Consider the following 57,671-nt stretch of genomic DNA (forward strand, 5'->3'; position numbering starts at 1 on the left):
CCCCGCGACAAAAATTTCGTAGGGGGTATAAAATACTATATAAATAGAGGCTTAACAGACCGATTCCGACAAAAGAGTTTTATAGCTTAAAAACAGAAAGGAATCATTAGAAAAAGCTCACCCCTGTCACAAATATTTGCAACAGGGGTGAGTTTTTGTTTTCAGAGCTTGTTAGTCAGCCCTATATTAAATATCCGGCAATAATTACATTTTCGTAATCTTACGTGCAACCGTACTGCCATCTCCTTTTGTCATCTTCAACACATAATATCCGGCATCTAAAACAGATACGTTTATTTCTGCCTGCATATTATGTACAGCAGTCTCATATACTTTCTGTCCCATCATGTTATAGACAACAATACTCTGAATTACTTCTTCCGAATTAACTTTCAGAATATCTTTTACCGGATTAGGATAAAGAACGATATTATCACCATTCTTCACGTCTATATTTCCTATAGAAGACGGATCATTAGCAAAGTCTCTAGTATATTTTTCCATTATTTTCATGGTAGACTTTTCCGTATAATAGTCCTTAGCAGGTTGTACGGTCAATACATAGGCATCATACATTGAACCACCACACCAATAAGTAGAAGTCAATTGTTTTTCCTTCAAATAAGAGAATACATTATCGATCAAAGTCATATACCTTTCATCACCCTTTGAGTGTCCATTGTACGGAACTCCATATTCGCCGATCATTCCTTTCTTATTATTCTTCTCCAACCAAGCAACAAACGGGTCAAGACGTTGTTTGTAAACTTCAGAATTCGTACCTACTTCCTGGTCGTATGTTTTTTGATAAGTACCGGAATTATCTTTATCAAAATAAGTATGTGCCTGATAAACAAGTTTATTGCAAGGATCAACCAAATCTTTCAACTTATCACTCGAGCCTTCCCAGCCTGCTGCACCTGCATAATTCTTGCCCTCAACCACAATCTGCGCATTTGTATCTACTTCGCGAATTGCATTGATAGTAGTCTGATAATCATCAAACAAGACATTGATATCGATACCTTTCGGCTCATTCATCAAATCATATCCCCAGATATTCTTATAATCCTTGAATTCAGTTGCAATTTTCTTCCACAAGTCAGCTAAATGCTCTTTTGTCAATATCACTTCACTCATGGCTTCCCAATTGCCCCAACTTTTCTTTGATTCGTCCCATACACGGCGACCGGCAACTCCATATTCATACAATGAGCCATCAATAGCACGTTCACAAAAATCATGCAAATCCAGCATCACCCACATACCCAATCTTTCCGCCTCTTTTACCACGGCAGCCAATGCTTTGATATCTGATTTATCGGCATCATAATCCAATTCTCCACCAACTACATGTTGCACACGCGGAGCACGGAACGGAATACGAAGTAAACGAACCCCTTTCGCTTTGAAATAATACAAATCTTCAAACTTAGGATATATATAGCTTTGACCGAATGTTCCCGGGTTATCACCACCTGAAGCAGAAGCCAGATTCACTCCTAAATATGCTTGATCCATTGGAGGAAGAACTCCGTCTGTCTTATCCTGAATAGCTTCTTTTTTATCATCATCTTTATAAGGAGGAGTTACCTCACCTGCAACTGCACTACCCTTATAAGCAACGATATTATCTACAAAAATATCTTGCGTTGCATAGCCACTCACTTTTAAACGGATAACATAAACTCTGCTTAAATCTATATCATGACAATAATCCAGACCAAAACTTAAAGAAACCCATTGCCCTTTTTTAAGATTCAATGCTACAGGTATTTGTGCTACTTTATTATCCTTATCATTAATCCAGACTTCAACGCCTGCCGCTTTACCACCTTCCAATGCTCCTTTTAAGTATACACTCAAGTGCAGATAGTTCATCTGACTTAAATCCATCACATCACTATTCTTATGTACTTTGAACGGGAAAAGATTCCAAGATGTCAGTTTCAAAGTTTTGTTACCTGACACTATCTCTACAAATTCATCCTTTTGATTTGCATCTTGTCCCCAATTTCCGGCATTTACAATTCCGAATTCATCCTGATATCCGTCTTCTTCGTATTGTTCACAGAAAATAGAGATAACATTTGATTTATCCAACGAAAGCGTAGGAACAGTCGTCGGGTCCGGAGCAGGCTCAGTATCATCATCATCACCACTGCTTTTATAAGCATATACATTATCTACATAAAGCAGTTTACCCGTAGAACCTTTTCCGCCACGACGGAATCTGATCATATTGACAGTAGAAGTCCCCCATATACTAAGAGGTACATCAATAGAAATCCATTGTCCATGCCAATCTTTTTCCGTAATATTCAACCAAATACCGGCATCTTTACCATTCCCACTAAAATCAGTTAAAGAAAAATCAAATTCACCGATACCCTGTTCATTACCCGGAGAGAATATATCCATGTGCAACATATCCTTGCCAGAAAGATTTGCCGTACCAACAGACACATTCGCTCTACTTCCATTCACAAGGTCGTCAATCTTAAATATCTGGTCATTCGTTCCCTCAATCGTAACAATCGACTTTGTCGTTTTTGGATCACCGTAATCAGCTTGTGCATAATCAAACTTTCCGCCTTCATAATGTTCACTAAAGAAATTAAGAACATTAGCTTTATCGACAGTCGGTGTCGGAGCTGAAATCAAAGGAACACCGGTGGTAAGATTAGCATTGCCATTGGCTACAATCTTTATTTCCGGATCCGTACCGGGACCTGGATCATCACCATTATATGCATAAACATTATCCACATAAAGAATAGTACCCGGAGACCCCTGTTTGCCTCTTACAATACGCAAGATATTAATTGTTTTCAAGTTCACACCGGCATCTTTAAATACGCTCAATGGAATATCAACAGCTATCCATTTGTCATAAGTTCCGTTTGCTTCAAAATTATACCACAAGCCGGATGAAGCCGTACCCGATCCCCAATCACTTACCAAATAAAAGCTGAATTCTCCGATACCTACATTATTACCGGGAGAATAAATATCCATATGGATATAACCTTTATCACTCAAATCACAAGTACCTAAAGATATTTGAGCATTATTCTGTACACTTCCGGTAGATAATCCTTCAATTTTAAGTACCTTTTCCGTATTGCCAAAAGGTGTTATTATCGTTTTAGTTGTCTTTCCTGTCCAATCCGCATACTCAATTTCGAATTTTGCGAATTGTTCATAAACATCGCTGAACAGAGATTTAACCTCACTCTGAGGACGCGTAGGCGTAGGTGCCGGCGTCGAAGGTTGTGCATACAAAGACTGCCACCCGCAAAGCATTACTGCCAATATCAGATAACAAATTCGAGAAATTCTCTTCATAATACTTAATTTTATAGTTAATAATAAAGTTACTTTGTTGTTACATATTTAGTTAGAATCCGTATTTGCGGTTTATCCTTTTTTAAATTATCCTCCGGATGTACGGAAAGAATATACTTATTCCATCTTGCTCCGGCAGCCCAATACGTACCGTTTACTCCTTCCGAGCTGAGATAAGCCAAGAAATTATCCAGACACTCCAACCAACGTTCATCATCTGCCGGAACACCGTATTCCCCTACAAGTCCACGGAAATGATTCTCTTTCAACCATTCCACGAAAGGACGCATACGTTCCACACCAATATAAGGATGTGCTTTTTCTTCATCATACGAACGCCGATAAATCCCCGAACCATCTTCATCAAAATAGCAATGCGCTTCGAATATCAAATTATGAGACGGATCATACAAACTCTTCAATTCATCACTAACCACTTGCCAACGTTCGGCAGAACTCCAATGATTTCCTCCCACTACGATTGCCGTCCTCGTATCATATCGGCGGATCGTATCAATAGCCGCCTGTGCTATTTCTGTCCAAGGAGTAGACTCAAGCATATCATGAGGTTCATTAATCAAACCATACCCATACAAGCCTTTACAATCTTTTAATTCTTTGGAAATCAGTCCCCATGCCGATGCAAAATGGTCAATAGAAAGACTATCACCGATAATACGGTCTTTTCCGTCATCCTTACGACGACCGTAATTGTGCATATCAATCAAGATTTGCATTCCACGCTTATCCGCCTCCGCCAATAAGAACTTAATATAGTCTATTTCTTCCCTGTTTAGTTCTCCGTAGAGTTTACGCTGGATACGCTCCCATTTAAATGGCAGACGAATCAACGTTAATCCTTTAGAATGCCAATAATCCAATTCATCTGTCGTAGGATAATAATAATCCTTATTAAAACGTCCTACTCCCTCCATCTTTTTATGGAAAAACTCTGCACCCGCAAGATTCACTCCAAAAGGTTGCACTCCTCCCCTGTCTATACCAAAAGGTTGTATATTCCATTGCTGAGGTTGATTCGTCAAATAATAGATTATCGTTGCGCCTTCTGCAATTTCGGCATGACGTATCCATGTTCTATCCAGAACTTTACCATTCAGTACAACGGATTGTATATATTTGGCATCAGGAGAAGATTTTATCGTCTTTACTTCTATCTTCTTACCATTCTCCATAGTCAGCGTTACTTCCGGAAAAGCCGGAGGCAACAGATAATAATAATCCTGCCCCGCATTCGGGAAAAAGCCGATGGAAGTAAAGATATACCATGACCCCATTGCACCGCTATCTTCATTATCCGGATACCCCTTTGCCAAAGAAAAATGGTTCGTACGAATGAAATCCACATATTTGGCTGCCATATCCGGACGGTCACAATGACTAAAAATAAAAGGAGAAAGGAATCCCGGTTCATTGTCCAGCTCTATCAAATCATTTTCAAAACCGTAAGACAACCTATTTACCATATTTTCTTTGCCTCCGCATAACTCTATCAAACGGTCGAACTGATGAGGAGCAAATAAGGTATACACCCATGAATTACCTTCATAGAAATATTCAACCCAAGAACCATATCTTTGTGCCGGATCTATCTTTATCCAATCGCCATTCTCCTTACGAGGACCGACAAAACCTTTGAAACCATGACTTTCCAATTCGGGATTAAATAAGTTCACCCACTCTCCTGAACGTCTTTCCAGATAATTCGCAGTTTCATTGTCACCCATCATTCTAGCAATGCGGGCATCACAAGCATCATTATAGGCAAATTCCATTGTATAGCTGCAACTCATTCTTGCACCCGTTTCAGGAATCCAACCGTATTTCAAATAAAGACTGTCACGTGCATGAAGTGCGTTCCATTTTACCAATTCATAAGCCTTTCGCTTATCAAAGCCCTTTAAATTCTTTGCGAAAGCATCTGCAATAATATTATCCACATCATCACCGCCCTGTTTCATTTCCCATTCCAAGGAACTGGTAAAAGTAGGGGTACATTCACCATCATGTGCAAAACGGTCAATGAAAGAGTTCATGGTCTTTGCCACAAAACTTTCATTAATAAGCATCATCAACGGATATTTTGTACGCCAGGTATCCCATACACAAAAATGGTCATCAATATGCGGTTGTCCGCTCGTCCAACGAGGATTGTCGCCAGTTCGTTCACGAGGCATCACAAAGCTATGATACATTGCTGTATAGAACAAGCGTTGTTCCTCTTCCGTTCCGCCTCTCACATCTATCTTCGAGAAAACTTCATTCCAAGCCGCTTTCGCCAAATTCTTCACTTCGTCAAAGCTACGTTTGCCTATCTCCTGCTCCAGATACTTACAAGCATTATCCACACTTTTTAAAGAGACACCAACGCCCAAATGCACCGTTTCCGCATCCGTCGGTAAACTCAAACGGGCATATAGAGCTTTTACTCCTTTATCTGTAACTTTCACCTCTTTCAGTTTCACATCCGGGCGGATTGCAAAAAAGACCTTATAAGGTTCGGCGCTTCCGAAACCACCGAGATATTCTCCCCAACCGGTCAATAAGCCGGAAGACTCGTCATAAGAGATGTTTCCTCCCAAAAACTGTCCTTTCACGATAGGAACAATCTGTTGGGGAATATTGTGTTTCATATCCAGAAGGATATTTTTATTGCCTGACTTCGGATAAGTAAAACGATAAAAAACACTATGATGTGTAGGAGTTATCTCCGTTTGTATATTATAGCGGTCTAAATTAACCTTATAATAATAAGGTGTAGCTACTTCACCGGATTTAGGAGAATCATGCTCCGTCTCACCCTCCTTAAATCCAATCTGAGGAGAAATAAATACCTGTCCGTAACGTGCCCAACCGATACCGGAAACGTGTAATTGTCCGAATCCTCGGATTACATCATTTTCATCATACCCATTGTGGCCTCCATTCGGAGTTTGCGGAGCCGGATTAACCGAGCCATGAGGCAACTGCGGCCCAATAACGCAATTACTGTTTCCTCTTACCCCCATGAACATATCTACATAAGATACTTTATCCGTATCTCCTGCAAACAGATAAACAGGGAAAACAATCAATAAAAAACAAAATAGTAATCGGTAGCTTTTCATGGTATTATTATAAAATCAAAACTAAACATGTAACAACAGAAACAAAGTAAGCTAAAAAAGAAATTTCTCTATGCAAAAATATAATCTATGTATACCAGAATATTCCATAAGCAATATTTTAGCATACAATACGGAAGATTATTTGCAAAAACCACGAAAGAAATCGTTTCTGATGCTCCACCAACTTTTTCCTACCGTATGTCCTTTATCATAATAGATATAATACTGTTTAGGAGACCTCACTTGGTTATATCCCGAAAAGTTGATGTGGGGCGGGCAAGTCTCATCCTGCAATCCTACTCCCATAATAATCGGACAAGAAATGCGGGAAGCCAGATTCTTCATATCAAAATAAGAAAGCAACCGGTACACTTTGTCCCAACTGCATTCTTGATGACTGCGCATATAATCCTCAAAAACCTCACGGGGCCACGGCACAATCTTAAAATAATCCCGAAAATCCGACAAGAAAGGTATATAAGGAGCTGCGGCACAAATACGCTTATCCAAAGCACAAACAGCCAACGTAAACGCACCACCCTGACTTCCGCCTTCTGCAAAGATTTTCGAAGTATCTACTTCCGGACGTGAGCATAAGAAATCCACTCCACGCACCAAATCCATAAATGCTCCACGATAATAATAGTTTGCTTTATCTTCCAGTCCATATACAATCCATCTACCATACGTATTCCCGGGAAGTTGGATACCTTGTCCTCTGGTAGAAAGCACAAACTCACAGAAATCAGGCAGATTATCCGGATTGGGTAATCCTCCCCCCGAGCCGTAACCCAAGAATGAGATAATAGCCGGGTGCTTACCTTCTTTTTTCGGAACGGCATAGTATCCCTCTATCCTGACATTACCTAACGAATACATCTCCACATGATAAATATTCTTTGCTCCTTGTGATTTATCCTTTAATAAAGACATCTTAAAAGACGGATTGACTTGGGCTAATTCCTCTAAAGTTTCCTCCCAGAAACTATCAAAATCCGGTGCTGCATCTACCGGCGAGAATATTTGTTCCGGATTGTATCCCATATTGAATTTCAAAGGATCGCTCTTTGCGCCATTCTGTTCTCCATATAAAGTAATCCGGTAGAAACCCGGAGCCGGTGGAACAAAAGAGACCGGTTGTTCAAAATCTCCTTTCACCTTATATACAAAAGAATCAACCGGAAGATAAGTGTCGGTTGTCACCTTACACACCAGATTAAATTCATCATCTGTCTTCAAAGGTTTCTTCAGTCGTACACGAAAATCTATCAATCCGGTATTTTCAAATACCCAATCACTATCCTCACATTGTATATCCATCTCCATCTCATCCATCGGAGTAACGGATTGAAGCGTAACTTCTTTTGTTTTCAAGCCTCCGGCTCCACCGTTGTCATAAACACGGATAGCAATTACGTTTTCTTTTCCGAAATGTAATAACTCCGGTGCAATACGATATTTACGCATACCACCGAAAACGACTCTGAACTTTGGTGGAAATTCCCCCATCTTACCGACAGAAACACCATTGACAAACACTTCATCCACATCATCGGCAAATTCATACCTTATGTATAGTCCTCCGGCATCTGCAACAGTACGTTCCCATTCCTTAGAAATTACAAAGCTCTGTCGATACCAAGCATAGCCATCATAATCGTTATAGCCCTGTTCCTCCCAATATCGCCGGGAAGAAATCGTAGTCCAACCGCTATCATCATACCCGACAGTAGCCCACGCAAGGGAATCTCCCGTTGAAAACTTCCATTGTTCGCTCAAAGTTAAAGTAAAACATTCTTTCCCGCTTACTCCAAAAACTAATAAGCATTGAAAGATAAAAATAAATATAGCAGCCTTATTCCTCATAATTGTCTTCTTTTAATATAAAAAGGCAGATTCAGGACGATAACCTTCCAGTCAATTCATCCTGAATCTGCACAAACTAATACCTGAAATACCTAATCTTAAAACATTTAATCAAAACCTACTACTTACTTTTCTATTCACCCCAAAAACCTTTTTTCTTTGAACGTGCCATGCCACCGTCGTGATCCTCGTCCGACACACCAATACGATCTTCACCCGATATGGCAATCACACCTTCTGATACGATATCAATAACTTCTATTTCCGGCTTTATATAATTTTCTTTTGTTTTCATTTCTTTCTTCATTTAATAGTTAACACTTATTTTACCACCACTTTCTGATGATTGATAATATAGATCCCTTTATTCAATCCGTTAATAAAGTTACTCCCTTCATTCAGTTCAAGAGCTCTTACCAAACGACCGTCTAAAGCATATAAGTTCATTATTTGCGCCCTACCTGCAATGATTTCAATAGAACCGTCATTAGAAATTATAATTAATTTATCTGCACTTTCAGTTGAACTAATATCAGTAGCACCGCCATCATCATGACCTATCACCAACTGTTTGTTGGCAGTAGTAGTAAAGTAAGCACGGAAAGCCGGAACACCGGAATTCTTAGGATTTCCCTCTGCAACTTTGGCAAAAGCAGTTCCTGCATTGTTCATCAGATAAAGTCCGACAGCATTCTCGCCATCAATCACCTGATAGTTAGCATAAAAAGCATATCCACCCACCGGAGTTACAGGAGAAAGATTCTCCGTAGAATGAATCTCTACACCCACTGCTTCAAAGTTTTTCACCTCGGGGCTTTCTGTTTTAGCCAGATAAGGAACATTCGCTTCAATAGATTCCGCTTTTGTAAACACAATCTCGTTACCCTCAACATTCGTAAACTCTTCTACAACCACATCTCCTTTATCTACACTGAAAGGTAAACACATGGTGAACCATCCGGTATCCATAAAGTCACGTGAATAAGACACTTTATCGGCAGTAAATGATTTTACATTATTGAAATTATGACTTTCCGTAAGTACGATATTGGCAGCTCTACCTGTTTCACCATCGAAAACAACCACATTATCAGTACCTTCCGGTATAGTAACATCTTGATTTACATAAAACAAACAGTTTGGATTCAAACTTTCTATAATAGGAAGGTCTGTTAGACCTGTTACTTCTGTAAAGTCCACAGTAGTAATGCTTGCGGCATTTCCACCTATTATTGTATTGAAAGCATCTTGACTCCAACTTCCTGTTAAGACTAAATCTGTGGGAGTACCACCGGCATTCGATAATTCCTCATAAGCTAAAATTTTATATTGAAGAGTTTTAAAATCAAGAGATATTAAAAATTTACCTCTCTCATATACAGCATATTTACCACCTGCCAAAGAGCCATTAGGACTTAAAAAATTGTTATTTATTGTAGCCTCGACCTTACTACTACCGTTTCCATTTATTTCAGCAACTGTACTAGTAGATAACTTACCTATAGCAGGAGGCAATACTGCATTCCCTGCATTATTATTACTAATATTAAGTGTCACCTCCTGTGCATCACAATAAGATCTTATTTTACCATCTTTATGAATAATTGCATAAAACGTTACTTCCGTATCATCTTCCTCAATCTTAAACATTTGTGCTCCGGTAATAGCATCACCATTATTTTTATTTTCTATATCACCATAATTATCTTGATATACCACAACAAACCAATGTTCATTATTCCATCCTTCTTTCAAGGGATTCTCAGGATCAAACAGAACATCATTTTTCCATTTATTGTTCTTATAATAAACATTCAAGGCCATTTTACAAGTATATAAAGTATCTTGACCTTCGACCTTAGTCATCACGTATCTTTCATTGCTTTCTGCACCTGAACCTCCCCAATCCGTATCCGCAGTTTTATTAGTTACCCAGATAGGTTTCACAATCAACGTCCTTTCCGTCTGCCCAAACAAAGTAGTAATAGTGGCTAATGCCATGCAAAACATAAGAAGTACTTTCTTCATAATATAAAATTTTAAGTTTAACCAAATTTGTATGCCCAAAAGTAGGTAAAGAGCAGATTCATCAATGCAACGATATTATCAATTACTACCAAAATCCTGTTTAGATAGTTAAATGAGCTGATTTTATACTCTGCAACCATGAATAGGAAGAAACTTTATCAACATACGGTCCTTTGTTTACAAACGATAGGAGTTTGTAGACAATCGACCGTATGTTTGAAATTAATCATACGGTCGATTATTTGTAAATACAGTATTTTGCCTTATACGTTTATTTAGTTGAGAATTGAGAGTTGAGAATTGAAAGTTATTAAAAGAGCGAGAGTGAACTCTTAACTCTCAATTCTCGACTTTATTTGATAGTAAATATATAATTCAAATTACCTGCTTTTAAGTCGTATAGGGCGCAATTCTAATTAAATTTATTCTCCATTTTCTTGTAACGCGTCAATGCTTCAATGTAGTAATAATCCGCATAATTGATGGAAGCATCTATCTCATAACCACCCGGCAAATTGCCTGTGGAATGAAGTAAAAACGATGGATTTTTGTCACGGCTCTGATATTTGTCTGATGAAAGACTATACAGCATATTAATTGCCGCCTCTTTATACTGTTTGGCTTTCTGCTTGTTATCTTCCAGTTGCACCAATTCCAATAGCCCGGAAGCTACAATAGCGGCAGACGACGCATCTTTAGGAGCATTCGGAATAGCCGGATCATCAAAATCCCAATAAGGAATAAAGTCTTCCGGTAAACGTTTCAGATATAGATCTGTCACTTTCTCCACAAAACGAAGATACTTTTTACTACCGGTTTCTCTATAAACCAATGTATATCCATAGATTGCCCATGCCTGTCCGCGTGCCCACATGGAGTTATCGTCATATCCCTGATTTGTCACGCCTTTCAGAAAACGTCCCGTAATAGTATCATAAATAGCCACATGATAGCAAGAACCATCCGGACGGAATTGGTTCTCCATCGTTACTTTGGCATGGCTGACCGCCATATCATAATATTTTTTATTACCCCCGTTCTTCGCCGCCCAAAACAACAGTTCCAAGTTCATCATATTATCCATTATCGTATTATGCGGCCAATTCATTTCAGCCACCATTCCCGGCCAGGAAAGCATAGTTCCCACTTTAGGATTATAGAATCCGGAGAGTTTATCAGCACCTTTCAGCAATATTTGTTTATATTTCTCATTACCGGTCAGACGATAAGCATTACCAAAACTACAATAAAACTGAAATCCTAAATCATGATCGCCCTGATGGTCAGGTTTAAGCAATGGGATAAGAGCCTCCGTATAACGAATCGCTTCTTCTTTTACTTTCTCATCTTTCGTATTCTCATAATCATACCATAATATTCCGGGCCAAAAGCCACTGGTCCAATCATAAATATCGGTTTTATACCAATCCGTAGCATTCGTATCAATGCAACGAGGCAATAATCCCGAGCCCTTAATCTTACCCAATGTCTTCTTAACCTGTATATCACAATAAGATAATTGCTTTTTTACCCCTATTGCATCAGTATCTTTCAGTCCCGACAGTAAAAGCAGAACCCCGACACCAATAACTATATAGCTTACCAATCTTTTCATCCGAACTGTCATTTAACGTTTATGATCTTCTTCATTAAGTTTTTGTCTGCTGATGAAGCCCCTACCATTATTTCATATTCACCGGCTTCTACCGTGTAATTCATTCTTTTATCATAGAAAGCCAGTTTCTCCGCCGGCAAGATGAAAGAAACAGTTTTTGTCTCACCCGCCCGAAGAGGCACACGTTTAAAGTCTTTCAGCTCTTTTACCGGGCGTGTTGCACTGGAATAAAGATCACGGATATATAATTGCACAATCTCCTCACCGTCCATCCCGCCGGAATTAGTCACTTTAACGGAAACGTTCACTTCGCCATTTCTTGCCATTTCGGGCGATGAAAGCGTCAAATCAGAATATTCATACTTTGTGTAATTCAAACCATATCCGAAACGGAATAAAGGAGTACTCTCTCCGATGGCATACGGATGGAAATACATGGATGGTTTGTGATTGTAAATCATTTGAATCTGACCTACATGGCGGGGAATCGTCACCGGTAACTTTCCCGAAGGATTCACTTTTCCATATAATATTTCGGCAACAGCCTGCCCACCCAGACTTCCCGGTTCCCAAGCCTCAACCAGAGCATTGGCATGATCGGCTATCCATTCCACTCCCAATTGACGACCATTCACCAAAACCACAATGGTAGGAACACCTGTTTCTATAATAGACTCCACCAGTTCCTGTTGCAAACCAGCCAGATTAATATCCGAACGGTCACAGTCTTCACCACAAGTCTTGTCATACCAATTAACCCGCAAAGAATACTCTCCTATCGCTACGATAGCCAAATCCGCCTTGCCTGCCATATCAGCAGCCTGTTTTACCTTATCTTTATCCATCTTCCGAATATTCCATCCCATATCCAAGAATGAGAATTCGGTTGCAGGTGCAACAGACTTCAATCCTTCCAATATCGTCGTCACGTTTTCATCCGGCTGCGTTAAAGCCCAATCGCCAAGGATTGTCTGATTATCCGCATTCATCCCCGTCACGAAAACATTCTTGTATTTCGTTCCGTCCAATGGAAGTATCCCGTCATTAGTCAGTAAGACTATTGATTTGCGGGCTGCTTCTAAAGCGGTGGCTTTATGCTTCTCATTAAAAAGAACGCCTTTGTGATCCTTCTCATCCGTAAAAGGTTTTTCAAACAGTCCCAATTGGAACTTTGCATACAATATCTTTCGACAAGACTCATTGATTCTTTCCTCCGTCAGTTTTCCCTCCCGAACCAGTTCGATCACTTTCTCATAAAATTCCGGCCCGTGCATATGCATATCCATTCCGGCATCTACCGACTGATAAAAGGCGTCTTTATTATCTACCGCTGTATGATGCAAGTCATGTATATGTTCGATATCCATCCAGTCACTGACCACAAATCCTTTAAATCCCCACTCTTTACGAAGAATATCTTCCATCAGCCATGGGTTTGCATGACAGGGAATGCCATTCAATTCGTTATGAGCTGTCATAAAACTATAAACTCCGGCATCTACCGTAGCCTTGAAAGGAGGGAAAAACACCTCACGAAGCGTTCGTTCGGAAATGTCGGTAGGCGAACCATTTGTTCCGTTTATAGGCTGACTGCCACCGATAAAATGTTTTGCACATGCCAACACATTCTCAGCGTTGCCGAATCCGTTACCCTGATAACCACGTACAGAAGCTGCTCCCAGCAAGGATACAAGATAAGGATCTTCACCAAAAGTTTCACCCACACGTCCCCAACGCGGGTCGCGGGCTACTTCCACGTTCGGATTGAATGTCCATTGTGAACCGGTGGCACGCATTTCCAAAGCTGTCTGCCTACATATTTCTTCTACTAAATCAACATCAAACATAGATGCCTGACCAATACTTGTCGGGTACGCCGTAGTTCCCACTACCTGTGCATTGCCATGAATAGCATCAATACCAATTATCAATGGAATCTTTAAACGGCTTTTCCGAGCCAACTCCTGAAGCTGATTGGCTTCTTTTACCGTAAGAACATGAAGAAAAGAACCGATCTTTCCATCTATTGTCATCTGTTCGACATCTTCTTCCGTTATACCGGGATAAAAACCTCTTGCTGTATTATTATTCAAGTCATCTACCGTCAAATCCTGAGCAGCAGTTCTCATATGTTCCAGTCCTACCCATTGACACATCTGTCCGACCTTTTCCTCTAATGTCATGCGAGACATCAAGTCACTGACCCGTTCCTCGACCGACCGACTTGGGTCCTGATATATATTTTTACCGAAAGCAGAAAAAGACATTCCTACAAATGTAAAAGATGAAATTATAAATGTACTAACTATTCTATTCATGTTTCTAAGGATTAGATTTTAGTAATCAATATGAATGATACAAATGTAGGATTGATAAAACAAATAGAATATAAATATATTTTCCAAAGATATAAAAGGGCTGTTTTATAGCGATATTGTTATATTTTTATAGGATTTAAGAAGATATTTGCATTGTTCAAACCTCAAAAATCTATATATTTGAGCATCTTAATTTCACAAACTATGAGACACATCTTTTTAATCTTTATCGGTCTGTTCTTATCTTTAATTCCGGCTCATGCTTATCACTTCAGAAGTTACCAAGTGGAAGACGGTTTATCTCACAACAGCGTTTGGGCAGTCATGCAAGACAGCCGGGGATTTATGTGGTTCGGAACAAACGACGGATTAAATAGGTTTGACGGGAAAAAGTTCAAGATATTCCGAAGAGTACAAGGTGATTCCTTATCCATTGGGAATAATTTCATTCACTGCCTGAAAGAAGATTCACGCGGAAGATTTCTGATCGGAACAAAACAAGGACTCTATCTCTTTGATGAGAGACAAGAAAAGTTCGAGCATATCGACTTGAACAGAGACCAAAAAGATGATGCCAGCATCAATGCCATTATGGAAGACCCTTCCGGAAATATTTGGTTAGCGTGCCACGGATACGGCTTATATGTCTTGACACCGGAATTAACCGTAAAGAAGCATTACTTATCCAACAACAAATCTTATTCATTGCCTTCCAATTACATTTGGAGTATCGCCCAAGATTATTACGGTTATATATGGTTGGGCACGGTAGGAAAAGGTCTTGTACGTTTTGATCCAAAGAAAGAACAATTCACGCAAATAGCAGGGAATAAAGAACTGAATATCAATGATCCCGTAATATACAGTCTCTATTGTGATATAGACAATAATATATGGATAGGAACGGCCACCAGCGGTCTAATCCGTTATAATCCTAAAGCTGAGAAAGCAACATATTATATAGACAATGTATTCAATATCAAATCCATCATTGAATATTCCGACCATGAACTTATTATGGGTTCAGATAAAGGACTCGTCAAATTTGACCGTACGCAGGAAAGCTTTAATCTGATAAACGACGACTCTTCTTTCGACAATATGACCGATAATTCTATCTTTTCCATTGCGCGTGACAAAGAAGGTTCTTTCTGGATCGGTACTTATTTTGGAGGCGTCAACTATTACTCTCCTGCCATCAACCGATTCCAATATTGCTACAATTCACCGAATAATTCCTCTAAAAAGAACATTATAAGCAGTTTTGCAGAGAATGAAAATGGCGAGATATGGATAGGAACCCACAATGACGGGCTTTATCTCTTCAATCCTCAAAACCTAAACTTCAAAAAACTTTATGATATAGGTTACCACGATGTGCAAAGCATACTACTGGACCATGATAAACTATATGCAAGCCTTTACGGTAGAGGCATTAAAGTCTTAAATGTAAAAAATGGTCAGATCAATACACTGGCCAATAATATCTCGGAGATAAATCAAACGATCAATTCTATCTTTAAAACGTCCAAAGGCCAAATTCTTTTTACTTCCGAAGACGGAGTCCTGTCTATGGATGCATCAGGTACATTGAAGAAACTCGACTATCTGGCAAATACGCCGATAAAAGATATTACAGAAGACTATGACGGTTCTATTTGGTTCGCTACTCACTCAAGAGGATTGATACGTCTTACAGCCGACAATAAATGGGAAGTATTTACAAACAATCCTGATGATCCGAAATCATTACCGGGGAATAATATCAATTGTGTCTTTCAAGATTCCAAGTTCCATATCTGGGCAGGTACGGAAGGAGAAGGATTGGCTTTATTCAATACCAAAGAAAAAAACTTTGAGCCAATCTTAAACGACCAATCGGGATTACCATCAAACATTATATATTCTATATTGGATGACTCCGACGGGAATCTGTGGGTAAGTACAGGCGGAGGATTAGTCAAAATATCATCTGATTTAAAAAGTGTCAAGACATTCTCTTATATCGGTGATATCCAACGAATACAATATAATCTTAATTGTGCATTAAGAGCATCCGACAACCATCTTTACTTTGGAGGGACAAATGGTTTTATTACGTTCAACCCCAAAGAAATAACGGACAACCTCAATAAGCCCGCGATCATAATTACCGGTTTTCAGATTGCCAGCAAAGAGATCGTACCATCCGAATCATCATCGCCGTTGAGAGAAAGTATCGACATCACTAAGAAAATAACGTTGTCATACAGTCAATCCACTTTCAGTTTCGATTTTGTTGCTTTAAGCTATCTTTCACCGGAGCAAAACAAATATGCCTATATACTTGAAGGCTTTGACAAAGAATGGCATCATACCGACAACAATAAAGCCATATACATGAATATTCCCGCAGGGACATATACTTTCCGTGTAAAAGGAACGAATAATGACGGTATATGGAGCGATGAAGTAGCCAGCATTGTCATCAAAATAAACCCGCCATTCTGGATATCCAATATTATGATTTGCCTGTATATTATCCTTGCCATAGGCTTTATCTTATATTTCATCCGCAGATACCACCGGTTTATCGAGCGTAAGAACCAAGAAAAACTATTCAAATATAAGACGGCTAAAGAAAAAGAAATATATGAGTCTAAGATTAATTTCTTTACCAATATAGCGCACGAAATACGTACACCGCTCTCGTTGATTGCAGCTCCATTGGAGAAAATCATTTTATCAGGCGACGGGAATGAACAGACTAAAAACAATCTGAGTATCATAGAGCGTAGTGCAAACCGACTTCTTGAACTTATCAACCAGTTATTGGATTTCCGTAAGATAGAAGAAGATATGTTCCGCTTCAATTTCAAGAAACAGAACATTATAAAAATCGTAGAGAAAGTATATCAGCAATATTATCAAAGCGCTAAATTCAACAAATTAGAAATATCTTTGGAAGTAGAAAAAGAAGATATAGAATGTAATATAGACGCTGAAGCTATCTACAAGATTATCAGTAACCTCATTGCCAATGCCATAAAATACGCAAAGAGCCAGATTAAAATAACAGTAAAAGAGGTAGACGGCAATTTACAAATCTGCGTGAAGGATGACGGTATCGGAATAGAGGAGAAATTTAAAGAAAAGATATTCGAACCGTTTTTCCAGATACAAGACAAGGACAATGCCGTGAGAACCGGTTCCGGTTTAGGCTTATCATTATCACAATCATTGGCACTGAAACATGGAGGTGAAATTTCCATTGAATCGGAATATGGTAAGAATTGCCATTTTACATTAACGCTTCCTATTGTAGCCGGAGATACAATACAAGATACGGAAGACGTAACCGCCGACAAAGAAAGCACGATTGCAGAGCATACAGCCGGCGAACCCGGTAATGCAAAAATCCTCATCGTGGAAGATAATGCGGATATGCGTACTTTCTTATGTGAAAGTCTAAAGGATAATTACATCGTTTTTGAAGCGGAAAACGGTATAAAGGCTTTGGATATTATTGAGAAAGAGAATATCGACATTATTATTTCCGATATAATGATGCCGGAAATGGACGGATTGGAACTATGTAACAAGCTGAAAAACGATCCGGCGTACTCTCACTTGCCACTGATTCTGTTATCGGCTAAAACTGATGTTTCGACAAAGGTGGAAGGTTTGAGCAAAGGAGCCGATGTCTATATGGAAAAGCCATTCTCCATAGAGCAATTAAAGGCACAAGTAAACAGTATCATAGAAAACCGGAATAATATCCGGCAAAACTTTATCAAATCTCCGTTGCAATACTTCAAGCATAATAGCGAAAACAACGAAAGCGCCGAGTTTGTAAAGAAGCTGAATTCCATTATTCTGGAAAACATGTCGGATGAGAATTTCTCCATCGACAGCCTTTCTTACCAATTTGCCATCAGCCGTTCCAATCTTCATAAAAAGATTAAGAACATAACCGGCATGACGCCAAATGACTACATCAAGCTAATAAGGCTGAATGAAAGTGCACGGATGCTGTCTACCGGTAAATATAAGATAAACGAGGTATGTTTCTTGGTAGGCTTTAACACCCCATCCTATTTTTCCAAATGTTTCTATGACCAATTTGGCAAATTACCCAAAGACTTTATACAGACAACAAACGAATAAACTTTTTTTAATATGAAGAAAATAACAACAATTATTCTTTTTACTTTTCTGTGTTTCACTTACGGATATGGCAGCAATCACAGTATGCATCCGCTAAAGCAAATCAATTATGTAAAAAAGCAAATCAAGGCACAACAAGAGCCGTATTATTCAGCTTACCTGCAATTAATTCATGATGCGGACTCGATATTGAAGGCAACACACCATGCACTCGTTGATTTTTCAGTACCGGGATTCTACATTAAGCCGGAAGAGCACCGTGCCAATTCACTGGCTTTGCAACAAGATGCTTTTGCCGCTTATTGTTCTGCATTGGCATACATTTTATCCGGTAAAAAAGAATACGGCGAAAAGGCTTGTTATTTTCTTAATGCATGGGCTTTTACCAATAAGAAATACTCAGAGCATGACGGTGTACTGGTAATGGCATACTCCGGCTCCGGGCTACTGATGGCAGCCGAAATTATGTCTGATGATAAATTATGGAACAAAGAAGATAAAGAGGATTTCAGGAAATGGGTGAAACATATCTATCAGGATGCAACAAATACCATCCGCGTACACCAAAATAATTGGGCGGACTGGGGACGCTTCGGTTCGTTGCTGGCAGCTTCATTTCTAAACGAGAAAGAAGAAGTAGCCGAGAACGTTCGTTTAATTAAATCGGATTTATTCCATAAAATAGCCGCAGACGGAAGTATGCCCGAAGAAACCAGACGGGGAAATAACGGGATATGGTATACGTACTTCTCTCTGGCTCCAATGACGGCAGCATGCTGGATGGTCTATAACCTCACGGGCGAAAACCTTTTCAATCTGGAACAAAACGGGACATCCATCAAGAAAGCATTGGATTATATGGCCTATTATAATAAACATCCGAAAGAATGGAAATGGGATAACAACCCGAATACGGGAAAGAATGAAGTGTGGCCCAACAATCTGCTCGAAGCTATGGCAGGCATCTACAATGACAATTCTTATATAGAATATGTAAAAGACAGACGCCCGATTATCTATCGCACACATCATTTCTGCTGGACCTTTCCAACTCTTATGCCCGTATCACTAGGAAAATATCAGTAATTATATAATTCAAAAACAAATGAAGAAACTTTTTAAATTACTTGCTATCATCTGCCTGACAACTCCTGTCGTGGCACAAAACAATACGCCGGTCTATCTGGATAGCTCAAAACCTATTGAGCAACGAATCGAAGATGCTCTTCAACGGATGACACTGGAAGAAAAAGTAAAGCTATGTCATGCCCAGTCCAAATTCAGTTCTTACGGAGTGCCCCGTCTTGGAATACCGGAACTATGGATGAGCGACGGTCCGCACGGAATCAGAGAGGAAGTCCTTTGGGACGAGTGGAAAGGTGCTGCCTGGACAAGTGACTCTTGTATTGCTTTTCCGGCACTCACTTGTCTCGCTGCTACCTGGGATGTGGATATGTCCGCTTTATATGGCAAATCCATTGGTGAAGAAGCCCGCTATCGCGGAAAAGACGTATTGTTAGGACCGGGAGTGAATATCTACCGTACCCCTCTTAACGGACGCAACTTTGAATATATGGGCGAAGACCCTTATTTATCTTCCCGAATGGTGGTTCCTTATATTAAAGGTGTACAACAAAACGGTGTCGCTGCCTGTGTGAAACATTTCGCACTCAACAATCAGGAAAAATATCGCGGGCACATTAACGTGGAAGTGAGCGACCGCGCATTATACGAAATTTATCTACCTGCTTTTAAAGCTGCCGTTATGGATGGCGGAGCATGGTCTATCATGGGTGCATACAACCAATATAAAGGACAACATTGCTGCCATAACCAATATTTGTTGAACGACATTCTTAAAAAGGATTGGAAGTTTGACGGAGCTGTCATTTCCGACTGGGGAGGTGTTCACGACACTTATCAAGCTGCCAATTACGGACTCGATTTGGAAATGGGTACATGGACAGACGGATTAAGCTGGGGAAAGACCGATGCTTACAGTAATTACTATTTGGCTAACCCATTATTGGAAAAGATAAAAAGCGGGGAAATCAAAGAAGAGGTAGTTAATGATAAAGTACGCAGACTGCTCCGTATGATGTTTCGCACCAGTATGAATACGAACAAACCGTGGGGATCATTCGGTACGGAGGAACATGCTTTGGCAGGACGAGCCATTGCCCAAAATGGTATCGTACTACTCAAGAACGACAAGGATTTATTACCTATAAATCCGGATAAGACAAAGAAAATAGCCGTAATCGGTGAGAATGCCGTAAAAATAATGACTTTAGGCGGAGGGTCTTCTTCTTTAAAAGTAAAGTACGAAGTATCTCCTTTGGAAGGATTGAAAAACCGTATCGGCAATGCGGCAGAGATTACTTACGCAACGGGATATGCAAGTCCGCTAACCGATAAAAGAGATCCGAAATACGTTGTACCGGAAGGATATAAAGCACCTGACGCAGAGAAATTGATGAAAGAAGCAATTGATATTGCCAAAGATGCCGACATTGTATTATTCTTCGGGGGACTGAACAAAAACGAGAATCAGGATAGTGAAGGCACAGACCGTCTTAGCTATAATCTGCCTTACGGACAAGATAAGTTGATTACGGAACTGGCGAAGGTCAACAAAAACATCGCTGTTATCATTATCTCCGGCAATGCCGTAGCAATGCCTTGGGTAAAAGAAGTTCCATCTATTATGGAAGCATGGTTTAGCGGTACTGAATCCGGCAATGCCATTGCATCCGTATTAGTTGGTGATGTAAATCCGTCCGGTAAACTGCCTATGACTTTCGCCGTTAAGTTAGAGGATTATCCGGCTCATTTGGTAGGAGAATATCCGGGTGACAGCATCAATGTAAAGTACAATGAAGGTATATTCGTAGGTTACCGTTGGATGGATAAGAACAAAACTAAAACCTTATTCCCGTTCGGACATGGTTTAAGTTATACCAAATTCCAATATGGAAAAGCAACCTTATCTGCTCCGGCAATGAGAGACGGCGATGTACTGACTGTCTCCATACCTGTCAAGAATATTGGTAAGGTAAGAGGAAAAGAGGTTGTGCAACTCTATATTGGTGACGAAAAATGCTCAGTAGAACGACCTTTAAAAGAACTAAAAGGATTCAAGAAGATAGAGCTTGCTCCGAATGAAGAAAAAGTAGTCGAATTCAATATAACCCTTGACGATTTGAAATTCTATGATGAATCCGTCCATGACTGGAAAGCGGAGCAAGGTAAGTTCAATGTTTTTGTAGGCGCATCATCTACCGATATACGCTCTGCGGTGAACTTTACTTTGCAGTAATCAACTTAGTTCATAAAGGGTATCGAGGCTTACCCGAGATCATTATCGGTACTAAATATAAATCGGTTTTCAACATACGGTCGGTTGTCGGCAAACGATAGGAGTTTGCAAACAAAGGACCGTATGTTTGTTTTCAATCGACCGTATGTTTTTTTTCAATCAAGAGGTTGTATCAAACTATCTCAATTCCCCCGCTTGAGCGGGGGTAGGGGGTGTGTGATTTTTCTTTGCTTATTAAACTGTTAGAAAATTCACACACCCCTTAATCCCCGCTCAAGCGGGGAAACTTGGATGCTTTGACGTTTGACACATTACATTAATTATTTTCAAACCCGAAGAATCCGAAAAAGCTGCATTTTACTGACATCAATTCCTGTTATAACCGAGTTATCCACATTTATCTTTCAATCCTTCAGGTATAGCATTTCACCACTGACATACAGTTAGTTATCCTGAACCTTTATTCTATAAAAAGTTCAGCCAACCCCAAAGCATCAGTAGGAAAAATCAGCTTTGAGAAAACATGCTGAAGGATTCCATCATTCAGGATAACCAATTAACTATCAATATCAAACAGCCCGACTGAAGGATGAAGGTCATAGGCAGTAGTTACTCTGAGAGCAGGAAAAAAAGGAGATATTGAGCCCTATCGATATAAACTATCTTTGATATAAAGAAAACGTCCTTACAAAACACTTAATTGTAAGGACGTTTTCTTTAAATATTACCTATTATCCGAATTTTCCTGCGCTTTTGTCTCCATTTACGAATCCATAAATAGTAGCCGGTAATCGGCAATGCCGCACCTATCAGAGAAGCAATAAATGCCAATATCCGGGTAAACAGTCCACCCCAACTTCCTACGTGCACAGAATAAATCCATCCACGAATCTTATCGGAATTATCCAACTCCTTATATAAAACAGTTTCTGTAATTTCACCTGTACGAGGGTTATATTTATATTGATCCGAAGCACGCTGATTGCCTAACCTATTAAAAGAAACACTTGCAGAGCCTTTTGAAACAGTGATTTGCCGGAAGCCGGGATTTTGTTCGGAAAGTTGTTCGTATACCCGTTGCCAATTAGCATACGGAGAATGCTTTTCGCCTCCTCTCCCGTTTCTCTTCCCGTTTTCCCTACTCTTATCATCTGCTTTTCCGCCATGCGCATTGTTTTGTTGCATTTCCACACCGAATACTTTGTAAAATCCGGCACGATACCAAGGGAAAGACCATGTCAACCCTGTCAAAGCCATAACCAACAGCAGGACAAGGGCATACATACCACCCGCTACATGCAAGTCGTACCAAAAGCGCTTCCATCCTTTGTTTGTCGCTATCTTCAAACGATTCTTCAATACCTTCCTTGTTCTCGGCCACCAAATGACAATACCCGATATAAGTACAAATACAAACATCAATGTACTGACACCCACAATCAGCTTACCCACAAAAACACTACTATCCGGTTTCATGCTATCCAACAGCCAACGATGCATCCGGAACATGAAAGTAAAGAACGGCGCCCGTTCATACTTCCCTTTTATCTCACCCGTATATTGGTCTATGTAAACAGAGGCACGGCGGGGTTTGGACAGGTTTACCTGGTAAGCACGTTCCGGATCAGACGAAACAGTGATACCCGTCACGGAAACACTATCCGGCAAAGTTTCCGCCACCCTAGCCGCTAATTGCTCCATCGGCAAGGGGGCTGCCTCAACTTTCTCTACATAATAAAAATCATGGCGACATAACTCCATCACTTCTTTCTCGAAAACCAACGCCGCTCCGGAAAGGCAAATAAGCGTAATTATCAATCCGAAAGGAATAGAAAGCCACAAATGTATCTTACGGAATATCTTTTTCATCATACCGACAGGCACTTTATTTATATTATATGATACTACTTCTTTATTTTATCAAAGCAACTTTACCTACGGTAGACACATCATCAGCCTCTACAACCAAGCCCTTAACAGCTTCACCGGTCTGAGGATTAATCTTATAGAAAGTCGGTTTGGCACCATCTTCGGTTGTCAATACGGTTATATAGAAATGATTGCCTTCAAGATATGGAGAGTCACCGAAAGAAGAGATGATGCTTGTATCCGGCAATCCTTGAATCTTAATCAGTTTTTTCTCCGATGCTTTAAAGATAACCATTTCATTAGCCGGTGCACTCGTACCCAACTCTGTCACCTGCTCTATGCTGCAACCGTAATTGTTAAGCAGGAAATAGTCACCTCCCACATGCCAGCAACGGAACAGAGGATGCCCGGTAGCACCTTCCATTGTCTCAAGATTGCAATAGTATCCATCAAAATCAGTAGCACCCTTCGGTATGCGAACCACCCCCGAAGGCAATGTACCTTTTGCCCTCTTCAATCCGGTTGATGCATCGTCGGTAGTCGTACGGCCATAACCACCGGAAAAAGCATAGATATTACCATCATCGTCACTCCAGATAGTCTGATAATACTGTGAACGCAGACGACCACAAGCAAAACCAATCTTGTTGGTACGGGCAATAACCGGTGTTCCATCAAAGTTGTCTCCGCTATAAATTGCGATGAAAGCCGAATCCGGAATCTGCGTAGAAGGAATCTGACCCGGCGTATACGCACCACTACCGCTACCTCCTTGCTTTTTAGCAACATAATCCTGATTAAGGACACGTTCCGGCCAGGTGTTTACACCATAATGACTCATTCCCATCGGAATTATAGATGTATAGAGTTTGCCGTTGGCCTCCACGAAACCTGCCATAGTGACCTTTTCACCATTTCCCAAGTAATTTTCGGCCAAGATGTCCTTTGTATTCGTTGAAGTCGTTCCATCATTGGCATTCAAATAATTGAAAAGAAATCCCTGCGCCACATTGCCCTGTGCATCCTTTATCTTCGTATCTCCGGTAGAAACGGTGATTACATTTTCTCCCCATTTCCCATAAGAAGTAATGCGCTGGAATGAATAACCATATTTCTTTTGAGGTACATTATCGGCATCCAGGAAATAGCATCCACCGGTTCCGTTACTACCTTTATTATAGGTAAGGCCGAAAAAGTAGTTTTCGTCATAGAATACCCAGTAAGTAATCTCATCTTCAAATTCTTTACCGCTACCGTATACGGAAATCTCGCCTCCGTCCAAAGACTCGGCAGTCAGCAGATATGAAGTGGAATTATCACTGCTGCCGGCCGATGCCGGAATCACATAGTTGCCTTTAAACGTGTTACGACCGTCATCGAAAGAGTTTCCTTTCTCATCGTCGCAGGAAGTCAATAATACACCACCCACACACAAAACCGCTGCAAAACCAAATAACAAATGTTTCTTATTCATACTATTTCTAATTATATTTATACATTCAACTAAAGAATTGTCCATTTACTCTATCAACGTCCGAAATAAACCCGCACCTTACCATAAAAGGCACGACCGGCTTTCTGCAAACTAAAATTATCATACAACTTGGCATCTGTAAGATTCCGGCACTCGAAGGATACGTTATACCGACCGTTCTTTATACTATATCCTACCGAAAGGTTATGGGAGAATTGTTCGGGGACACGGATTTTAGTGGAAGAATCCCCCATTTTCTCCCAATACAGAGGAAACGCATGCTGATAATAACTATCCCACCCCACTGTCAGCACATTTCCTTTCACAAAAAGGTCATGCCAATAAAAGTTAACATCAAAGTTGGCATACATATAAGGTTGATTCGGCATACGTTGTCCGTAAACCAAAGAATTCTGTCCGGACCCTTGGGCGCGTTTCTTCTCTTTATCACGTGCGTCCAACTGATTAAATGTACCACCGATATTAAACCAGCGACTATAACTATAACGCAAAGAGACATTGAACCCTTTCGTCACCACCCGACCATGATTTTCATAATATCCATAACTGGAGCCTCCCACAGTAGAAAGACCACGCACAATATAATCGTTCGTATTACGGTAAATCAGAGTACCGTCCGCATACACTCCGTGCTTTCCGAATTGTTTATTATAGCTGATATTGAAATTCAGGTTATCACTGCGTTCCGGTTTCAGGTTTGCCCTGCCCGCTTCCAAATCACCATCACCGAAAAGTTCGTTCGAGCTCGGTAAGCGCAACGCCTTTTCATACGAGAGTTTCAGCTGTATATCTTTCAGAAGAAAATAAGTACCGGCAATTCCGTAACCGAATGAATGAACATCCCGTTTCACATAGTCGGTGCTCCCATTATCATTTAACTGTACGTTTCCCTCGCTATGCGAATTATAATATTTCCCGAAAGCTGAAAGATTCCAACGTTCCGAAGGCATCAGACGATAAGAAAGACCGGTTATATTCTTGCGGGTTTTAGTCGGGACATCAAAATCCTCCAGTTTCGAGTTTGTCTCAATCAGACTTCGACCGGTACGTTCAAACGAATTAAACACATGATTCAGGATAAACGAATGAATATTGCCGATTCGATAAGCAGCTGTAAACGTTGCATTCCAATTCTTGTTTTTCTGTTCACTGTATTGATTGGACTGTTCTCCCGCTGTTTTCCTGGGAATACGATCACCATACCAGTTATATTTCCACATCGCCGTATCCACATTCGTAGTGAGATTATGATTATAGTTGGCAGTTACGGTAACATCCAGACCTTTGGTAAACAAGTCTTTCTTAGTATATTCCAAAGAAGGTACAAACGAATGACCGTAACGGTGTTTCTCTCCGAATACAATTCTCTGATAAACCCCGGTTTGTATATCCTTGTAGAAATGGGAGTAGGCAAAACTAAAGAACAGACGGTCTGCCCATGATTTGCCCGCCAAACCGATTTTTCCGATCACAGCTTCGTTATGGAAAGTATCATTAAAACGCTTTACACGGCGGATAAGAGTCTCGTCTTGTGTAGAAGTATTGTTCTCATGGTTAAACTCTTCCACCCAATTATCAACATAATAATTATTATCCGAATAGTTTTGATAAGCATTTATCTCGTATGTAAAACCATTCTTAAATGATTGCCCGAAGTTTATATATGACTTGTGGGTATTAAAAGACCCATAGGAATAAGAAGCATCCAAAAACCAGTTACGCCTTTGCTTATTGGTAACGATATTGATGACACCTCCCAAGGCATCCGTACCGAAACCAACCGGAACCACCCCTTTATAAACTTCGATGCGTTCGGCAAAGTTGACCGGGATATTATTCAAATCGAATGCTGTACCGGCTCCTTCCTGTGGTACTCCGTCAATAAATACCTTGACATGCTTTCCGCTGAACCCGTCTAACATGAGTTGCATATCCGAACCTACGCCGCCGGACTCACGAAGTTTCATTCCCGGCAACTTTTGAAGGGCTTCGCTCAAATTCTTCGTCGTATTCTGCAACTCCTTCGTATCCACAGCTACGGCGTTGAATGCGGAACGTTTTACCCGACTGATACCCGTAGAGACAACCGTCACTTCGTCCAACTGGTGTGTCTCCGGACTTATCGTTATATTCAGTTTCAGTCTTTGCCCATCTACCAAGGTTACCGCTTGCTCTACAGTTTTATAGCCAATCGCCGAAACTACCAACAGATAGTTACCCGCAGGTGCAGCAACATGGTAAAGTCCCTCTTGATTGGTAATGCCTCCATAGTTAGTTCCTTTCAAGTGAACCGTTGCAAAGTCTACTATCTCTTTCTCGGTAGAAATAATTCTACCGGAAACCATAGTCCCTCCAAATCTATGTGCAGATACGGAAACAGTAAAAAGAAACAGGAATAATAAAAAGAATGAATATGTTTTCAATTTGCAACAATTATTATATTACTAAACATCGATGCAAAGGTCTTCATAAAAAGAAAACAAATCAATCACTAATTATAGGTAAAATAAACCACCGCATATTCGCTATAGTGATACGCGGCAATCCCCATTTATAGGGAATTTGCATTATATAATAAGGTTTACGAATAGTTCAGTCCGTCCCGACCGAAAACGCCTAAGGGGGCGATGCTCTACGCCTAAGGGAGCGATGTCTTACGCTCAAGGGAGCGTTAGCTAACGCTCCCTTGAGCGTAAGACATCGCTCCCTTGGACGATTGGAACATTTCCATACCGGATATAAAACCGTACTTACGCTTGAAGTTAACTGTACGGTAGATTGTCTATAAACAATAGGGTTGTGTCAAAACTAATCCGCGCCTAAAAGATAGGGAGTTAAGACTTTCTATTCCTTTGCCTCGCCGGAGTTACGTTCCTGTATTTTACGAGTTACAAATTCTATTTTCAAATTAGCTTCTTTCATCTCTTTCTTTATGCCTTCAATAGAAGCCAGAATCTGCGCAAGATTATAAACTTCGGCCACAGCCAGGCGGTCGGAAGGAGACATGGTAGTCGTATAATTACGGTCGCCGAGATATTCCACTTTAATATTATTATCCTTATTAATCGTAATAAATCCGATAACATTACCGTCATCCCCCAACTTATAATCCGCTTTCTCCGTTTTCACCCCCAAATCGGATGTTTCATAAATATCCTTTGATACCGGAGTCTGCGCAAAACTGCCGTCTTTCACACTCACTTTTACAGCCGTGTGATGAATATTGCCACTACCGCAATAAATAGAAGTCAAAGCCATTTGACCACGTTCATTGACCTGTGCGCGGAGATAAGTACGGTTGATGTTTTTCTCCACCGTTTGTGACGGATAAAAATAATTACCGATATCCTGATATGCCGTATCTTTCTCTAAAACATAGTTTCCTTTTATTGCCTCGAACTCCTTTTCTTTCTGTTGCAACATACTGTCCAGATACGTCAATGTCTGCTGCTGTTCTTTAAGTTCCACCTGCTGCATTAATGCGATACCTTGTTTTCGGGCTTCGAATGCTTTCGGATAAAGCAGTTTGATGCTGTCGATCTGAAGTTTCGCCTCATTAAAATCTCCGCCGGCCAACGCCTCTTGTGCATTTTGCAGACGCAATTGTGCTTTCTTCTCACCACCGTCGTCACACGCCGTCAATAATAACAACGAAAAAACCAAAAGTCCAATTTTCTTCATACCACAAATGTATTTAATAAACGCAAAAATACAATTTATTCCGCACACTTACCGATTACATCAATGAATTATTGTATTTTTGCACTCCCTTTTTATTAACAGGACACAGGGAAGCGGACAGATTATGGAGCAAGAGGAATTGAAAAAACACTTTGGTGACAAGATATTCAAACAAATTTCCGAGACAGCAGATAAACTTGGATTAGAATGTTATGTAGTGGGCGGATATGTACGTGACATATTTCTGAACCGTCCGTCCAAGGATATCGATGTTGTGGTAGTGGGCAGTGGAATCAAGATGGCAGAGACATTGGGTAAACACCTTGGAAGAGGAGCCAAAGTTTCCGTATTTAAGAATTTCGGTACGGCGCAAGTCAAATACCACGATACGGAAGTGGAATTCGTAGGTGCCCGAAAAGAATCTTACTCACATGACTCCCGTAAGCCCGTTGTGGAAGACGGCACACTGGAGGATGACCAAAACCGTCGTGATTTCACCATCAACGCCCTTGCCGTATGCCTGAACAGTGCACGTTTCGGAGAGCTTGTCGATCCTTTCGGAGGAGTAGACGACCTGAAAGAGAAAGTTATCCGTACCCCGCTTGACCCGGACATCACATTCAGTGACGACCCGCTTCGTATGATGCGCTGCATCCGTTTTGCCACACAACTTAACTTCTTTATCGAAGACGAAACATTTGCCGCCATCAGCAGAAATAAGGAACGGATCAATATTATTTCACGGGAGCGAATTGCCGATGAATTAAATAAGATACTTCTCTCCTCCCGTCCGTCCATTGGTTTCGTTCTACTGGACCAATGCGGATTATTGGAACTTATCTTCCCTGAATTTGCCGCAATGCAAGGTGTGGAGACAAAGAACGGACACGCCCATAAGGACAACTTTTATCATACATTGGAAGTGGTAGACAATATCTCTGCCAAAACAGACAACCTTTGGCTACGTTGGGCTGCACTTTTACATGACATAGGAAAACCGTCCACCAAACGTTGGGAACCACGTATCGGCTGGACATTCCACAATCATAACTTCATTGGCGAACGGATGATTCCCAATATTTTCCGTAAGATGAAACTGCCGATGAACGAGAAAATGAAATACGTTCAAAAGCTCGTAGGGTTACACATGCGTCCGATTGTCTTGGCAGAAGACATCGTGACCGATTCGGCAGTACGCCGTCTGCTCTTTGACGCCGGAGATGATATTGACGATTTAATGATGCTTTGCGAAGCGGACATTACTTCAAAGAACCAGGCACGCAAACAAAAATTCCTGGATAATTTCCGTCTGGTCCGCCAGAAACTCAAGGACTTGGAAGAGAAAGACCGTATCCGCAATTTTCAGCCACCGGTAAGCGGAGAAGAAATCATGGAAGTATTCGGACTTCAGCCATGCCGTGAAATCGGTACGCTTAAAACCTCTATTAAAGATGCCATACTGGACGGTGTTATCCCCAATGAATATGAAGCCGCTTATAACTTTATGATGGAAAAGGCTGCAAAGATGGGGTTAAAGCCTGTCAACAACTAACTATACATAGGTATTAGGAGGATTAAAAACCCTACAACCAGGTATTGTCTTCCTTTCCAGATTGCTCTACTTTTGTACATTACAATTAATGTACACAGACTAATGGTATTATTAAAGCAAACAAAGAAGAAGAGCAATCACAAGCACTTCACAAGAAACATTATTCTAGGGATTATTATACTCTGTACAGTTATTACCGTACTCATTCTCTCATGCACGTTTCACTCTTCCGAGGACATAGCCTGCAAGTGCCTCGACTGCATATTGAACAAAATAAGCGATGGCGATTACCTCTATAACCGTTATTTACCGATAGTCACTGTTTTTTGGATTATCATTATCTTTTTACCGATATATCTGTTCAAGCACAAGAAACAAAAATGAGATACCTATAAAGAGTGATTTTGCCACTGCTTTACAAATGAATATACTTATCTATGGTGATTGTTATCCTAAAGGTTGACTACTAACTTTGCAAGTTCAAAATGAAGAAAAAATGAATCACAAAGATACCATATTTGCTATCTTGCTACTTATAGGAACCTACCTAAATTCATATGCACAATCTTCCGACAAAATAGCCCTTAGCGGAAGTATTCGTGATATGCAAACAAAAGAGTCTCTTCCTTATGCTACCATACAGATAAAAGGAACTAAAAGCTATGCGGCGGTAGCCGACGATGAAGGAGATTTTAAAATAACCGGTATACAACCCGGAGAGTATGATATTATCGTTTCATATATCGGGTATGGTAGAAAACAAGAACACCTGACACTGCGAAAGAATCTTTTTCTCAACATCAAATTAAAATCCAATAACCTGCTACATGAGGTTATTGTCACAGCAACAGAATCATCAGGTCCGGTCACTTCTTCCAAGATTGACCGTCCTGCAATGGAGCATTTGCAACCTACCAGCTTTACCGACTTGCTGGAATTACTTCCGGGAAATATCTCCAAAGATCCGAATATGGGAGCAGCAAATTCCATCAATCTACGCGAAACAGGGACAACAGACAGCAATGGGAATACAAATAATAATCCGGATTATGCCATCACCTCTTTAGGAACCTTATTTGTGGTAGATGGTGCTCCCATTAATACAGATGCCAACCTACAATATTCTCCGCTATCAAACACATTCTCGTCTACAAGCGATAACAACAATACGGAAAACAAACGTAACATTACAAACAGAGGAGTAGATATGCGTTCCATCTCTACAGATGATATAGAAAGCGTAGAGGTCATACGAGGTATTCCTTCCGTTGAATTCGGGAATCTCACCAGTGGCGTAGTTAATATCAAAAAGATAAGAAAAGCCACTCCGCTTACAGCACGTTTTAAAGCCGACGGATATAGTAAACTAGCTTCTGTAGGGAAAGGGTTTGCAACATCAGGTAATCAAGATTTAATTATCAATATAGACGGAGGTTATTTAAACTCCAAAACAGACCCGACCAATAATCTGGAAAACTATCAGCGTGTGAATGCATCTCTACGTTTAACATGGAATTGGGAACACGAACGATGGACTATGAAATGGACTCCGGCATTTGATTATACCGGTTCATTTGATAACAGCAAGCAAGACCCGGATCTTAATTTCGGACGCATTGACGAATATAATTCCACTTACAACCGTGGTAGCTTCACCAATAACATGGAATGGAGATTTCCAAAACTCAATTTCTTAAAACTTATAGAACTGAATTCTTCCGTCAGTATACAACAGGATCGTCTGACGCAGACACGCCTGGTATCACCTCAACGCTATGGGTTGGTTCCTATCGGTATGGAGGCCGGCGAACACAACGCCCAACTAATATTTTCCGAATATATGGCCGATTATTTAAGCGACGGAAAACCGTTCAATGCTTTTGCAAAGTTGAAAGGTGAATTGAACTCCAGTCTGGCAGGCGTACGCAATAATATTAAGGTGGGAGGACAATGGGATTATACTAAGAACTTCGGTTGCGGACAAGTTTACGACCTTAGCAAACCTCTTTCCGCCACAGGTAACTGGGATTCCCGTCCACGTGCCTACAAGGACATACCTGCCATACAAAATTTGTCATTCTTCCTTGAAGATTTAGTAACCGCAACCATAAAAAAGAATAAATTGGAAATACTGGCGGGATTACGCAGTAACTCGTTACTAGGTCTGGACAAAGCCTATCTACTCCAAGGGAAAGTCTATTTAGATCCTCGACTGAATGCACAATGGACCTTTCCCGGCATACGCATAGGTCAGCATGATTTGGTTTTCGCACTGGCCGGAGGCATAGGATGGACCACAAAAATGCCAACCCTCAATTATCTATATCCGGACAAACGATACAACGACATTAACCAATTGGCCTATTATGATGATAAGAATCCGATTCAAAACAGTCGATTTACTGTAATGTCTTATATTCAAGACCAGACAAACTATAACTTAAAACCGGCACGCAATAAGAAGTGGGAACTACGTGCTGACATCAGCTATAACGGTAATCGTTTTTCCGTGAGTTATTTCCGTGAAGTCATGACTTCCGGTTTCCGCTATACAAATATCTACGCTCCTTACAATTATAAGGATTACGACGAGAGCGCTATCATAAGCAGTGAACTTACAGGACCACCTTTGTTGGAGAAAATTCCTTATACGGAAAAGAAAAAATTGGATTTTTACAAACACGCCGAGAATGGGAGCAAGCTGAACAAGCAGGGAGTGGAATTCCAATTTTCCTCACAGCGTATAAAGCCGTTACGCACGGCTATCAATATTTCCGGCGCATGGTTTCGTACAACCTACACAAATAGTTTACCGATGTATTATGCTGTCAATGACGTAGTAGACGAAGTTATTGTACAAGATAATTATATCGGGCTGTACAATTGGAACGACGGTCAGATAAATAACCGTTTCAATACCAACCTGATGTTTGATACACAGATTCCCGAATGGGGATTAATCTTCACTTCATCTGTTCAATGTATGTGGTATACAAAACGTAAATTACAGTGGAAAGACGGGATGCCCATTGCTTATCTGGATGTCACCGACGGTAAACTACATCCATATACGGAGGAATCAAAATCAGACGTTATTTTACAGCATTTGCTCAAATACTATAATGAAGATACATTCAAAGAGATGCGAGTTCCCATTGCACTTTATGTAAACTTCAAAGCTACAAAGAAAATAGGGAAATACTTACGGCTATCTTTCTTTGCCAATAAGTTATTAGACTATACTCCGGATTTCAAATCCAATGGCTTTACCATACGTCGTAATGTCGATCCTTATTTTGGTATGGAATTAAACTTCAGCTTATAATAAACATAAACAGATATGAATATGAAAGTCAGAATTATCTTATTAACCTTCCTTATTTGCATTATATCTATTGCATGCCAGGATGAAGCGGATATACCTCGTACTATAACCAATATTACAATTAAATATCCGGATAATGTACAAGCACTAAACATCAAAAAACAGATGCTTGTTTTTACGAATATCTCTACCGGAGCAAATATCAATATTCCCGTCGGAGAAGATTACAATCTACCGGAAGGTATTTATAATTGTTCCTATAAAGCAGATGTGACATACGAAACGACAAGCGAAGGAGCTGTCAGTGAACCGGGAAGCGGACAAGCAGGGGACGAACATCAACAACAACCCGAAACCGTCACTCATGACGGGAAACTTTCCGGTAAACTTGAATCAGTGAAAATCAATGGAAACGAAAAGTTGAACTTTACAATAGAAACATTCCTCTTTACCGATAATGACGATTTCATTATTGAAGAAATTTTCTTTACCGGTACTTTACGTGCTTCCGGTTCGCAATACTACGGAGACTCTTATATAAAAATATACAATAACACTGATCATGTACTATACGCCGATGGCTTGGCACTGACCGAATCCAGATTTAAATCCACACAGTATTTCGATTACACGCCTGATATACGAAAAGACACATTTTCCGTATGGGCCATTTATGTAATACCCGGTAGCGGGCAAGAACATCCTGTACAACCCGGAAAAAGCTTGATTTTATGCGATACGGGTATTGATCACCGTAATGCTAATCCTAATTCTTTCAATCTTAGTAAAGCGGGATTTGAATGGTATGATAACTCTACGAACCCTTCTCACATGGACATCGACAGTCCTACCGTACCAAACTTGGATAAATGGTATTGTTATACCCTGAGTTTCTGGGTGCTTCATAACAGAGGTTTTTGCTCTTATGCGTTAGCACGAATTCCGATTGATAAGGAAACTTATCTACGCGATTATTACTATACCTATAAATACACGATGTATCTACCGGCCGGAACATTCCCGATGCAACAGTCTGCCTATAAAATACCAAATTCATGGATTGTCGACGGTGTTAATTGCAGTGTAGAAGCAGCCCGTGTATGGGATATCCTGCCGGCCAACGTAGATGCCGGATGGACGCATTGCGGCACAACCGACAATGACAAGACACGTTATTTCAAGAGTGTGCGCCGTAAAGTTGCCGGATTTGAAGACGGACGTTGTATCCTCCAGGATACGAATAATTCCAGCGATGACTTCAATACCGAATGTATTCCTTCTATCATCGAACAGCAAGGTACGGCAATCAATGCGCAAGGTACAAAAGCCACTACAATAACATGGGATGGAATTATACCTAAAAACTAAAAAACAATCATGAAAAAGCCAATAGTCATTGCATTTCTGTTATCTCTTTTCTCCATCTTTCCACTTTCAGGTCAGACCGATATATCCATCATACAACGTATGGTGGAAAATCAATCTGACTATAGGCACTTTTTTAGTCTTCCTTATGGGAATCCTGCCATGAAATATGGAATGTACGAATATACTCTCAATGAGATCTCGGCAGGGGGAGAATACCGACATGAAAATCAACCGCTTATTATACAGACAGGTGACGGTTATCGTTACGGTCTGGTAAATGTTAAGTCCTTCATACGGAAAAAACGCAGTAGTATGTGGGGAGAAGCGAGCTATCGCAATGGTAAACAAATAAATCTGAAGTGGAATGAAACATCCGATTATCTTTTGCTCTATCCTTATGTAATAGGCGACACCATAGGTGGTAATCTTAAATCGGAACAATACGCTTTTAACGGAGGATATACGGCACAAACAGGCAAACTTATCTTGGGAGCAGATGCCTCTTATCATGCCACGATTGGTTACAGGCAAGTAGATCCACGTCCGCGTAACATTACTGGAAAACTTGATTTTACTTTTGGAATTGCCCTGGCGAATGTAAAAGGATACCGTCCCGGCATTTCTATCAATGCTTCCAAATACAAACAAAAAAACGATATCAAATTCTACAATGAGCAAGGCAATCCTACACTCTATCATTTCACAGGCTTAGGCACTGACTATTACCGTTTCAGGGGAAAAGAGAAGGAGACTTATTATAAAGGACGAATATTCGGAGGAAGCATTAACCTATTGCCCGAGAGCGGAAATGGTTTTACAGCAAATATATCATTCAATAACTTCATGTTTGAAAAAATCATATCCGCTCTCAACGAGTTGCCTATGGCAAAGGTAGATGAATATACATGGAAAGCAGAAGCAGGATATAAACAGAAGTTTCTTTACCGAACATGGGGAGTTAAAGCTGAATTTATAAATAAACACAGGAAAGGTACGGAAAACATCTTCGGAGATCCGGTCAATGATATTTATCCGCAGATTGCTTCCGCACAACAATACAGTAACAAACATATGGGATTTCTTATCTCCGGATTCTTTGAGAACACTAATCCTGAAAACATTATCTGGGCAATACGCCCTACCATCGGACTTAATGATATAGATACCCGTTATATCTATCCGGCACGTAAATCAGAGAGTGAAAGACTTTACTCCACTCTTTTTCTTCAAGCAGGTAAAAAGACAGGAAAATGTTTCTTTAGATTAATGGCTGATATATGTTATGACGCATCACTGAATGCCAATCTTCAATTACCCGATGATGCAGATAGTAGAATGTCGACCCCATTACTAAATAATTACCGCTTTCTAGCCTTCGATCATACTTTAATGAAACTTCAGTTACGGAGTGACTATGCCATTAACCGCCGCTGCGCTCTCTATTTGTCTGCATACTGGCAACGCGGATGGTACACGGAACAGATTCACACAGATAATGTATCGGTGGTGCTCGGAGTTGCTTTCTGATTAATTTTATGAGAATAATAATACCTGTTATTCAGCATACGGTCGATTGCTTGCAAACGATAGGAGTTTGTGAACAAAGGACCATACGTTTGTTTTCAATCGACCGTATGTTTGTAATCAAACGTCCTGATGTTTTTTTCAATCAACCTGATGTTTTAAAAAGCATCAAACTCTTATTTATTCAATCCTTCAGTTTGTAAATTACCATTTGATTATCAGCCTATTATCCTGAACCTTTTTCCGGAAAAAGATTCAGCCGACTGAAAGCGTTGAATAGCATACTGAATGATTCCATCGTTCAGGATAACTCATTCAGTATCAATGCAAATTTGACAAGCTGAAGGATGAAACTTATAGGCAATAATCAATCTGAGGGCACGCACAAAAACATTACTCACATATAGGTATTCCATACACCAAGAATAGTTCTTTATAGGTATTTCATGCCATTTTTCTTTATTGTTAATTTGCATCCTAGAATTTTAATAATAACATTCAAATGAAAAAGATTTTACTATTAATGGCATGTGCCATAAATTTAGCAACGGTGATGCAAGCCGAAAACGAGCCTGTCTATCAATGGGGAAAACTGACAGATGGAGCAGGCAGTGATAATCCGAGTGAAATAAAGGTAAATCGTGATGGCGACTACTTTATTTTTTCCACTTTTGCATCAAATGGAACGGAATCTCTCACCACAAGTTTTGGAGATGTTACAGTGACCGGTGCTCCAAACAGTGCAACATCAGGCAATTACAATTTTGTACTTTATAAGACGGATGCACAAGGAAATGTAGAATGGCATGTAAACAGCAATATGGGAGATGTTACAGCCAATTCATCTTCAGTTGAGCCCACATCGGATGGAGGAGCTTTATTGGCAATGAAAATACGTCATACAAACAGAAATGAGCATCAAAATGACATCATTCTCAGTATTGTAAGCAATGACGAAAGCGTACAATCCATCGAAAAAACTTATGAAGGAAGCTGGAGTTATGAAGGAGCATTAGTCAAGATAGATGCCAACGGTATTGTGGAATGGACTAAACTGATTGAAGAAGACCATACACAACAGGAAGATCAGAAGTATGTTCCTACTGACGGTCTGGATTTTTATGACATAACCACTGACGTAGACGGTAACTATTATATAGCCGGACGTTTTCGTTGTCCTGTCACCATAGATGAGCAGGTGCTTACTCCACGTAATATCGAAGGATGGACAGGAGATTCGCAAACACAAAACGGAGATATGTTTGTCTGGAAGATGGATAAGGACGGAAAATTGGTTTGGAATCTTACAACTACCGGAGATGCTATCACTTATGAAAGTGTAAAACGCATTACTTACTCGGAAGGTGCGCTCTATATGGTCGGAATGATTAAGGGAGATGAAACAAAGAGTGTGAAACTTGGAGAAATATCATTGACTCCTAATGCTTTTATCAACACTTTCACTGCCAAAATCACAACAGAGAAAAGAGTGGAATGGGCCAAAATCTATCCTTCAACAGCGTTTACAGACGGCAAAAGCAATAACCAGGTAGAAGCATTGTGCGTCCGCAAGGGTATTATGTTAATCGGAGGTGCATTAAAAGGAGGAATTTCAGCGGACGACCTGACAGTTGAAAGCGAAACAGCTTCTTTGCAAGGTTATGTATTGAAGTGTGATACAAAAGACGGTAAACTACTAGCGGTTAATTCACAAAAAGGAACAGGAATCAGTAAGATAACCGAAGCATTCATTACGGATAATCAGTTATTGGTATATGGATATCTGATGTCACAATCCTTATATATCGACAGCTATGATATGGATTTGAATAATGTCGTAAAAAACAATATAATTACCGGCGGCGGAGCCGCAACTTCATGGGGAGCCGCTCTTTATAACAATACGACTTTTTGTTATGCACGTGGAAGAGGAACTTTCGCATTAAGCGGAACAGATGATACATTTGCAACACAGGAATGGGGTGGTCTTGTTGCTGCTTATAACCTTCCGATAAATAACAGTTATACTGTAACCTACTTATCCGATGATGAATTTTACAAGAATGAGACATACAATTTCAATGAAACAATCACTGCCGCAGAGGCTCCTGAGAAGGAAGGTTTTGAATTGACAGAATGGGAAGGACTACCGAAAACAATGCCGGGTGTCGACATCGTTGTAAAAGCGATATGGCAGGAAAGACCTAATTCCATTAATGATAAAACAGCAGAAGATAACATAAAAGTATATGCATCTGCCGGGCAAATTATCATCAAGACACAAGAAGTGTGCCGCATCAATATATTCTCAGTAAACGGACAACTTTTGAAAACTATTGATATAAACGGTACTGAAAATATAAATATGCCGCAAGGTATTTATCTCGTAAATGGTAAAAAGGTGATCGTATATTAAGGATAACATCTTAATTTTAGTTTTTTAGATAATCCGGAAGAGTTTATGTCATTGATGATATAGGCTCTTCTTTAATAAAAAAAATAAAAAAAAAATGAGAAATTACAAATTGATAAGCCTTGCCGCAATACTGACATTGGCTATCGCGATAACAAGTTGTGGAAACAAACAAGCAAAATCAGAAACAACCGCTGAAGCAGTAGAGAGCAAGGGCATGGAGATAGATAGCTTGCTTGCCAATGCCGAAACACTTTCAGGAAAAGAAGTTACCATACAAGGCGTGTGTACACATACCTGCAAACATGGAGCTACAAAGATATTTCTAATGGGAAGCGATGATACACAAACCATTCGTTGTGAAGCTGGTGAATTAGGAAGTTTCAGTCAAAACTGTGTGAACAATATTGTAGAAGTTACCGGAAAACTGGTAGAACAACGTATTGACGAGGCGTATCTGCAACAATGGGAAGAAAAATTAAAGGCACAGACTGCTAAGAAACATGGAAATAGTGCCGCAGGTTGTGATTCTGAACGCAAAGCTCGTCAGGAAGAAGCAGTAAACTCTCCGGAAGAACGTATAACCAACTTTCGCAAACGTATTGCAGACCGTAATGAAAAAGAAGGTAAAAACTATCTGTCATTCTACTTTATCGAAGCTACAAAATATCAGGTACAAGAATAATGCACTTTTCAATGAATACCCTACGCCGATGGAGCAGGAACATACACAGAGAATTATCATTTTTCTTTGCCGGAATTCTCATTATATATGCCATATCAGGCATTGTGATGAACCATCGTAATAGTATTAATCTGAATTACAGTATCGAACGAAAAGAATATCGTGTTCAAGTACCTTTGCCTTCTCAAGAAGAGATAAAAAAAACAGATGTGCTTTCTTTACTTAAACCAATCGGTGAAGAAGTGAATTACACTAAACATTATTTTCCACGAAAAGGTATAATGAAAGTTTTCCTGAAAGGAGGTTCCAATCTGGTAGTAGATATACATAGCGGACAAACGACATACGAAAGTGTTACAAAACGTCCGTTCCTAAGTGCCATCACACGTCTACACTATAATCCCGGTCATTGGTGGACTTGGTTCTCAGATATTTTTGCAGTATCATTGCTCATAATCACATTTACCGGATTTTTAATCATCAAAGGGAAAAAAGGTTTATGGGGTATCGGAGGAATAGAATTATTAATCGGAATACTTATCCCACTGGTATTCTTACTTTGTGGATGAAAAATAAATCATATAATAGACAAAGATTATGGAACCTATTATAGAATGTAAAAATCTTACCCACTATTATGGGAAAAGACTTATCTACGAAAATCTGAGTTTCAATGTACCGAAAGGGCGCATTCTTGGGCTATTGGGTAAGAACGGAACCGGCAAGACTACAACAATCAATATACTGAGCGGATATCTGAAACCACGTTCCGGAGAGTGTCTTATCTTCGGAGAAAATATTCAGAATATGAATCCGCTGTTGCGCCGGAATATCGGATTACTTATTGAAGGCCATGTACAATATACTTTCATGAATATCACTCAGATAGAAAAGTTTTATTCAGAATTTTATCCTAAATGGAATAAAGATGCTTACTATGAACTGATGAAGAAACTGAAGGTTGCACCGGGACAACGAATCTCACGCATGTCATGCGGACAACGTTCACAAGTGGCTTTAGGATTAATTTTAGCACAAAATCCCGAACTGTTGATTCTGGATGATTTCTCATTGGGACTAGACCCGGGTTACCGCCGTTTATTTATCGAGTACCTACATGATTTCGCCAAATCGGAGAACAAATCCGTTTTTCTGACTTCACATATCATTCAGGATATGGAACGGTTGATAGATGACTGCATTATATTGGATTATGGTAAGATTCTTATCCAACAGCCGGTAAAGGAACTTTTACAAGAGGGTCGCCGCTATACCTTTACCATACCGGAAGGATATGAACTCGACGAAAAGGGATGGCCGGAGTTTTATCATCCGTCCATCATTCGTAACCATGTGGAAACATTCTCTTTCCTTTCACCGGAAGATGTAAAAATAAGATTAAAAGCCCTACAAATACCATACAGTGATTTGCTAAATGAGAAAGTAAATCTGGAAGATGCCTTTATCGGGCTGACCGGAAAATATTAATTAAACGGAATTATGAGACAAGCTATTTTCTATAAAGAATGGATAAAAACACGCTGGTACTTTTTTCTGGCAACACTGATTTCATGGGGATTTGTCAGTTATAGCCTGCTTAAAATCAACCGTGTTATCAACTTTAAAGGTGCAGGGCATCTTTGGGAGGTCATGCTTGAGCGCGACGTTGTATTTATCGACCTGCTTACCTACTTACCACTGATTATCGGAACACTATTTGCTATCGTACAATTCGTACCGGAAACGCAGCAAAGCCGGTTAAAGCTAACTTTACATCTACCTTGCCAACACTATCAGATGATATTCCGGATGCTTCTTTTCGGTATACTCTTATTGACGGGATGTTTTATCAGTAATTATATTATACTTTCCGCATATTTGGAACAGATTATGACAACGGAACTTTTGCGCCGTATCCTACTTACAGCGTTACCGTGGTATATAGCAGGGATTACCTCCTATCTACTTACAGCATGGATATGCCTTGAACCTACGTGGAAACGAAGAATTGTAGATATTCTTGTCACTGCCGGTGTGTTACGCATCTTCTTCCTGTCATCTGTACCCGAAGCATATAACCGCTTCCTACCTATACTTATCGTTTACACATTATTAATATGCCTATTGCCAATGCTTTCCGTTTATCGCTTTAAAACCGGGAAACAGGATTGAAATTATTAAGAACTAATAATAAAGAATTAAAATGAACATAATACGTTTCAGTAAAATATTATTTTATACTACTATTGTGATACTTCTATTTTGGCTTATTCCGTGGAGTTATAACTTCTTTGTAGCCCGTCCTCAAAAAAGTCCTTTCACTCTTTACAGTTCAGTAATCAATGATTTTGCTATTCTGGACAAATCAGACAAGGGTATGATACGTACTGATGCAAAAGGAAACCGCTATACCGAAGCTCAGTTTGACAGTATCTTACCAATGTTCTATTTTCGCCAATTAGTATCGGACGGACGTTTTCCCGATACGCTTAACAACATAGCATTAACACCTAAAAGAATCCAGACCGAGAACTTCATTTTCCGTCTTAATCCGCAAGATGTCAATACGAAAAAGATTCCTCTTTATCCATTACTAGAATCTATGTCAGGACGTGTAGACCTAAAGATGCCGGATGATATGTTCCGTATTACTTCGAAAGAAATACAATTTATTGATATGGCAAGTAATGAGATTGATAACGCCAAAAGCGCATTATATACAGAAGCATTACTGAAAAAAGGATTTCGATTTCCTGCAAACATTATATCGGGAAATCCGACTACGCGCAAAGATTATGACGAAGGCTATCTGCTAACAGATAAGGAAGGACAATTATTCCACTTCAAACAAGTAAAAGGACGTCCTTTCGTACGCAAAATAGATATGCCCAAACATATAAGCATCAAGCATATATTCCTTACTGAATTCAAAAATCGGAAATATCATGCGTTTCTTACAGACTCAGAAAACAAATTGTATGCATTACTGACTAAAAGCTACACCTTTCAATCCATTCCTATAGTATCATTTAACCCGGAAAAAGAACGAATTTCTATTTTCGGTAACCTTTTCGACTGGACAATCAATATCTCCGGTGAATTCAAAAATCAATATTATGCTATTGATGCAAAAGAGTTCAAATTACTAAAGTCCATGGAATATCCCTTGCAAGAAGAAACACTTGCCGAAAAAATCGATAAATGGATGCCTGGCATTTCTTTTATATCATCATTGAACAAAGAAGTATTCCCCACTTTTTAACGTGGATCTTCCTTCATCATTCATTAATCACCTTCCCACCACTTAGTAAAGACTTGGGTGGTGTCTTTTAAATAGATTTTCTCACCCACCATCGGCGTGAGTAAGTTTATGTTTTCTTTTTCCATTATCCGGGAAACATTATTCAATGGTTCATCCCATGTATGCCTACTTAATGCAAACTTAGAATTGTGTACGGTAAGCGTCCGTTTGGCACTTATATCTTTAACGGCTTTCTGCAATTCTTCCGGCAACAAATGAATATACCGCCAATCATTATTATATTGTCCGTTCTCCATGATAGCCAGATCTATCGGCGCAAAAGTCTTGCCAATCTCAGCAAAATGAGTATCATATCCTCCGTCTCCGGCAATGAAAATACGCTGTGTAGGCGTATCCAACATAAAAGCAGCCCATAAAGTATTATTGGGTGACAATCCTCTTCCTGAGAAATGACGGGCAGGCAAGCAGGTTATGCGAAAACCGTTTGACAGTGAAACGCTGTCTTTCCAGTCCATCTCCAGAATACGGTCCTTGTCATATCCCCAATATTCAAAATGTTCACCTACCCCCAGTCCGCAAACTACTTTTCCCACACGATTCTTTATATCTTTCACCGTTCCATAATCCAGATGATCCCAATGATCGTGCGTAATAATCAAATAATCAATATCGGGTATATCATCCGGACTATAAATATCAGTTCCTCTAAAAGGTTTAAACATGAAAGAAACGGGAAACCGATTTGTCAACACCGGGTCAATAAGAAAACGTTTGCCATCCAACTGTATAAAACAGGAAGAATGACCAAACCACACCAATATATCTTCCGTACGGTCCAGATGATGTAAATCCTGTTTCTGCGCAGCAATCGTAGTTTCCGGTTTCAAGCGTACCTTTTTACCAAAGAGGAACTCCCAAAACGTATAAAACTTCCCTTTATCGGATGTTATCTGTTGTGTAGGATGGATATTCTGAAAATGTCCGTCACGAAAATTAGGAGAACGGCTGATACGTTCTAACCGTTCACCACGTGGAGTTCTACCGAAACTGGGATGATTGAGGATTAGTAAAGCAGCAATGCCAAACACTACAATAACCGATATAATAACCGTCAGTACCATATATACTTTTTTCATTTCATTAGTCGTTCTCTTAATTTCTACAACACAAAGATATGGCAAAATCCGCAAAGACGAAACCGGCTAAGAACTATTTGTTAACAAGTAACAAAACCGACAACAAGAAAAATATTATCTTTGCCGGCAAACATAATTCATAATATGTATATGGAAAACCGGAACAATGATTCCAAGATAGAGAACCCCACTAAAATGTTCGGAGACACCAAACAGAGGAAAAGATATATTTATGCTTTATTAATGATACTATTAATGGTAGGAACAGCAGAAATACTGAAAGAAAAAGAAATTATCTTCCCGGAAATGGCAGCTCTGACTATCGGCATGTGGATTGTAGACAAACGGGTATGGCGAATCAAACGTTGGCAAATGCCTGTATTGATGACTATCGGAGCGTACGTCGGAATAAGTATTGTCAGGTTCTCCTCCCTGCCATTGGTCTTTAATTTGATTTTGGCATTCATGTTCGCAGCATTATGCCTGCTGCTTACCCAGTCTTCTTTATTTCCGCTCATATCTGCTTGCATTTTACCGGTTTTATTAAAAACAGAAAGCTGGATTTACCCATTATCTGTTTTCATAATGTCCCTCATCATTGTCTTAATTCAAAAATGGATGGAAGGAAATGATTTAAGAAAAGCTACTGTTTATGAACCTTTGGAACGCAATTGGAAAACCGATGTATTGCGTTGGCTCTCTATATTACTTTCAGTCTTTGTCATCTGTTGCCTGGCAATATATACCTCCAACTTTTATTTCATTATTCCGCCGCTAATTGTTGCTTACGTAGAGTTCGTCAATTCAAAAGCAGGATTCAGGAACCGTCCACTATTGACTATCTTACTGCTAGTGACGGGTGCATTGATCGGAACCCTCTTTCAATTAATAGGTTACTGTTACTTAGGGCTGCCGGAAACTGTTGTCGCACTATTTATATTCATTGTGTTATTTACATTATTCGAATGGCTCGGCAAATTCTTCGCACCGGTAGGAGCGTTGGCATTAATTCCGATGCTTTTGCCACCGGAAACCCTTGTATGGTTACCCCTGCAAGTTGCCATCGGCGCCGGTTTATTCATTGCGACAGGATTGATTTTCTTTCAGCAATGTTACAAATGGTCCCGTCCGCAACTGATTTATTGCCTGATACCACACTACTTGCTGAGTCGAATCTACCATAATAAAAGAAATACGGATAATTGAACATAAACTTATTTTCCCATATATGATAACTGATTTTATTAATCTAACGACAGAGAACCTCACCGATGAGCATTTATGCTGCATTATCCGCAGTAAGAAAATCCATCAAGGCATAGAGGCGAAACGACAATGGCTTTCCGACCGGCTAAAGGAAGGTCATGTCTTTAGAAAGTTAAATGCAAAAGCTACGGTCTTTATCGAATATGCTCCTCTCGAAACAGCTTGGGTTCCCATAACCGGCAACAATTATTATTATCTTTATTGTCTATGGGTCACCGGTAGTTACAAAGGAAAAGGATATGGGAAATTACTGATGGAGTATTGTTTGGCTGACGCCAAAGAGAAAGGCAAGTCCGGCGTTTGTATGCTTGGAGCGAAAAAGCAAAAATCATGGCTTTCCGATCAGTCTTTTGCTAAGAAATTCGGTTTTGAGGTTGTCGACACCACTGACAACGGATACGAATTACTGGCACTTTCCTTTGATGGAACAACTCCAAAATTTACAGAGAATGCGAAAGGACAAAGTATTGCAAGCAAGGTATTGACCATTTACTACGATATGCAATGCCCTTATATCCATCAAAATGTAGACATGATAAGACAGTATTGCAGTACGCATGAGATTCCGGTGGATTTCATAAAGGTAGATACATTGCACAAAGCAAAGGAGTTACCCTGTGTATTCAATAACTGGGGTGTATTCTATAAAGGAAAATTCGAAACAGTGAATCTGCTGGATGCCGCCTATATAGAAAGAATACTGAAAAAATAAGATTATACTTAAATTCTCCCGCTTTTCGGGAGCTTTCATTATCTTTGCCACATCATGTCAGAAGAGCTTATCATACGAACCCATGAGCTGACTATCGGCTACCAGCGGAAGAAGGCTTCATATCCTGTACAGACAGCACTGAATCTGAATGTTTACAGGGGAGAATTGGTCTGCTTAATCGGTCCTAACGGATGTGGTAAATCGACTTTACTCCGCAGTATTTCGGGGCTGCAACCATCATTAAGAGGTGATATCTATATTGAAGACTTACCCCTGCAAAAACAGTCTCTTAAAGAAAAAGCCAAACTTATCGCTTTAGTATTGACGGATAAGGTAGAAATCAATAACCTGACGGTTTACGAGCTTATTTCAATGGGACGCAATCCATATACCGACTGGCTTGGCACTCTAAGCGAAGAAGATAAAGAGAAAGTACGGACGGCAATCGGACAAGTACATCTAGAGGGTTACGAAAATCGTTTTCTGAATGAATTGTCAGACGGAGAACGCCAGCGTGCCATGATAGCCAAAGCACTTGTACAAGACACTCCCGTGATACTTCTGGACGAACCGACAGCTCACCTCGATCTGCCCAACCGTGTAGAAATCATGATTTTACTTCGTACATTGGCGAATGAAACCAACAAAGCCGTCATTCTTTCCACGCATGAATTGGATCTTGCCTTGCAAGCTGGCGACAAACTTTGGCTGATGTCTCCAAAACAGGGAGGAATCATTATCGGAACACCGGAAGAACTCATTCATAACAATAGTATTCAAACCGTTTTTGCCAATCACTCTTTTTCTTTTGCAGGAGATAACGGGAGTATACGCATCAATTTCGCATCCAATCGTTAAAATGAATAAAGAAAGAGAGCTTACCTTGCGTTAATTTCTTACATTTGTAGCTCGTTACGTGCAAATTATGGCAAAAAAGAAACGGAATAAAGCTTTCTGGAATAACATAAAGTTTAAATATAAGCTTACTATCATCAATGAAAATACGCTGGAAGAAGTGGCGGGAATCCGTGTATCCAAACTAAACGGGCTTTCGGTTCTCCTTACAGTTATTACCGTTATTTTCGTTATTGCCGCTACCATTATCGCCTTTACTCCACTCCGCAACTACCTGCCGGGATATATGAACAGTGAAGTACGTGCCCAGATTGTAGATAACGCACTGAAAGTAGATTCGTTACAACAATTGGTAGAGAGGCAGAATCTGTATATCATGAACATTCAGGATATATTCAGCGGAAAGATTAAGGTAGATACGGTACAATCCATTGATTCATTGACCAATATGCGTGCAGACTCATTAATGGAACGCACACAACGGGAGGAAGAGTTCCGCCGTCAATACGAAGAAACGGAAAAATATAACCTGACTTCCATCGCTGAAGATAAAGGAGTGGACGGACTTATTTTCCATCGTCCGACCAGAGGAATGCTCACGTCGCATTTTGACCCCAATAGCCGTCATTACGGTGTAGACATCGCAGCGACTCCGAATGAAAGCGTATTGGCAGCACTTGACGGAACTGTCATTTTAAGCACTTATACCGCAGAAACCGGATATTTGATAGAGGTGCAACACGGACAAGATTTTATTACTGTATATAAACATTGCGGTTCACTCTTGAAGAAAGAAGGAGACGAGGTAAAAGGCGGCGAAGCGATTGCGCTGGTAGGGAATACCGGCACATTAACAACAGGACCGCATCTGCACTTTGAACTCTGGCGCAAAGGACGTGCCGTGAACCCCGAAAAATACATTGTATTCTGAGAGAAAGACTATGAAGAAGAAACAAATCGCAATATTAGGTTCTACGGGCTCTATCGGCACACAGGCTTTGGAAGTCATTGCCGAGCATCCGGATTTATATGAGGTGTATGCACTCACTGCAAACAACCGGGTAGAACTTCTGATAAAACAAGCTCTGAAATTTCAACCGGAAGTAGTAGTCATAGCCAACGAAAGCAAATACACACAACTGAAAGAGGCGTTGGAAAACCAACCGATCAAAGTATATGCCGGAGCAGAAGCACTGGCACAAGTGGTCGAAGCCCAACCGATAGATATAGTTTTGACGGCAATGGTGGGATATGCCGGTTTGAAACCTACGATCAGTGCCATACGTGCCCGCAAAACCATCGCTTTGGCAAATAAGGAGACACTGGTTGTAGCCGGAAAGCTGATAAATGAATTAGCTCAACAATATAAAACCCCTATCCTACCGGTAGATTCCGAACATTCTGCTGTATTTCAATGTTTAGCAGGAGAAATCGGTAATCCGATTGAAAAGGTTATCCTTACAGCATCGGGCGGACCTTTCCGGACTTGTACGCTGGAGCAATTGGCTTACGTGACAAAAACGGAAGCCTTAAAGCATCCGAACTGGGAAATGGGAGCTAAGATAACAATAGACTCCGCATCGATGATGAACAAAGGGTTTGAAGTTATCGAAGCAAAATGGTTGTTCGGTGTGCAGCCTCAGCAAATAGAAGTGGTGGTACACCCGCAATCGGTTATTCACTCCATGGTGCAATTTGAGGACGGGGCTATCAAAGCCCAACTGGGAATGCCGGATATGCGTTTGCCGATACAGTATGCTTTTTCTTATCCGGATCGCATTCAATCGTCATTCGAGCGCCTGGACTTTACCAAGTGCACCGACCTGACCTTTGAGCAACCCGATACAAAACGTTTTCGTAATCTGGCACTGGCATACGAAGCCTTGCATCAAGCAGGTAATATGCCATGTATCGTCAATGCCGCCAATGAGGTGGTGGTTGCAGCATTTCTGCATGACGAAGTGGGATTCTTGGAAATGAGCGATATTATTGAAAAGACAATGAACAAGGTTGCTTATATAGAGCATCCTACCTATGATGATTACGTAGCGACAGATGCCGAAGCAAGGCGTGTGGCGCAATTATTAATATAAACGAAAATTATAATAAGTAGAAACATAAAAACAACAGTTTAATAGAATGGAAACATTTTTAATTCGTGCCCTACAGTTGATAATGAGCCTTTCATTATTGGTCATTATTCACGAAGGAGGACACTTTCTTTTTGCCCGTCTGTTCAAAATTCGAGTAGAAAAGTTTTGCTTGTTCTTTGACCCTTGGTTTACTTTATTCAAGTTCAAGCCAAAGAAAAGCGAGACAGAATATGCCGTAGGATGGTTGCCTCTGGGAGGTTATGTAAAAATAGCGGGAATGATTGACGAGTCAATGGATACCGAACAAATGAAACAACCGGCGCAGCCGTGGGAGTTTCGTTCAAAACCGGCAGGTCAGCGTCTGATGGTAATGATCGGCGGTGTACTGTTCAACTTCCTCTTAGCTTTGTTTATCTATTCCATGATTCTTTTCAAGTGGGGCGACTCTTATGTACCTTTGGAAAACATGACTTACGGAATGGAATTCAGCGAACGCGCGCAGAAAATCGGTTTCCAAGACGGTGACATCCTTTTATCCGCCGACGGAAAGAAATTGGAACGCTTCAATATGGATATGCTCCGCAATATTATTGAAGCCAATGAAGTAACCGTTCTCCGTGATGGCAAGGAGGTTACGGTATATGTTCCGGAAATGAGTTTACTGGAGATAACCAAAGATGCCGAACCTTTTGTCACTTACCGGCTTCCAAACCTGATAGATTCCGTTATCCCTAACCGTCCTGCTGCTTTAGCAGGATTACAAAAAGGCGATGAAGTGCTTGCGGTAAACGGTAAACCGGTTACCTCTTGGGGACAGTTCACCGGAACCCTTCGCAAACTGCAAGAACAAACAGGAAATGCCGACGGCACGGATATGCGTCAAATCACGCTGATCTATTCCCGTGACGGAATAGTGGATACACTTTCATTAGCCACAGATTCTGCCTATATGATAGGTGTAGCCCCCAAGACTCCAAGTCAGATCTATAAGCCTATCGATATTAATTACAGTTTCTTCGGTTCATTCCCTGCGGGAATAATGCTGGGAGTAAACACACTGAAAGGCTACGTCAGCGATATGAAATATGTCTTCACCAAAGAAGGTGCCAACAGTCTGGGAGGTTTCGGAACAATCGGAAGTATTTTCCCAAAGACATGGGATTGGTACCGCTTCTGGTCCATGACGGCATTTTTATCCATCATTCTTGCTTTCATGAACATCCTGCCTATCCCGGCTTTAGACGGAGGACACGTTTTATTCCTTATTTACGAGATGGTTACCCGTCGCAAACCCAGCGATAAGTTCATGGAATATGCACAAATGACGGGAATGGTTATCCTCTTCGGTTTGCTTCTCTGGGCAAACTTCAATGACATAATGAGGTTCATCTTTTAAAGGTACGGTCGATTGATTACAAACGATAGGAGTTTGCAATCAATCGACCGTACCTTTGTCAACAAACGACCTGATGTCTTTTTTCAATCAACCCTATGTTTGAAAAAAACATCGAGGTGTTTGTAAAAAACATCAAGATCGTTTTTATAAACCTCATGAATTCCGATTATCCTCATTCTTCTTTCATCCTTCAGTTCTACATATCACGACTGGCTATCAGTTCGTTATCCTGAATGTTCTCTTAAAAGAAGTTTCAGGCAAAAGAGATGCTTATTTATGCCTGACAACCGGCTGAAGGATTCCATCTTTCAGGATAATCAACTATATATCAATATAATGCAAGGAATCTGAAGGATGAATGATAGGGAAAGAAACTGCATAATGCTGCCTATTTAATCCTTATAATCCGCTGATTACTGCTCCCTCTAAACTCCAGATAGGGAGAATATAAATCCTTCTCAAATTTACCATCCACCAATACATTTATATAAGGGAGAATTGCCGCCAATTCCGGACGAGACTGAAGTTCTTCATACGTATATCCGGTATAACACCAGATGTTTTGCCCGGTACTCTCTTTTATACGTTTTACCAATGCAAGAAACTCTTCCGGATGAAAGAACGGATCTCCGCCGGAAAAAGTAACTCCATCCAATAACGGATTACCGTTTATCTCACCAATAATGTTTGCAATCATATCTTCCGTCAAAGGTATTCCGGCAGATGGATTCCAGCTCTCCGGATTATGACAACCTTTACAGTGATGAGCACACCCCGCCAGATAGATGGAGTAGCGTATGCCTTCTCCATCTACAATCGTTTCGGGATATGTGTATAACAAGTTCATCTTAATGATGCTTCACACGATCTTTTTCTTCCGCCCGTTTCGCAGAGTTCCACGAGCTTAAATCTCCCGTCAGATAACCGGTGATGCGGCGCATACGAAGTATATTTTCACTTTGGCAAACCGGACACTTATCGTAGATGACACCTTTATAACCGCAAGCGTTACAAGTATCTACCGGATGATTGATAGAGCCATAGCCAATACCTTCATCATGCATCACTTTCACAATCTTCGCTATCGCTTTTACATTCTTCTGCGCTTCACCGTCAAGCTCCACATAGGTAATATGACCGCCACGCGTAACGGCATGGAAGGGAGCTTCACGTTTTATCTTTTCTACCATACCGATAGGCTCTTTTACATCTACATGGAAAGAGTTTACATAATAATCATTGTCGGTGACACCCGGTATTATTCCGTACTTGCGGCGATCCATCCGTGTAAAACGTCCGGACAAACCCTCTGCCGGAGTTGCCAGAACCGAGTAATTCAGATTATATTTCGCTTTATATTCATCTACCACCTTATTTATCTCTTGCACCGCTTCATAAAGTGTATCCCAAGCTTTGGAGCTATGTCCATGTCCCTCTCCATATAATGCCATCATCGCATTATGACCGCCGATAAAGCCGATGCCCAACGTACCGCTACGGAGCACATCGCCCACTTCTTCATTCGGGTCGATACCGGCACCGCCTTTCCAAACATCATTCCCCATCATGAACGGGAACTGACGCGCAAGAGCAGTACGCTGATACTGATAACGGGCATAAAGCTGTTCGGCAATAAGCCCGGCCATTTCATGTACGGAAGCAAGAAACAACTCTTTCGCCTTTTGCTCGATAGCATCTTTCTTGGTATTCTCTACCAAATTCTCTGCTTTGATACGTGCTTCAATAGCCAAACGAGGCATATTCATCGTTGTAAACGACAGGTTTCCACGTCCCAAAGAACTTTTTTCTCCCGCCACATTCTCAAACACGCGTGTACGGCAACCCATCGTAGCCAATTCATACTTATAACGATGCGGATCATCCGCTTTCCATTTCTCATTCTGATTGAACGGAGTATCAAGGAACATGAAATTAGGGAATAACGCTTTGGCAGTGGTGCGACAAGCCTTCAAGAACAGATCAAAGTTCGGAGTGGAAAACGTCATCTTTCCTTCCATAGCCGCATCAAAATCCTCCATTGCTTTCTTATAGTCTTCTTCCGAATAAGAAACGCCATCCTTTATCTTAAAGATTTGAATCGGGAAGACCGGAACTTCACCACGGCTGCCAAGCCCTTCAATAGTGGCTTTCAGCAATTCTTCCATTACCATGCGACCTTCTGCCGAAGTGTCCGTTCCATAATTAATCGAACTAAAAACCACCTGATTACCTCCACGGGAGTGCATTGTATTTAAGTTATGGATAAATCCTTCCATCGCTTGATGTGTATCCCTGCGGGTAAGTTGCCGGGCTTTCTTTATAACTTTCTGGATTTCGGCCTTCTCGATATGAATGCGTAAAGTGACCAAAGCCATCCGCAATGTTTCCACTTCACGTTCTTCCGGTTCAACAGAGGTCAGGTGTTCTTTTACCAACGTCTTTATCGCTTTCTCATCACAATCTTTATCTTCCATACTAAAATAGAAGCAAAGTAATCCCGCCAAATGTTTTTGAAAAGATTTACGCACACCTTTCGCCATAAAGAAATCAAATGCAGGAATAGACTGGCCGCCATGCTGCTCATTCTGATTGGTCTGGAAGATAATTGTAGCCAAAGTAGCATAACTTTGTATAGATTGGGGCGTACGGATACTGCCGTTCTTTGTACGAAAACCGCGTTCAAACAAATCCTCCAAATCATACTGGATACAAGTCGTAGTCTTTGTCGGATAATAATCCAAGTCATGTATATGTATGTCACCCAACTGGTGAGCTTCGGCAAAACGTTTCGGCAAAAGGTATTTATAAGTGTAATCCTTCGTTACTTCCGAAGCGAAAGTCATCATCTGCCCTGCCGGAGTATGACTGGACATATTAGCATTACTAAGATTGACATCGTTCTTGTCTATCGCAACAATGCCATCCATGATATGTTTTATCTGTGTTTTCTTATCACGCTCGGTATTACGCCATTCACGATAGATGATATATTTTTTCGCAACTTCCGGACGTACTTTCATCAGTTCACGCTCTACTAAATCCTGAATCTCTTCTACGGATATGGTAGGTTTGGTGAAATTTCCGATAACGCGCATGGTTATATCCGCTATAAGTTTCTCTTCATCCGTGATTCCGGTAGCATTGAATGCCTTGGTTACGGCATTTTTAATCTTACTAATGGAGAAGTCCTCTTTTTTCCCATCTCTTTTAATGATACAAATCTCGGCGTAATTCATAATCCTATATTATTTAAGTAAAACGATCTATTGCTCCCGGTTGAACAATTTGGAAAACTTAGTGATAATAAATTCGGGGAAAGTGAGCGGACTATTTCAACGTGAACAGTATCCGAATACTTCACGTTTATAACACTTACTTTTGCTTTAACTCCCGAAAGCCCTAAGATATTCATTTGTTCTTCACTGGCAGGTCTTCTGACTTATCTTTCCCTCACAACGCCTTCCCACAAGTGTTTGCAGTGGCTTAATGTCTGAGTTCTACAAGAATCACAGCAGCGGGTACTGTTATCGGTTTTCACGATATTCCCTCTTCCTGAAGATTAGCTTCAGTACCAATGACCGATGCAAATATAACAGATATTCGGATAACTTGTTCCACTTTTAAAGAAAAAAAGTTTTCCTTTTTGGAAAACTTTCAATTACTATTTTCAAAAAACATTATCCGTTTCGGGATAGAATAAGCCCTAAAGCCAGTAAATTCAGGCAATCAGAAGTGCTTCATAAATAGCTATTACATGACAAATACTGCCACCCAGACAAAAGAGGTGAAACACCGAATGCATATACTTCACATTTTTGAAAGAATAAAACAGTGCACCTATTATATAAGAGGCTCCTCCTGCAATAATCCACCAAACAATATCCATATGTCCAGATGGCTCGACAACACTCATCAGCGGTTTAAAAGCTATCAATATGCAAGCGCCCATCGCAACAAAGCAAATTGTCTCAAGATTACTATGCTCTTTCAATCGGGTAAAGCTCAAAAGAAATCCCACAGCAGCACAAAGCCATACGAATATGAACAAGCCCCATCCCCAAGCACCGGAGTTACGCAATAAAACAAGTGTTATCGGCGAATAAGTCCCGGCAATATGCAGGTAAATGGCAGCATGATCGAACTTGCGCAGTAGCGCCTTTCTTTCAGGATGGTGTATGCAAGAGTGATACCAGGTAGAACTAACATAAGAGGCAAGCATACCAAATAAATAAAGCGGCACAGAACCTATAGCCCACGAGTTACCACTTTGTATGGCTACATTCATTAAAACAAATCCGGCTACAATACCAAATATAATCCCCACTCCATGTGAAACCGAGTTGGCAACTTCTTCGCCTAGTGTATAGTTTATTGACATTCTTCTATTTCATCCAGATTCAACAAACCGTCGGGTAGCTGAACCGTCATTAATCTTTTCTTTTCATCCATTTTCAGGATAAATTCTTCTTGGGCAGGAACAAGCAATTCCTTGCCGTTATGATCTATTACGAATAAAGTATTAATAGTGGAGTCATCAACATCGGTTATCAGTCCCAATTCCCCATGCCTTATCTCTTCTACCTTAAAACCCACGAAAAACTCCCATGCCAACTGTCGGTGTTCGTCATCCACTTCCTCAACAAACTTCACAGGAAAATAGACTTCCACATTGGTAAACATACGGGCTTTCTCCGCCGTATCCACTCCTTCCAGCTTAACAAGCGCGGTTGTATCCGAGCGAAAACGGTATTCTTCTATAAAAAAAGGAACGAAAATCCCATCAAGCCGACAAATCAAATAATCACAATCCACACGGTCGAAAATATCATCGGTAAAAGTAAAAGACACCTCTCCCTGTACACCATGCGGTTTATTGAAAACACCTATTTTATATACTTCTTCTGTTTTTATCATTAGCCTATCAAATACGTGTAATACGTGCTCCTATCGCATTCAAACGTTGTTCAATGTTCTGATATCCCCGGTCTATCTGCTCAATATTATGAATACGGCTTGTTCCGTCGGCACTCAAGGCAGCAATCAGCAATGCAATTCCTGCACGTATATCCGGTGATACCATATTACCTCCACGCAGGGTAAAACCATGATTATGACCAATAACCACAGCACGGTGCGGATCACAAAGTATAATCTGCGCACCCATATCTATCAGTTTATCCACAAAGAACAAGCGGCTTTCAAACATCTTCTGATGAATCAAGACACTACCCTTTGCCTGTGTAGCTACTACCAGCATCACACTAAGCAAATCCGGTGTCAATCCCGGCCAGGGAGCATCCGCAATCGTCATAATAGAGCCGTCGATAAATGACTCTATCTGATAACTATCCTGCGCAGGTACATATATATCATCTCCTTGTTGCTCCAAACGAATACCCAGACGACGGAAACTTTCCGGAATAATGCCCAGATTATCATAAGACACATTCTTGATAGTAAGTTCGCTGCCGGTCATAGCCGCCATACCTATAAAACTACCTACTTCAATCATATCGGGCAACACGGTATGCACAGTGCCTCCCAGACTTTCCACTCCCTCAATGGTTATCAAATTAGAAGCAATTCCGCTAATCTTCGCCCCCATACGGTTCAGCATCTTGCAAAGCTGTTGCAAGTATGGTTCACAAGCTGCATTATAGATCGTAGTCTTACCTTTGGCAAGTACGGCAGCCATCACTATATTTGCCGTACCTGTTACAGAAGCCTCATCCAATAGCATATAAGCTCCATTCAATTCATCGGCAACTATTTCATAGACCTCTCTTTCCGAATTATACTTAAAATCGGCTCCTAAATTCTGTATACCCACGAAGTGAGTATCCAAACGACGACGACCTATTTTATCTCCTCCCGGTTTGGAAATCATCGCTTTACCAAAACGTGCAACCATTGGACCGATCAACATTACCGATCCGCGTAAACTGGAACATTTCTTCAAGAACTCATCACTCTCTAAATACGCCAAATCCACGTTCTCAGCTTTGAAACTATAGGAATCCACTCCCATTTTGGAAACAGTGACACCCATATCACGCATCAGCTGAATGAGATTATTTACATCGAGAATATCCGGAACATTATTCACAATCACCTCTTCGGCAGTAAGCAATGTAGCACAAATAATCTGCAAGACTTCGTTTTTCGCACCCTGCGGATAAATATCCCCATGCAACTTGTGCCCTCCTTCGATTATAAATGAAGCCATATTTCGTAGTATTAGCGATTAAAGACTGATTAATTATTTTTCGTATATCTTCTATTATTGTTATTCATAGCCGGACGAGCCTTGCGTGGAACAAACGTGCGTTGCTCCATCAACTTTATATCATCCTCATTCAGTTCAATGTTACCCTTGGAATACTCTCTCAAATCATCAAAAATCTTACGGTCATCTACAATATCCTTATTCCAAGTCATAAAACTTTTCTTCATGTGGTTGGCAACCAAACTTATCAGCTGCTTCTTTTCCTCTCCTTCCGGATATTCCGCAGCTTTAGTAATCAGTTTTTCCAATGTACGTCCATAATGACGATAACGTATTCCTCCTTTCGGATAGGGCAAAGAGTCCGGTTTCGTATACAAATTATCCTTTTTTATAATCTCATAAGGGTAATCTATATCCAACTTGAAATCTGCCATAATAGCCAGATGATCCCATAGCTTATGCTTAAAATCAGGTACATCACGCAAATGGGGAAACATATTTCCCATAATATTAATAATTGTATTTGCACAACGTTGACGTTCGGCACGGTCTTCGATTGTTAAGGCATAATCTACCATATTTTGAATACTCCGGCCATATTCGGGAAGAGGTAACCTCCTTTGTTGAGTGTTATATTCCATTCTATATTATATATGTATTACAATAATTTCTTAGGTTTAGACGCAACGAACTCTTTCAAATAGAAAGGTTCAAAGTAAGCAACATCTTTAAAATCTTGTTTTGCCACGCATTTTTCGGCAAGCGGGAACATCATTCGAGCAAGAGGCTCTATATTTTCAATGAAATGAGCATTCGGGTGTGTTATCTTATCACGACACTTCAATGCTCCGTCACCGAAGAAATAAACAGGATGTTCCTCCAAAAAGTTCAAATAAGAACTTTCATCCACAATATCAGCCGCAATCTCACGCTTCACATTCAACGCACGGTCATATATAGCAGAATATACTTCCATACGTCGAGCATCAATCATCGGACAAAGCAAAACATCTTCCGGCAACTCATGATAAAGAAGCACAGGCACACA

At 40.3% G+C, this 57,671-nt stretch carries 38 protein-coding genes and 1 riboswitch (1 of these 39 only partly in view); of the genes, 19 read left to right on the top strand and 19 right to left on the bottom strand.

Annotation, left to right across the window (positions count from 1 at the left end):
• Positions 1 to 204: 204 nt before the first annotated feature.
• From DXB63_RS05025 to DXB63_RS05050, 7 genes are all read right to left on the bottom strand, one after another.
• Positions 205 to 3,348, bottom strand: a complete 3,144-nt coding sequence (locus DXB63_RS05025) for a cellulase family glycosylhydrolase (RefSeq protein WP_122125310.1) — start codon at positions 3,346 to 3,348, stop codon at positions 205 to 207.
• A gap of 29 nt (positions 3,349 to 3,377) precedes the next feature.
• Positions 3,378 to 6,473, bottom strand: a complete 3,096-nt coding sequence (locus DXB63_RS05030) for a GH92 family glycosyl hydrolase (protein ID WP_122125311.1) — start codon at positions 6,471 to 6,473, stop codon at positions 3,378 to 3,380.
• A 138-nt stretch (positions 6,474 to 6,611) separates the two neighbouring features.
• Positions 6,612 to 8,339, bottom strand: a complete 1,728-nt coding sequence (locus DXB63_RS05035; protein ID WP_122125312.1) for an acetylxylan esterase — start codon at positions 8,337 to 8,339, stop codon at positions 6,612 to 6,614.
• 133 nt (positions 8,340 to 8,472) lie between these two features.
• Entirely contained in the window at positions 8,473 to 8,634 is a 162-nt protein-coding gene (locus DXB63_RS17880) for a hypothetical protein (RefSeq protein WP_158563640.1), read from the bottom strand.
• Between the two features lie 26 nt (positions 8,635 to 8,660).
• Complete coding sequence (locus DXB63_RS05040; RefSeq protein ID WP_122125313.1) at positions 8,661 to 10,367, bottom strand: hypothetical protein; 1,707 nt, start codon at positions 10,365 to 10,367, stop codon at positions 8,661 to 8,663.
• A 412-nt stretch (positions 10,368 to 10,779) separates the two neighbouring features.
• On the bottom strand, positions 10,780 to 11,982 hold the full coding sequence (locus tag DXB63_RS05045) for a glycoside hydrolase family 88 protein (RefSeq protein WP_122125495.1): 1,203 nt from the start codon (positions 11,980 to 11,982) through the stop codon (positions 10,780 to 10,782).
• Between the two features lie 8 nt (positions 11,983 to 11,990).
• On the bottom strand, positions 11,991 to 14,300 hold the full coding sequence (locus tag DXB63_RS05050; RefSeq protein ID WP_122125314.1) for a glycoside hydrolase family 3 N-terminal domain-containing protein: 2,310 nt from the start codon (positions 14,298 to 14,300) through the stop codon (positions 11,991 to 11,993).
• Positions 14,301 to 14,504: 204 nt separating this feature from the next.
• On the opposite strand from DXB63_RS05050, the gene DXB63_RS05055 reads away from it, so the two are divergent.
• Genes DXB63_RS05055 through DXB63_RS05065 form a run of 3 tightly spaced genes read left to right on the top strand, consistent with a single transcriptional unit; the run spans position 14,505 to position 21,765 of the window.
• Positions 14,505 to 18,446, top strand: a complete 3,942-nt coding sequence (locus DXB63_RS05055; RefSeq protein WP_122125315.1) for a two-component regulator propeller domain-containing protein — start codon at positions 14,505 to 14,507, stop codon at positions 18,444 to 18,446.
• A 12-nt stretch (positions 18,447 to 18,458) separates the two neighbouring features.
• The gene (locus tag DXB63_RS05060; RefSeq protein ID WP_122125316.1) at positions 18,459 to 19,532 is read left to right on the top strand and encodes an alginate lyase family protein; all 1,074 of its coding nucleotides are present in this window, start codon (positions 18,459 to 18,461) and stop codon (positions 19,530 to 19,532) included.
• 19 nt (positions 19,533 to 19,551) lie between these two features.
• A complete protein-coding gene (locus DXB63_RS05065) occupies positions 19,552 to 21,765 on the top strand; it encodes a glycoside hydrolase family 3 C-terminal domain-containing protein (RefSeq protein WP_122125317.1) in 2,214 nt (737 codons plus the stop codon).
• 717 nt (positions 21,766 to 22,482) lie between these two features.
• Here the strand turns inward: DXB63_RS05065 and DXB63_RS05070 are convergent.
• From DXB63_RS05070 to DXB63_RS05085, 4 genes are all read right to left on the bottom strand, one after another.
• The gene (locus tag DXB63_RS05070) at positions 22,483 to 23,634 is read right to left on the bottom strand and encodes a PepSY domain-containing protein (RefSeq protein WP_122125496.1); all 1,152 of its coding nucleotides are present in this window, start codon (positions 23,632 to 23,634) and stop codon (positions 22,483 to 22,485) included.
• 43 nt (positions 23,635 to 23,677) lie between these two features.
• Positions 23,678 to 25,108 carry a DUF4374 domain-containing protein gene (locus DXB63_RS05075; protein ID WP_122125497.1) on the bottom strand — a complete coding sequence of 477 codons (1,431 nt, stop codon included), beginning with the start codon at positions 25,106 to 25,108 and terminating at the stop codon, positions 23,678 to 23,680.
• 53 nt (positions 25,109 to 25,161) lie between these two features.
• Positions 25,162 to 27,474: a TonB-dependent receptor gene (locus DXB63_RS05080; protein WP_122125318.1), complete on the bottom strand. Its 2,313-nt coding sequence runs from the start codon at positions 27,472 to 27,474 to the stop codon at positions 25,162 to 25,164.
• Positions 27,475 to 27,973: 499 nt separating this feature from the next.
• Entirely contained in the window at positions 27,974 to 28,810 is an 837-nt protein-coding gene (locus DXB63_RS05085; RefSeq protein ID WP_122125319.1) for a hypothetical protein, read from the bottom strand.
• Positions 28,811 to 28,934: 124 nt separating this feature from the next.
• Here DXB63_RS05085 and DXB63_RS05090 point away from each other — a divergent pair, with 124 nt between their 5' ends.
• The 10 genes from DXB63_RS05090 to DXB63_RS05135 all read left to right on the top strand — a co-directional run bounded on the left by DXB63_RS05090 (position 28,935) and on the right by DXB63_RS05135 (position 42,939).
• The gene (locus tag DXB63_RS05090) at positions 28,935 to 30,362 is read left to right on the top strand and encodes a CCA tRNA nucleotidyltransferase (protein WP_178300559.1); all 1,428 of its coding nucleotides are present in this window, start codon (positions 28,935 to 28,937) and stop codon (positions 30,360 to 30,362) included.
• Positions 30,363 to 30,858: 496 nt separating this feature from the next.
• Positions 30,859 to 33,687, top strand: coding sequence for a carboxypeptidase-like regulatory domain-containing protein (locus DXB63_RS05095; RefSeq protein WP_122125320.1), 2,829 nt, complete (start codon positions 30,859 to 30,861; stop codon positions 33,685 to 33,687).
• 15 nt (positions 33,688 to 33,702) lie between these two features.
• Positions 33,703 to 35,055, top strand: coding sequence for a DUF4876 domain-containing protein (locus DXB63_RS05100; protein WP_369869578.1), 1,353 nt, complete (start codon positions 33,703 to 33,705; stop codon positions 35,053 to 35,055).
• Between the two features lie 9 nt (positions 35,056 to 35,064).
• Positions 35,065 to 36,582: a DUF6850 family outer membrane beta-barrel protein gene (locus DXB63_RS05105; RefSeq protein ID WP_122125321.1), complete on the top strand. Its 1,518-nt coding sequence runs from the start codon at positions 35,065 to 35,067 to the stop codon at positions 36,580 to 36,582.
• A 499-nt stretch (positions 36,583 to 37,081) separates the two neighbouring features.
• Positions 37,082 to 38,995 (top strand): T9SS type A sorting domain-containing protein, encoded by a 1,914-nt coding sequence (locus tag DXB63_RS05110; RefSeq protein ID WP_122125322.1) that lies wholly within the window; start codon positions 37,082 to 37,084, stop codon positions 38,993 to 38,995.
• Positions 38,996 to 39,089: 94 nt separating this feature from the next.
• Positions 39,090 to 39,677, top strand: coding sequence for a hypothetical protein (locus tag DXB63_RS05115; RefSeq protein WP_122125323.1), 588 nt, complete (start codon positions 39,090 to 39,092; stop codon positions 39,675 to 39,677).
• 11 nt (positions 39,678 to 39,688) lie between these two features.
• Positions 39,689 to 40,246: a PepSY-associated TM helix domain-containing protein gene (locus DXB63_RS05120; protein ID WP_369869579.1), complete on the top strand. Its 558-nt coding sequence runs from the start codon at positions 39,689 to 39,691 to the stop codon at positions 40,244 to 40,246.
• A gap of 28 nt (positions 40,247 to 40,274) precedes the next feature.
• Complete coding sequence (locus tag DXB63_RS05125) at positions 40,275 to 41,165, top strand: ABC transporter ATP-binding protein (RefSeq protein WP_122125325.1); 891 nt, start codon at positions 40,275 to 40,277, stop codon at positions 41,163 to 41,165.
• Positions 41,166 to 41,177: 12 nt separating this feature from the next.
• The gene (locus DXB63_RS05130; protein ID WP_122125326.1) at positions 41,178 to 41,849 is read left to right on the top strand and encodes a hypothetical protein; all 672 of its coding nucleotides are present in this window, start codon (positions 41,178 to 41,180) and stop codon (positions 41,847 to 41,849) included.
• Positions 41,850 to 41,886: 37 nt separating this feature from the next.
• Positions 41,887 to 42,939, top strand: a complete 1,053-nt coding sequence (locus tag DXB63_RS05135; RefSeq protein WP_122125500.1) for a DUF4857 domain-containing protein — start codon at positions 41,887 to 41,889, stop codon at positions 42,937 to 42,939.
• 23 nt (positions 42,940 to 42,962) lie between these two features.
• Here DXB63_RS05135 and DXB63_RS05140 read toward each other — a convergent pair whose 3' ends face one another.
• Entirely contained in the window at positions 42,963 to 44,075 is a 1,113-nt protein-coding gene (locus DXB63_RS05140) for an MBL fold metallo-hydrolase (protein ID WP_233522795.1), read from the bottom strand.
• Between the two features lie 150 nt (positions 44,076 to 44,225).
• Here DXB63_RS05140 and DXB63_RS05145 point away from each other — a divergent pair, with 150 nt between their 5' ends.
• From DXB63_RS05145 to rseP, 6 genes are all read left to right on the top strand, one after another.
• A complete protein-coding gene (locus DXB63_RS05145; RefSeq protein WP_369869580.1) occupies positions 44,226 to 45,281 on the top strand; it encodes an HPP family protein in 1,056 nt (351 codons plus the stop codon).
• Positions 45,282 to 45,303: 22 nt separating this feature from the next.
• Positions 45,304 to 46,053, top strand: a complete 750-nt coding sequence (locus tag DXB63_RS05150; protein ID WP_122125327.1) for a GNAT family N-acetyltransferase — start codon at positions 45,304 to 45,306, stop codon at positions 46,051 to 46,053.
• Between the two features lie 54 nt (positions 46,054 to 46,107).
• Positions 46,108 to 46,911, top strand: coding sequence for an ABC transporter ATP-binding protein (locus DXB63_RS05155; RefSeq protein WP_122125328.1), 804 nt, complete (start codon positions 46,108 to 46,110; stop codon positions 46,909 to 46,911).
• Positions 46,912 to 46,978: 67 nt separating this feature from the next.
• On the top strand, positions 46,979 to 47,839 hold the full coding sequence (locus tag DXB63_RS05160; protein WP_122125329.1) for a M23 family metallopeptidase: 861 nt from the start codon (positions 46,979 to 46,981) through the stop codon (positions 47,837 to 47,839).
• Between the two features lie 10 nt (positions 47,840 to 47,849).
• Positions 47,850 to 49,001 (top strand): 1-deoxy-D-xylulose-5-phosphate reductoisomerase, encoded by a 1,152-nt coding sequence (locus tag DXB63_RS05165; RefSeq protein ID WP_122125330.1) that lies wholly within the window; start codon positions 47,850 to 47,852, stop codon positions 48,999 to 49,001.
• A 46-nt stretch (positions 49,002 to 49,047) separates the two neighbouring features.
• Positions 49,048 to 50,397: an RIP metalloprotease RseP gene (gene rseP / locus DXB63_RS05170; protein ID WP_122125331.1), complete on the top strand. Its 1,350-nt coding sequence runs from the start codon at positions 49,048 to 49,050 to the stop codon at positions 50,395 to 50,397.
• A 388-nt stretch (positions 50,398 to 50,785) separates the two neighbouring features.
• Here rseP and nrdG read toward each other — a convergent pair whose 3' ends face one another.
• The 7 genes from nrdG to tsaB form a co-directional block, all read right to left on the bottom strand.
• On the bottom strand, positions 50,786 to 51,244 hold the full coding sequence (gene nrdG, locus DXB63_RS05175) for an anaerobic ribonucleoside-triphosphate reductase activating protein (RefSeq protein ID WP_122125332.1): 459 nt from the start codon (positions 51,242 to 51,244) through the stop codon (positions 50,786 to 50,788).
• 1 nt (position 51,245) lies between these two features.
• The gene (locus DXB63_RS05180; protein ID WP_122125333.1) at positions 51,246 to 53,633 is read right to left on the bottom strand and encodes an anaerobic ribonucleoside triphosphate reductase; all 2,388 of its coding nucleotides are present in this window, start codon (positions 53,631 to 53,633) and stop codon (positions 51,246 to 51,248) included.
• Positions 53,634 to 53,803: 170 nt separating this feature from the next.
• A riboswitch (cobalamin riboswitch) is annotated at positions 53,804 to 53,988 on the bottom strand.
• A 127-nt stretch (positions 53,989 to 54,115) separates the two neighbouring features.
• The gene (locus DXB63_RS05185; RefSeq protein WP_122125334.1) at positions 54,116 to 54,775 is read right to left on the bottom strand and encodes a hemolysin III family protein; all 660 of its coding nucleotides are present in this window, start codon (positions 54,773 to 54,775) and stop codon (positions 54,116 to 54,118) included.
• On the bottom strand, positions 54,766 to 55,311 hold the full coding sequence (gene rimM / locus DXB63_RS05190) for a ribosome maturation factor RimM (RefSeq protein ID WP_122125335.1): 546 nt from the start codon (positions 55,309 to 55,311) through the stop codon (positions 54,766 to 54,768). Before rimM ends, DXB63_RS05185 begins: the two co-directional genes overlap by 10 nt.
• Before the next feature lie 7 nt (positions 55,312 to 55,318).
• Positions 55,319 to 56,623 (bottom strand): UDP-N-acetylglucosamine 1-carboxyvinyltransferase, encoded by a 1,305-nt coding sequence (murA, locus tag DXB63_RS05195; protein ID WP_122125336.1) that lies wholly within the window; start codon positions 56,621 to 56,623, stop codon positions 55,319 to 55,321.
• Between the two features lie 29 nt (positions 56,624 to 56,652).
• Entirely contained in the window at positions 56,653 to 57,264 is a 612-nt protein-coding gene (locus tag DXB63_RS05200; RefSeq protein WP_122125337.1) for a DUF4290 domain-containing protein, read from the bottom strand.
• 17 nt (positions 57,265 to 57,281) lie between these two features.
• Positions 57,282 to 57,671: the 3' portion of a tRNA (adenosine(37)-N6)-threonylcarbamoyltransferase complex dimerization subunit type 1 TsaB gene (gene tsaB / locus DXB63_RS05205; protein WP_122125338.1), read on the bottom strand. It continues 300 nt past the right edge of the window; only the last 390 of its 690 coding nucleotides appear in the window; the start codon falls outside the window, past its right edge; it ends in the stop codon at positions 57,282 to 57,284.

Source organism: Bacteroides sp. OM05-12 (assembly GCF_003438995.1).
GTDB lineage: Bacteria > Bacteroidota > Bacteroidia > Bacteroidales > Bacteroidaceae > Bacteroides.

Excerpts from the sequence above, each read along its gene's own strand:
- DXB63_RS05025 (WP_122125310.1), bottom strand. The coding sequence starts at position 3,348 with ATGAAGAGAATTTCTCGAATTTGTTATCTGATATTGGCAGTAATGCTT.
- DXB63_RS05030 (WP_122125311.1), bottom strand. The coding sequence starts at position 6,473 with ATGAAAAGCTACCGATTACTATTTTGTTTTTTATTGATTGTTTTCCCT.
- DXB63_RS05035 (WP_122125312.1), bottom strand. The coding sequence starts at position 8,339 with ATGAGGAATAAGGCTGCTATATTTATTTTTATCTTTCAATGCTTATTA.
- DXB63_RS17880 (WP_158563640.1), bottom strand. The coding sequence starts at position 8,634 with ATGAAAACAAAAGAAAATTATATAAAGCCGGAAATAGAAGTTATTGAT.
- DXB63_RS05040 (WP_122125313.1), bottom strand. The coding sequence starts at position 10,367 with ATGAAGAAAGTACTTCTTATGTTTTGCATGGCATTAGCCACTATTACT.
- DXB63_RS05045 (WP_122125495.1), bottom strand. The coding sequence starts at position 11,982 with ATGAAAAGATTGGTAAGCTATATAGTTATTGGTGTCGGGGTTCTGCTT.
- DXB63_RS05050 (WP_122125314.1), bottom strand. The coding sequence starts at position 14,300 with ATGAATAGAATAGTTAGTACATTTATAATTTCATCTTTTACATTTGTA.
- DXB63_RS05055 (WP_122125315.1), top strand. The coding sequence starts at position 14,505 with ATGAGACACATCTTTTTAATCTTTATCGGTCTGTTCTTATCTTTAATT.
- DXB63_RS05060 (WP_122125316.1), top strand. The coding sequence starts at position 18,459 with ATGAAGAAAATAACAACAATTATTCTTTTTACTTTTCTGTGTTTCACT.
- DXB63_RS05065 (WP_122125317.1), top strand. The coding sequence starts at position 19,552 with ATGAAGAAACTTTTTAAATTACTTGCTATCATCTGCCTGACAACTCCT.
- DXB63_RS05070 (WP_122125496.1), bottom strand. The coding sequence starts at position 23,634 with ATGAAAAAGATATTCCGTAAGATACATTTGTGGCTTTCTATTCCTTTC.
- DXB63_RS05075 (WP_122125497.1), bottom strand. The coding sequence starts at position 25,108 with ATGAATAAGAAACATTTGTTATTTGGTTTTGCAGCGGTTTTGTGTGTG.
- DXB63_RS05080 (WP_122125318.1), bottom strand. The coding sequence starts at position 27,474 with ATGGTTTCCGGTAGAATTATTTCTACCGAGAAAGAGATAGTAGACTTT.
- DXB63_RS05085 (WP_122125319.1), bottom strand. The coding sequence starts at position 28,810 with ATGAAGAAAATTGGACTTTTGGTTTTTTCGTTGTTATTATTGACGGCG.
- DXB63_RS05090 (WP_178300559.1), top strand. The coding sequence starts at position 28,935 with ATGGAGCAAGAGGAATTGAAAAAACACTTTGGTGACAAGATATTCAAA.
- DXB63_RS05095 (WP_122125320.1), top strand. The coding sequence starts at position 30,859 with ATGAATCACAAAGATACCATATTTGCTATCTTGCTACTTATAGGAACC.
- DXB63_RS05100 (WP_369869578.1), top strand. The coding sequence starts at position 33,703 with ATGAATATGAAAGTCAGAATTATCTTATTAACCTTCCTTATTTGCATT.
- DXB63_RS05105 (WP_122125321.1), top strand. The coding sequence starts at position 35,065 with ATGAAAAAGCCAATAGTCATTGCATTTCTGTTATCTCTTTTCTCCATC.
- DXB63_RS05110 (WP_122125322.1), top strand. The coding sequence starts at position 37,082 with ATGAAAAAGATTTTACTATTAATGGCATGTGCCATAAATTTAGCAACG.
- DXB63_RS05115 (WP_122125323.1), top strand. The coding sequence starts at position 39,090 with ATGAGAAATTACAAATTGATAAGCCTTGCCGCAATACTGACATTGGCT.
- DXB63_RS05120 (WP_369869579.1), top strand. The coding sequence starts at position 39,689 with ATGAATACCCTACGCCGATGGAGCAGGAACATACACAGAGAATTATCA.
- DXB63_RS05125 (WP_122125325.1), top strand. The coding sequence starts at position 40,275 with ATGGAACCTATTATAGAATGTAAAAATCTTACCCACTATTATGGGAAA.
- DXB63_RS05130 (WP_122125326.1), top strand. The coding sequence starts at position 41,178 with ATGAGACAAGCTATTTTCTATAAAGAATGGATAAAAACACGCTGGTAC.
- DXB63_RS05140 (WP_233522795.1), bottom strand. The coding sequence starts at position 44,075 with ATGAAAAAAGTATATATGGTACTGACGGTTATTATATCGGTTATTGTA.
- DXB63_RS05145 (WP_369869580.1), top strand. The coding sequence starts at position 44,226 with ATGGAAAACCGGAACAATGATTCCAAGATAGAGAACCCCACTAAAATG.
- DXB63_RS05150 (WP_122125327.1), top strand. The coding sequence starts at position 45,304 with ATGATAACTGATTTTATTAATCTAACGACAGAGAACCTCACCGATGAG.
- DXB63_RS05155 (WP_122125328.1), top strand. The coding sequence starts at position 46,108 with ATGTCAGAAGAGCTTATCATACGAACCCATGAGCTGACTATCGGCTAC.
- DXB63_RS05160 (WP_122125329.1), top strand. The coding sequence starts at position 46,979 with ATGGCAAAAAAGAAACGGAATAAAGCTTTCTGGAATAACATAAAGTTT.
- DXB63_RS05165 (WP_122125330.1), top strand. The coding sequence starts at position 47,850 with ATGAAGAAGAAACAAATCGCAATATTAGGTTCTACGGGCTCTATCGGC.
- rseP (WP_122125331.1), top strand. The coding sequence starts at position 49,048 with ATGGAAACATTTTTAATTCGTGCCCTACAGTTGATAATGAGCCTTTCA.
- nrdG (WP_122125332.1), bottom strand. The coding sequence starts at position 51,244 with ATGAACTTGTTATACACATATCCCGAAACGATTGTAGATGGAGAAGGC.
- DXB63_RS05180 (WP_122125333.1), bottom strand. The coding sequence starts at position 53,633 with ATGAATTACGCCGAGATTTGTATCATTAAAAGAGATGGGAAAAAAGAG.
- DXB63_RS05185 (WP_122125334.1), bottom strand. The coding sequence starts at position 54,775 with ATGTCAATAAACTATACACTAGGCGAAGAAGTTGCCAACTCGGTTTCA.
- rimM (WP_122125335.1), bottom strand. The coding sequence starts at position 55,311 with ATGATAAAAACAGAAGAAGTATATAAAATAGGTGTTTTCAATAAACCG.
- murA (WP_122125336.1), bottom strand. The coding sequence starts at position 56,623 with ATGGCTTCATTTATAATCGAAGGAGGGCACAAGTTGCATGGGGATATT.
- DXB63_RS05200 (WP_122125337.1), bottom strand. The coding sequence starts at position 57,264 with ATGGAATATAACACTCAACAAAGGAGGTTACCTCTTCCCGAATATGGC.